The sequence below is a fragment of the Pseudomonas sp. RA_5y_Pfl1_P24 genome (genome assembly GCF_963970945.1).
Taxonomy (GTDB): domain Bacteria; phylum Pseudomonadota; class Gammaproteobacteria; order Pseudomonadales; family Pseudomonadaceae; genus Aquipseudomonas; species Aquipseudomonas tritici.
Genome location: NZ_CAXAOJ010000008.1, coordinates 281,525 through 339,195 on the forward strand (window position 1 = coordinate 281,525; position 57,671 = coordinate 339,195).

48 protein-coding genes (2 of these 48 running past the window's edge) are annotated in these 57,671 nt (G+C 59.9%); 18 read left to right on the forward strand and 30 right to left on the reverse strand.

Annotation, left to right across the window (positions count from 1 at the left end; all coding sequences use genetic code 11):
• The 10 genes from AACY30_RS16090 to AACY30_RS16135 all read right to left on the reverse strand — a co-directional run.
• On the reverse strand, positions 1 to 843 hold the 5' portion of the coding sequence (locus AACY30_RS16090) for a MaoC/PaaZ C-terminal domain-containing protein (protein WP_339540684.1). 48 nt of this gene lie to the left of the window's left edge; only the first 843 of its 891 coding nucleotides appear in the window; it begins with the start codon at positions 841 to 843; its stop codon lies beyond the left edge, outside the window.
• A 3-nt stretch (positions 844 to 846) separates the two neighbouring features.
• Positions 847 to 2,190, reverse strand: a complete 1,344-nt coding sequence (locus AACY30_RS16095; RefSeq protein ID WP_339540685.1) for a 3-oxoacyl-ACP reductase — start codon at positions 2,188 to 2,190, stop codon at positions 847 to 849.
• A 148-nt stretch (positions 2,191 to 2,338) separates the two neighbouring features.
• Positions 2,339 to 4,864: an acyl-CoA dehydrogenase gene (locus AACY30_RS16100; RefSeq protein ID WP_339540686.1), complete on the reverse strand. Its 2,526-nt coding sequence runs from the start codon at positions 4,862 to 4,864 to the stop codon at positions 2,339 to 2,341.
• 198 nt (positions 4,865 to 5,062) lie between these two features.
• Positions 5,063 to 6,517, reverse strand: a complete 1,455-nt coding sequence (locus AACY30_RS16105) for an outer membrane protein transport protein (RefSeq protein WP_339540687.1) — start codon at positions 6,515 to 6,517, stop codon at positions 5,063 to 5,065.
• Between the two features lie 102 nt (positions 6,518 to 6,619).
• On the reverse strand, positions 6,620 to 7,114 hold the full coding sequence (gene praB, locus AACY30_RS16110) for an alkane oxidation protein activator PraB (protein WP_339471829.1): 495 nt from the start codon (positions 7,112 to 7,114) through the stop codon (positions 6,620 to 6,622).
• Positions 7,115 to 7,770: 656 nt separating this feature from the next.
• Complete coding sequence (locus AACY30_RS16115; RefSeq protein WP_339415905.1) at positions 7,771 to 9,222, reverse strand: outer membrane protein transport protein; 1,452 nt, start codon at positions 9,220 to 9,222, stop codon at positions 7,771 to 7,773.
• 120 nt (positions 9,223 to 9,342) lie between these two features.
• On the reverse strand, positions 9,343 to 9,846 hold the full coding sequence (praB, locus tag AACY30_RS16120) for an alkane oxidation protein activator PraB (RefSeq protein WP_339415903.1): 504 nt from the start codon (positions 9,844 to 9,846) through the stop codon (positions 9,343 to 9,345).
• A 130-nt stretch (positions 9,847 to 9,976) separates the two neighbouring features.
• On the reverse strand, positions 9,977 to 10,471 hold the full coding sequence (praA, locus tag AACY30_RS16125) for an alkane oxidation protein activator PraA (protein WP_339540688.1): 495 nt from the start codon (positions 10,469 to 10,471) through the stop codon (positions 9,977 to 9,979).
• A gap of 134 nt (positions 10,472 to 10,605) precedes the next feature.
• Positions 10,606 to 11,886 (reverse strand): alkane 1-monooxygenase, encoded by a 1,281-nt coding sequence (locus tag AACY30_RS16130; RefSeq protein ID WP_339540689.1) that lies wholly within the window; start codon positions 11,884 to 11,886, stop codon positions 10,606 to 10,608.
• A 294-nt stretch (positions 11,887 to 12,180) separates the two neighbouring features.
• A complete protein-coding gene (locus AACY30_RS16135) occupies positions 12,181 to 13,179 on the reverse strand; it encodes an alpha/beta fold hydrolase (protein ID WP_339540690.1) in 999 nt (332 codons plus the stop codon).
• 266 nt (positions 13,180 to 13,445) lie between these two features.
• Here AACY30_RS16135 and AACY30_RS16140 point away from each other — a divergent pair, with 266 nt between their 5' ends.
• The 3 genes from AACY30_RS16140 to AACY30_RS16150 are packed head-to-tail and all read left to right on the forward strand — an operon-like array spanning position 13,446 to position 16,720.
• The gene (locus AACY30_RS16140; protein ID WP_339540691.1) at positions 13,446 to 14,984 is read left to right on the forward strand and encodes a flavin-containing monooxygenase; all 1,539 of its coding nucleotides are present in this window, start codon (positions 13,446 to 13,448) and stop codon (positions 14,982 to 14,984) included.
• Positions 14,981 to 15,871: an SDR family NAD(P)-dependent oxidoreductase gene (locus tag AACY30_RS16145; RefSeq protein ID WP_339540692.1), complete on the forward strand. Its 891-nt coding sequence runs from the start codon at positions 14,981 to 14,983 to the stop codon at positions 15,869 to 15,871. The genes AACY30_RS16140 and AACY30_RS16145 overlap by 4 nt, the downstream gene beginning before the upstream one ends.
• 15 nt (positions 15,872 to 15,886) lie before the next feature.
• Positions 15,887 to 16,720: a metal-dependent hydrolase gene (locus AACY30_RS16150; protein ID WP_339471821.1), complete on the forward strand. Its 834-nt coding sequence runs from the start codon at positions 15,887 to 15,889 to the stop codon at positions 16,718 to 16,720.
• On the opposite strand, the gene AACY30_RS16155 is transcribed toward AACY30_RS16150, so the two are convergent.
• Positions 16,717 to 18,792: an EAL domain-containing protein gene (locus AACY30_RS16155; RefSeq protein WP_339540693.1), complete on the reverse strand. Its 2,076-nt coding sequence runs from the start codon at positions 18,790 to 18,792 to the stop codon at positions 16,717 to 16,719. The genes AACY30_RS16150 and AACY30_RS16155 overlap by 4 nt on opposite strands.
• Positions 18,793 to 19,101: 309 nt before the next feature.
• Here AACY30_RS16155 and AACY30_RS16160 point away from each other — a divergent pair, with 309 nt between their 5' ends.
• On the forward strand, positions 19,102 to 19,368 hold the full coding sequence (locus AACY30_RS16160; protein ID WP_339471819.1) for a hypothetical protein: 267 nt from the start codon (positions 19,102 to 19,104) through the stop codon (positions 19,366 to 19,368).
• Positions 19,369 to 19,381: 13 nt separating this feature from the next.
• Positions 19,382 to 19,711 carry a DUF6388 family protein gene (locus AACY30_RS16165; RefSeq protein ID WP_339471817.1) on the forward strand — a complete coding sequence of 110 codons (330 nt, stop codon included), beginning with the start codon at positions 19,382 to 19,384 and terminating at the stop codon, positions 19,709 to 19,711.
• A gap of 4 nt (positions 19,712 to 19,715) precedes the next feature.
• Here the strand turns inward: AACY30_RS16165 and AACY30_RS16170 are convergent, their stop codons facing one another.
• Genes AACY30_RS16170 through tssA form a run of 16 tightly spaced genes read right to left on the reverse strand, consistent with a single transcriptional unit; the run spans position 19,716 to position 39,416 of the window.
• On the reverse strand, positions 19,716 to 20,561 hold the full coding sequence (locus AACY30_RS16170) for a serine/threonine-protein kinase (protein WP_339471815.1): 846 nt from the start codon (positions 20,559 to 20,561) through the stop codon (positions 19,716 to 19,718).
• On the reverse strand, positions 20,558 to 21,301 hold the full coding sequence (locus AACY30_RS16175) for a PP2C family protein-serine/threonine phosphatase (protein ID WP_339471813.1): 744 nt from the start codon (positions 21,299 to 21,301) through the stop codon (positions 20,558 to 20,560). The genes AACY30_RS16170 and AACY30_RS16175 overlap by 4 nt, the downstream gene beginning before the upstream one ends.
• Positions 21,268 to 24,630: a type VI secretion system membrane subunit TssM gene (gene tssM / locus AACY30_RS16180; RefSeq protein ID WP_339540694.1), complete on the reverse strand. Its 3,363-nt coding sequence runs from the start codon at positions 24,628 to 24,630 to the stop codon at positions 21,268 to 21,270. Before tssM ends, AACY30_RS16175 begins: the two co-directional genes overlap by 34 nt.
• A gap of 15 nt (positions 24,631 to 24,645) precedes the next feature.
• Positions 24,646 to 25,509, reverse strand: a complete 864-nt coding sequence (gene icmH, locus AACY30_RS16185; RefSeq protein WP_339471809.1) for a type IVB secretion system protein IcmH/DotU — start codon at positions 25,507 to 25,509, stop codon at positions 24,646 to 24,648.
• 5 nt (positions 25,510 to 25,514) lie between these two features.
• On the reverse strand, positions 25,515 to 26,843 hold the full coding sequence (gene tssK / locus AACY30_RS16190) for a type VI secretion system baseplate subunit TssK (protein ID WP_339540695.1): 1,329 nt from the start codon (positions 26,841 to 26,843) through the stop codon (positions 25,515 to 25,517).
• A gap of 1 nt (position 26,844) precedes the next feature.
• The gene (gene tssJ / locus AACY30_RS16195; RefSeq protein WP_339540696.1) at positions 26,845 to 27,330 is read right to left on the reverse strand and encodes a type VI secretion system lipoprotein TssJ; all 486 of its coding nucleotides are present in this window, start codon (positions 27,328 to 27,330) and stop codon (positions 26,845 to 26,847) included.
• A gap of 5 nt (positions 27,331 to 27,335) precedes the next feature.
• On the reverse strand, positions 27,336 to 28,508 hold the full coding sequence (gene tagH, locus AACY30_RS16200) for a type VI secretion system-associated FHA domain protein TagH (RefSeq protein ID WP_339471803.1): 1,173 nt from the start codon (positions 28,506 to 28,508) through the stop codon (positions 27,336 to 27,338).
• Positions 28,509 to 28,526: 18 nt separating this feature from the next.
• Complete coding sequence (locus tag AACY30_RS16205; RefSeq protein WP_049712961.1) at positions 28,527 to 28,658, reverse strand: hypothetical protein; 132 nt, start codon at positions 28,656 to 28,658, stop codon at positions 28,527 to 28,529.
• 41 nt (positions 28,659 to 28,699) lie between these two features.
• Positions 28,700 to 30,232 (reverse strand): sigma-54 interaction domain-containing protein, encoded by a 1,533-nt coding sequence (locus tag AACY30_RS16210; protein WP_339471802.1) that lies wholly within the window; start codon positions 30,230 to 30,232, stop codon positions 28,700 to 28,702.
• Positions 30,229 to 32,661: an AAA family ATPase gene (locus AACY30_RS16215; RefSeq protein ID WP_339540697.1), complete on the reverse strand. Its 2,433-nt coding sequence runs from the start codon at positions 32,659 to 32,661 to the stop codon at positions 30,229 to 30,231. The genes AACY30_RS16210 and AACY30_RS16215 overlap by 4 nt, the downstream gene beginning before the upstream one ends.
• Positions 32,662 to 32,673: 12 nt before the next feature.
• Positions 32,674 to 33,681 carry a type VI secretion system baseplate subunit TssG gene (gene tssG / locus AACY30_RS16220; protein WP_339540698.1) on the reverse strand — a complete coding sequence of 336 codons (1,008 nt, stop codon included), beginning with the start codon at positions 33,679 to 33,681 and terminating at the stop codon, positions 32,674 to 32,676.
• On the reverse strand, positions 33,645 to 35,432 hold the full coding sequence (tssF, locus tag AACY30_RS16225) for a type VI secretion system baseplate subunit TssF (protein ID WP_339471799.1): 1,788 nt from the start codon (positions 35,430 to 35,432) through the stop codon (positions 33,645 to 33,647). The genes tssG and tssF overlap by 37 nt, the downstream gene beginning before the upstream one ends.
• Positions 35,422 to 35,814, reverse strand: a complete 393-nt coding sequence (tssE, locus tag AACY30_RS16230) for a type VI secretion system baseplate subunit TssE (RefSeq protein WP_339471798.1) — start codon at positions 35,812 to 35,814, stop codon at positions 35,422 to 35,424. Before tssE ends, tssF begins: the two co-directional genes overlap by 11 nt.
• Before the next feature lie 14 nt (positions 35,815 to 35,828).
• Positions 35,829 to 37,304 carry a type VI secretion system contractile sheath large subunit gene (gene tssC, locus AACY30_RS16235; RefSeq protein WP_339540699.1) on the reverse strand — a complete coding sequence of 492 codons (1,476 nt, stop codon included), beginning with the start codon at positions 37,302 to 37,304 and terminating at the stop codon, positions 35,829 to 35,831.
• Positions 37,305 to 37,332: 28 nt separating this feature from the next.
• Positions 37,333 to 37,830, reverse strand: a complete 498-nt coding sequence (gene tssB, locus AACY30_RS16240) for a type VI secretion system contractile sheath small subunit (RefSeq protein ID WP_339540700.1) — start codon at positions 37,828 to 37,830, stop codon at positions 37,333 to 37,335.
• Between the two features lie 32 nt (positions 37,831 to 37,862).
• Positions 37,863 to 39,416 carry a type VI secretion system protein TssA gene (gene tssA, locus AACY30_RS16245; RefSeq protein WP_339540701.1) on the reverse strand — a complete coding sequence of 518 codons (1,554 nt, stop codon included), beginning with the start codon at positions 39,414 to 39,416 and terminating at the stop codon, positions 37,863 to 37,865.
• Positions 39,417 to 39,891: 475 nt separating this feature from the next.
• Here tssA and AACY30_RS16250 point away from each other — a divergent pair, with 475 nt between their 5' ends.
• On the forward strand, positions 39,892 to 40,407 hold the full coding sequence (locus AACY30_RS16250; RefSeq protein ID WP_012724698.1) for an Hcp family type VI secretion system effector: 516 nt from the start codon (positions 39,892 to 39,894) through the stop codon (positions 40,405 to 40,407).
• Positions 40,408 to 40,459: 52 nt separating this feature from the next.
• Here the strand turns inward: AACY30_RS16250 and AACY30_RS16255 are convergent, their stop codons facing one another.
• Positions 40,460 to 41,281: an aldo/keto reductase gene (locus AACY30_RS16255; RefSeq protein WP_339471794.1), complete on the reverse strand. Its 822-nt coding sequence runs from the start codon at positions 41,279 to 41,281 to the stop codon at positions 40,460 to 40,462.
• A gap of 106 nt (positions 41,282 to 41,387) precedes the next feature.
• On the opposite strand from AACY30_RS16255, the gene AACY30_RS16260 reads away from it, so the two are divergent.
• From AACY30_RS16260 to AACY30_RS16315, 12 genes are all read left to right on the forward strand, one after another.
• Positions 41,388 to 41,882: a DUF1543 domain-containing protein gene (locus AACY30_RS16260; protein ID WP_339471793.1), complete on the forward strand. Its 495-nt coding sequence runs from the start codon at positions 41,388 to 41,390 to the stop codon at positions 41,880 to 41,882.
• Positions 41,883 to 42,030: 148 nt separating this feature from the next.
• Positions 42,031 to 42,312, forward strand: coding sequence for a peptidylprolyl isomerase (locus tag AACY30_RS16265; RefSeq protein ID WP_339415882.1), 282 nt, complete (start codon positions 42,031 to 42,033; stop codon positions 42,310 to 42,312).
• Between the two features lie 130 nt (positions 42,313 to 42,442).
• Positions 42,443 to 44,302, forward strand: coding sequence for an extracellular solute-binding protein (locus tag AACY30_RS16270; protein WP_339471792.1), 1,860 nt, complete (start codon positions 42,443 to 42,445; stop codon positions 44,300 to 44,302).
• Positions 44,302 to 45,363, forward strand: coding sequence for a microcin C ABC transporter permease YejB (locus AACY30_RS16275; RefSeq protein WP_339471791.1), 1,062 nt, complete (start codon positions 44,302 to 44,304; stop codon positions 45,361 to 45,363). Before AACY30_RS16270 ends, AACY30_RS16275 begins: the two co-directional genes overlap by 1 nt.
• The gene (locus AACY30_RS16280) at positions 45,363 to 46,385 is read left to right on the forward strand and encodes an ABC transporter permease (RefSeq protein ID WP_339415879.1); all 1,023 of its coding nucleotides are present in this window, start codon (positions 45,363 to 45,365) and stop codon (positions 46,383 to 46,385) included. The genes AACY30_RS16275 and AACY30_RS16280 overlap by 1 nt, the downstream gene beginning before the upstream one ends.
• Before the next feature lie 10 nt (positions 46,386 to 46,395).
• Complete coding sequence (locus tag AACY30_RS16285; RefSeq protein WP_339471790.1) at positions 46,396 to 47,967, forward strand: ABC transporter ATP-binding protein; 1,572 nt, start codon at positions 46,396 to 46,398, stop codon at positions 47,965 to 47,967.
• A 57-nt stretch (positions 47,968 to 48,024) separates the two neighbouring features.
• Positions 48,025 to 49,434: a sigma-54 interaction domain-containing protein gene (locus AACY30_RS16290; RefSeq protein ID WP_339540702.1), complete on the forward strand. Its 1,410-nt coding sequence runs from the start codon at positions 48,025 to 48,027 to the stop codon at positions 49,432 to 49,434.
• Positions 49,435 to 49,719: 285 nt separating this feature from the next.
• Positions 49,720 to 51,111: a GntP family permease gene (locus AACY30_RS16295; RefSeq protein WP_339471788.1), complete on the forward strand. Its 1,392-nt coding sequence runs from the start codon at positions 49,720 to 49,722 to the stop codon at positions 51,109 to 51,111.
• Between the two features lie 7 nt (positions 51,112 to 51,118).
• Positions 51,119 to 51,892: a 3-hydroxybutyrate dehydrogenase gene (gene hbdH / locus AACY30_RS16300; RefSeq protein ID WP_339415873.1), complete on the forward strand. Its 774-nt coding sequence runs from the start codon at positions 51,119 to 51,121 to the stop codon at positions 51,890 to 51,892.
• A gap of 89 nt (positions 51,893 to 51,981) precedes the next feature.
• The gene (locus AACY30_RS16305; RefSeq protein WP_339540703.1) at positions 51,982 to 53,940 is read left to right on the forward strand and encodes an acetoacetate--CoA ligase; all 1,959 of its coding nucleotides are present in this window, start codon (positions 51,982 to 51,984) and stop codon (positions 53,938 to 53,940) included.
• Between the two features lie 135 nt (positions 53,941 to 54,075).
• Positions 54,076 to 56,196, forward strand: a complete 2,121-nt coding sequence (locus AACY30_RS16310) for an ATP-binding protein (protein WP_339471786.1) — start codon at positions 54,076 to 54,078, stop codon at positions 56,194 to 56,196.
• A gap of 43 nt (positions 56,197 to 56,239) precedes the next feature.
• Positions 56,240 to 56,515, forward strand: coding sequence for a peptidylprolyl isomerase (locus tag AACY30_RS16315; RefSeq protein WP_339540704.1), 276 nt, complete (start codon positions 56,240 to 56,242; stop codon positions 56,513 to 56,515).
• Positions 56,516 to 56,625: 110 nt separating this feature from the next.
• Here the strand turns inward: AACY30_RS16315 and AACY30_RS16320 are convergent, their stop codons facing one another.
• Together AACY30_RS16320 and AACY30_RS16325 are read right to left on the reverse strand one after the other, a co-directional pair.
• Positions 56,626 to 57,531: a sugar kinase gene (locus AACY30_RS16320; RefSeq protein WP_339471784.1), complete on the reverse strand. Its 906-nt coding sequence runs from the start codon at positions 57,529 to 57,531 to the stop codon at positions 56,626 to 56,628.
• Between the two features lie 126 nt (positions 57,532 to 57,657).
• On the reverse strand, positions 57,658 to 57,671 hold the final stretch of the coding sequence (locus AACY30_RS16325; RefSeq protein WP_339471783.1) for an amino acid deaminase. It continues 1,195 nt past the right edge of the window; the window shows 14 of its 1,209 coding nt (coding positions 1,196-1,209); its start codon lies beyond the right edge, outside the window; the stop codon is at positions 57,658 to 57,660.

Genomic DNA, 57,671 nt, shown 5'->3' on the forward strand with positions numbered 1-57,671 from the left:
GTCACCTGCGAAATTGCGGACTTCAAACTCACGGCACGGGCCCGCTGTCGGACGGTTCCACAGCGCGACCTGGCCGGGCAGGAAGATCGGCAGCTTGAAGTCGCAATGCGCCTCGGCCTGGTCCAGCCCACCGGGCGGTTGCTGCGCAGCAAGGGCACGGCCCAAGGTCCACATGCCGTGGGCGATGGCACGGCGAAAGCCGAAGATTTTCGCGCCGATCAGCGACGTGTGGATCGGGTTGAAATCCCCCGACACCTTGGCAAAGCGCCGGCCCAGGTCGGCGGGCAGCACCCAACGTTGAGTGCGCAACAACCCTTCTTCCTGCAACAGCAACGCGTCGTCCCAGGGCTCGCCGACCGGGTCTTTGACATCCCGGCGCAGGTACAGGCTGTCGCTTTCCCATACCAGGGTGCCCGCGCTGTAGGCACGGGTCGCGATGCTCAACGCCTGCCCCTTGGGATGCGCGACCCAGCGCTCGCAATACACTTCCAGGCGCAAGGCCTGGCCTTCGTGCAGGCGTTGGTGCTGACGAATGCGATTCGCCAGGTGCACCATGCCGCTGGCCGGGTACGGGAAACTCGGGCGGGTCAGCAGCATCAGGTGCAGCGGGAACGCCAACACATGGGGATAAGACAGCGGCACGCCTTGCTCGCGGCGAAAACCACAGGCACGGCCATACGCGGCGATGCCAGCGGCGGATAACTCCACTGCCGAGCGCACCAGGCATTCCTTGGGCAATACAGGCGCACCGTCGAGCGCTGGCTTGCGCAAGGCCCGCACGCCGTCCAGCAGCAAGCGGGTGCGTGATGGCGGCGGGTCGATAATCTGTGTCACGTAGTCCATGGCTCAGGCTCCCAGCAGGCTTTGGCCACACACGCGTACGACTTGGCCGTTGACCCCGCCAGACGCTGGGTGCGCCAGCCAGGCAATGGTCTCGGCCACATCCATCGGCTGCCCGCCTTGGGACAGCGAATTCATGCGCCGCCCCGCTTCGCGAATCATCAGCGGGATCTTCGCGGTCATTTGGGTTTCGATAAACCCCGGCGCGACCGCATTCACGGTGACGTGCTGCGCCGCCGCACGCGGTGCCAGGCCCTGGACCAGGCCGATCACACCGGCCTTGGAGGTGGCGTAATTGCTTTGCCCGAGGTTGCCGGCAATGCCGGAAATCGACGACACGCACACGATGCGCCCACCGGGATTCAACCCTTGGTTTTGCAATAACGCGTCGCTGAGTTGCAGGGGCGCCTCAAGGTTGACCGCCAGCACACTGCGCCACGCCGCCTCGGTCATTTTGGCGATGGTTTTGTCGCGGGTGATCCCGGCGTTGTGCACCACCACGTCAAAAGCGCCGTATTGACTGACATGGGCCTGCAGCAGCGCGGCAGCATCCGCTGCAGTGATATCCAGGGGCAGCGCCAAACCACCGACACTCTCCGCCGCTTGTTGCAGCGACGCCTGGGCCTGCGGCACATCCACGCACACCACATGGGCGCCGTCGCGCGCCAACACTTGGGCGATTGCCAAACCAATGCCACGGGAAGCGCCGGTGACCAGCGCGCGGCGGCCGGCAAAGGGCTTGTCCCAGTTGACGGGAACCTGGCCGTCCACCGGTTTTTCCAGGCGCACCACTTGCCCCGAGACATACGCCGAACGGCGCGACATGAAGAACCGCAGGCTGCTGTCCAGTGCGTCTTCGGCGCCAGGCGCTACGTAGATCAGTTGCACGGTGATCGCCCGGCGCAACTCCTTGGCCAGCGAACGCACCAAGCCTTCGAGGGCGCGTTGGGCGATGGCTTGGGGCAAGTCCTGGCAGTGTTCCGGCGCGGTACCGAGTACCACCACGCGGCCGTGCTGACGGAGGCGCTTGGCGTTGGCGTGGAAGAACACATAGAGCTCATCCAGTTGCTGCAGATCGCCCACGGTGCTGGCGTCAAACACCGCGCCCTGCACGTTCACCGTGGACGGCGCCTTGAGCGTGGCCGGGGTAGCGGTGACTGTGTCGGTGGCCGCGAAAATCCGCTGCACCTCAAAGGCCAGGCGCCCTGCCCCGGCGAGGATCACCGGGTTGGCCAGGCCTTGCTGGTCGCTGCGATGACGTTGCAGCGGCAAGGGTTGCGGCAGACCAACGGCCTGGGCCAGGCGACGGCCCCAAGGGGAATTGACGAAAGAAAGGTAGCTGTCACTCATAAGTAGACCCACTGTCTTGGCGTGTAAACCCGATCAATGTGGGAGCTGGCTTGCCTGCGATGGCATCACCTCGGTGCTTCTGATGGACCGAGTCGTCAGCATCGCAGGCAAGCCAGCTCCCACACTGACCGTGTACATTCAGTGCCACTCAATTGACCGAGGCGTTTTCACCTTGGGCGGTTCGGCGCTTTGGCACGGGCTCCAGCGCTTGCTTGCGCCGCTGCAACGCCTCCAGCAACCCGAAGTCCTGCGGGAAGTCATCCACTTGGATGCCGTGGTCGGCGTATTCCACATAGCGACCGAGCAAGGTGTCTTCGTCGTCGCTGATCAGGTCCAGCGCCCGCGCCTTGACGCGCCAAGCGGTGAAGGCTGTGGCTGAGATCGGCATCGGCTCGATCAAGCCCTGCTTGACGGCGGGCTTGAGTCGGGCGTCGATCAACTCCACCTGCGGCAACAGGCGGAAACCCAGTTCGCCGTAGGCCAACTTGTCGATTTCCGGACGTGGGATATAGGAATTGGCCAGCAAACGGTCGCGGGTTTCGCCTGGTGTCTGCACCACATCCGCCACCTGGGCCAGCAGACGGTCCGAAGGTTTGCGCAGCGGGATACCGAACGGGAACGTCAACGCCCGCACCACGGCCGCCGCCGCTTTTGACGGGTAGTTGTCGAGCACCTCGGCCAGCGCTTCATGAGCCCGCAGCAATGCATCCTGGGCCGACCAGTGCACCAACGGCAGGTCCGCCTGGGGCCGGCCGTCATCCTCGAAGCGCTTGAGCACGCAGGACAAAATGTACAGCTGCGACAGAATATCCCCCAGGCGCCCGGTGATACTTTCCTTGCGCTTGAGGGCACCGCCCAGTACGCCCATGGAAACGTCCGAAATCAACGCAAGCACCACCGACAGACGATTGGCCTGGCGGTAGTAGGACGCCAGCGCGGGGTCGGTCTTGGCCGGTACGGATATCAGCCGCCCCGCCGTCAGAGAATGCACCGCCGCGCGTACGGTGTTAGCCAGCACAAAGCTCACATGGCCGAACATCGCGCTGTCGAAGTCTTCCAGCGCCTTGCGCCGGTCCGGGTTGCGTGCCGCTTCCATCTCGCGGAACACATAAGGATGGCAACGAATCAGCCCCTGGCCATAGATGATCAGGCAGCGCGTCATGATGTTCGCGCCTTCCACGGTAATGGCGATGGGGCTTTGCTGATAGGCACGCGCCAGGAAATTGTTCGGGCCCATGCAGATGCCCTTGCCAGCAACGATGTCCATGCCGTCATTGACGATGATGCGCGCGCGCTCGGTGACGTGGTACTTGGCGATGGCCGAGATCACCGAGGGTTTCTCACCCGCATCCAAGGACGCTACCGAGACTTTACGCACCGCATCGCAGGCATACAGGTGCCCAGCCATGCGCGCCAGTGGCGCCTGCACGCCTTCGAATTTCCCGATAGGCAGGCCGAACTGTTTACGCATGGCAGCGTAGGCCGTGGTGCCGCGCACCGCGACCTTGCCCAGGCCGACGTTGGCCGACGGCAAGGAAATGGCCCGCCCCGCGGCCAGGCATTCCATCAACATGCGCCAGCCATTGCCGACTTGCTCGCGGCCACCGATCACCCATTCCAGTGGGATGAAGACATCCTTACCGGTGGTAGGACCGTTCTGGAACACGGCATTCAATGGCCAATGACGGCGACCGCTGTTCACGCCGGGATGCGACGTTGGAATCAGTGCACAGGTGATGCCGAGTGAACCGGGAGCGCCGAGCAAGCCGTCCGGGTCCTCGGCGCGGAATGCCAGGCCCAGCACCGTGGCAATCGGGCCGAGGGTAATGTAGCGCTTGTCCCAGGTCACACGAAAACCCAGCACTTCCTCGCCTTCATGGGTGCCTTTGCAGACGATGCCCAGGTCGGGAATCGCCCCCGCATCAGAGCCAGCATATGGGCTGGTCAGCGCGAAGCACGGGATGTCCTCGCCCCGCGCCAGACGCGGCAGGTAGTAATTTCGCTGGGCATCGGTGCCGTAATGCAACAGCAGCTCCGCCGGGCCCAGGGAATTGGGCACCATCACCGAAATCGCCGCCGCCGAGCAGCGCGTCGACAGCTTCATCACCACTTGCGAGTGCGCGTAGTGGGAGAACCCTTTGCCGCCGTACTGCTTGGGAATGATCATGCCAAGGAACCCGGCATCCTTGGTGTACTGCCAGCCTTGCGGCGACATGTCCTGCCAGACCTGGGTGGTTTCCCAGTCATTGGCGATGTCGCACAGGGTTTCCACTTCGTTGTCGAGGAAGGCTTGTTCTTCAGCGCTCAGGCTGGCCGGAGCAGCTTGCAAGAGGCGCTGCCAATTCGGCTTGCCGCTGAACAACTCGGCGTCCCACCACACGGTGCCAGACTCGATAGCGGCACGCTCAGTGTCGGACATGGCCGGCATAACCGTACGAAACAGGCTCAAGGCCCGCCGAGTCAGCAAGGTGCGGCGCAGGGGCTTGATCGTCATCAACAACGCCGGCAAGACCACCAGCACCGCCGCGACGCTCACGCCGAAACCGGCCACCACGTTGAACAGGTAACCTGCCGCCAGCCAGATCAGGCCAGCGCCCAACCACAGGGCGGCGGCAGCTTGTCGATATGCCAGGGCGATCGCTGCTGCGAAACCCACCAGTAACCAGATAACCATGGAGATACCTCTACTCGATTCAGGGTACGGCCTACGTGCGCCAGGTCGAATGACATGCGGCGTAACGGCACATTACAAAATTCGAAAACTATATTCAAATTTTGTTTTGAAATTATTATTTAACCTGCAATCGAAAAAACGGCGGCTGAGCGGGCCGCCTGGTCAATCAGTCCTGTAAAGGGTCACCCCTCTGAATCGTCAAAAGGCATAGGTGACTGACAAGCTGACGACATCGCCGGACGCGTTAACCTTGCCGTCGAGACTCGCAGCGCCCAGACGGTCCACGTTTCTGGTCTTCAACTTGACTTGCTGAACGAACTGGTGGGAATAGGCGACATCAAGCGTCAGCCCGCTGATAGCCTTTACTTCGTACCCCGCGCCCAATGACAAGAAGGTGCGGTCGCCATCGGGGATCCGAGGGTCACGCGTCGAATTGCGGGTCGGTGTCTGGTCAATGGCTAGCCCTGCACGCAAGGTCAGCGCATCGGTCGCACGGAAATCTCCTCCGAGGGCGTACATCCAGGTATTTTTGTAGTTGTAGGGAATTGAAACAACCGTCATGTCACCGGATTTGAGCGTCAGGTCTTTGAACGATGACCATTGCGTCCACACCACGCTCGCACCCAAGGTGAATCGATCATTGAACCGGTGCACCCAGTCCAGGCCCGCACTGGCCGGAATATCCAGTTGGGTGCTGGCATGGGCACCGTCCGGGAACAGTTCAAGCCCCGGGTAGGCGGTGCCCACCAGCGTGCCGCTGCCGCCAAATGGGCTGGGTTGGGTCATGAGGTTGTAGGAGAACTGATCGGTGTGCACGTTGTACTTACCGGTCATCTTGTTCTTGATTCTGGCGTGGTAGTTCACTCCAAGGGTGTCGTTTTCGGTGGGCTTCCAGGCGACGCCGGTAAACCAGCCAGCCGAGACATTGTCGACCTTGACCCGCATCAGCGCACCACCGACGTCCGACGGGAACGCAATCCCCCCCAGCAGAGAATCAGACACCGCCGCCGCCGACAACAAATCGATGTTCTGGCTGACGAAGCCCTTGCTGTGCTGCACGATCACGCCGCCACCGATGGAAAACTCGTCGCTTATCTTGAACGATAACGACCCCGTCAATCCTACGGTTTCAATATTGGTATCCACTGCAAAGCCGCGCAGTTTCGACTCTTCATCCCAGGTTGAACGCATGCCTTGGGGCACGACCTGGCTCAGACCGAAGGCAAATCGGTCGCCCAGCGGCATCACCATGAAACCCGTCGGCAGCCAGGCGGAGAAACCACCTTGGCCACCGTCATTATTGTTTGCGGCAGTCGCTGTGGGATCAGGGAAACCGTTGTCATCCAACGGGGTGCTGGAAATCGGGTTGCCTGCATAGTCAGAGGCATCGCCTTTGTACTTGATCCTGATGCGTGCGTAGTCGACTGTGAACTGCGCAACGTGACGGTCTACGAAGGCCATCGCGGCCGGGTTATTGTAGGCAGCGCTCGGATCGTTCTTGAACAGCGAGCCACCGGCAAACGCCCTCCCCCAGCCGGGCGCACCATAAGTGGGCGTGGAAAAACCACCAGCGCGCACAGGTGCCGTAACCATCACCCCGCCCATCAACGCCAGTCCTAACAGAACCGGCACCGATCGTTTTTTATTATTCATAGGGTATTCCTACTGCCATCTCACTCAGCCAAGCCCAACAGGCGCCTGGTTGACGGCGCCTGTCTTTTAACGGGCAATCAGCCCTTTTTGCTCAAGTCCCCCTCAAGGCACAACGGTGAATGCCGGATTTGGCTTGACGCTCAGGCTCACTAGGGTGCAGTTGCCTGCCAGCGGTTGATTGGTCGCTGTCAACACACCACCGCTGTAGCTGGCAGTGATCGTGGAAGCACCGCAATTGGAGACCGGGTACAGAATCGAACCGGCGATGGTGTACCCGACGTTGGTCACAGAGCCCCCCGTGGCACCCGTCGCCGTCAATGTCCAAGGCAGGCCGGTGATCTTGGGCAGACTGCACAGCCCCCCGCCGGTGATGGCTACACCGGTAATTTTTGCAACGCCATCGGCGTCGACATTGCCGGTAAAAGTGGCGCCGCAGTTAACAGCCGCTTGGTAGGAAGACGGTGATTTCACCGAGATCGTGCCGGGCGCGGTGAAGTGCGTGTTTACCGGGGTAATACTGTACGCATTGGCCATGGAAGCAGCGCCCATGGCAATTGCCAAGGCAGATAACGACACTAGGGTTTTCACGTTCATCATTATAATTCCTCACAGATAAAGGCGAGTTATTCGCCAGGGTAATGACCCAGATCGAAAAGTCGTGCAAAAAAAGCAGATCTTCTCGTTCCAGCCACATTTCAACTGAACAATCGATAAACAATACGAATGGATTTATTCGATAACCCTGAAGGATTACGCTGCTGAGCACACCCATTGCTGCATGGGTCGAGCGTGGCGCAATAGTTACGACGCAGATCGTTTAATTGGCTGGATGCTTGCATAGTAAGCGTTCCCCCTTTGAACTATTCGTGTTCGGACAGAACAACTTTCTGGCAACTAAGCACGCACCGAAATAGGAAAAATCTGAGCGACGTAATTCAGTAAGCACACGTAACTAAGGAAGCACGCGATGTCAGATTTGATGGCTCTTGCGCTGGACGATTTCGAGGTATTTCAAATATCGTGCCCATCAAAAAATCGATCAGAAAGCAACGCAAAAACCCAAGCGAATATGCTCGGGTTAATGTAGGAAAGTTGCCTCAAGGCTGATAATTACAGGGGGACTGGCAGGAGAACCGCCACAGTGAATGTCCGGGCAAAAAAATGGCGAGCGCGAGTCATACGACTTGACCAGCCATCGAGAGGGGTTATGACGCGAACACCAAGATGCGCTTGATGCTCACGCCATAACGGGGTTAAAACTTGTAGGTGGCCGACAAACTGACGACATCGCCTGAAGACTCGGCAGTGCCGTCAAGACGGCCACCACCAAGACGATCGACGTTCTGGGTTTTGATATTGACCTTCTGAACGAATTGGTGAGAATACGCGGCATCCAGTGTCAGGCCGGGAATGGCCTTGACGTCGTAACCCGCGCCCAGCGATGCAAAATAGCGGTCGCCGTCGGGGATGCGCGGATCGCGCGTCGAATTACGAGTCGGCGTCTGGTCATACGCCACGCCTGCCCTCAAGGTCAACTCATCCGTGGCCTTGAAATCGCCCCCCAGGGAGTACATCCACGTGTCCTGATAATTATAAGGAATGGCAACAATCGTCGAGCCATTGGACTTGAGTGTCAGGTCCTTGAAGGACGACCATTGCGTCCACACGGCGCTGACGCCTAACGTCCAACGATCATTGAACTGGTGCACCCAGTCGATAGCGGCAGTCGCCGGAATATCCAACTGCGTGCTGGCATTGGCGCCATTGGGGAACAACTTCAGTCCAGGGTACGCCGTTTCAACCAGCGTCTTGCCATCACCAAAGATCGAATCGTCCGTCATCAAGCCGTTGTTCAGTGCATCGGCCCGAACCTTGTACTTACCCGTCAGCTTGTTTTTGATTTTGGCGTGGTAGTTCAGACCCAAGGAGTCTTTGTCGGTCGGTTTCCACACAACGCCACCAAACCAGCCAACGGAAACATTGTCCACTTTGACCCGCATCAGCGCAGTACCTACGCCTGGCGGGAACGCCCCGTTACCCAAGCCGGGAGAGACCGAAGCAGCCGAGAATAGATCGATGTTCTGGCTGACGAAGCCTTGGCTACGTTGGACGATCATGCCACCGCCGATGGAAAAGTCGTCGCGCACCTTGAAGGATAAGGACCCCGTCAAGCCGACGGTTTCAATTTTGGTGTCCACGGCGAAGTCGCGAAACTTGGAATTTTCATTCCAGGTGCTGCGCATGCCTTGCGGCACGACCTGACTGAGGCCGAATGCAAAGCGGTCGCCAATCGGGATCACCAGAAACCCGGTTGGCAGCCACGCGGTGAAACCACCCTGGCCGCCATTGTTGTTATTGACGGTTGCAGTGCTCGGATCAAAGCTACCATCGGGCGACACTGCGGTATTGCTGGCCGGATTACCGGTGTAATCGTAAGACTGCCCCGTGTATTTGATCTTGATCCGGGCATAGTCGACGGTTTGTTGAACCACGGATTGATCGACGAACGCCATCGCTGCCGGATTGTTGTATGCAGAACTTGGGTCATTCTTGAACAGAGAACCGCCGCCGAACGCCCGGCCCCAACCTGGGGCACCGTAAGTCGGCGTAGAGAACCCACCCGCCTGCACGGTAGCGGCCGTCATCAGCCCCCCCAGTATTGCCAACCCCAACAGTGTATGAGCCTGTTGTTTCTTAGTGATCATGCGGCACTCCTTATTATTATTCGCTTCCGGCAATGCCGGCTTTCTACGTCAGCCGGCACCTCAAACGAGGCACCGGCCTTTCAAAGGGTGATCAACCCTGCGTTCCTTAACGTGTGCCCGTTATGGGTTAACCGTCAGACCAGAGGCAGTGGTAGTCAGCGATACAATGTTGCAACCGCCACTCAGAGGCTGGTTTGCCGCGGTAAGGGTGTGAGACGAAGCATTCCAGGTCACATTGATGGAGGATGGGCCGCAGTCGGTGCCGGGGATAATAAAAGTCTTTTTAATGGTGTAACCGACGTTTGCCACTTTGCCTTCAGTGGCCGACGACGCAGTCAGCACCCAGCCTGGCGACGGAATGCTCTTGAGCGTAGGCAAAGCACACAAGCCACCTCCGGTCAGTGCGGCATTGGTGATAGTGGCAACACCGCCACTGACAGTACCGCTGAAAGTGATGCCACAGGTCACACTGCCGCCGAATGAAGACGGTGATTGCACCACGATGGAACCTGCGGTGGTGGTAAAGGGGCCTTCAGGGCTGATCGAAGCCGCATTGGCCATCGAAGCAGCACCCATGCAAACAGCCAAAGCAGACAACGATACGAGGGTTTTCAAACTTTTCATTGTTTTTCCTCACATGTTATGGCGAGTCATTCGCCAGGGGGTAATGGCCATGAACGAGAGGTCACGGTGAAACTGCAGAACTTCCCTTTCCAGCCAAATCTCAATTCAATTACCGCAACAACATTTGCTGTTATTCAACCACTTTGAAGTTCGGCGGCATTTTGATCGACACCGTCTTGATTGTGCAGTCTTCGCCAATCGGCACGTTCGCGGCTTCCAACTTACCGGTGGCGTTATCCCATGTACCCTCGGCGGTAGAAGGCCCGCACGTACCACCCAGGCCAAACGCATGCACATCTACGCTGATGTTCGACATGGAACCGCTCTTGGTGTCTTTGGCAACTAATACCCAGGGCAGGTTAACGGCTTCGACTCGGCTGCATTTGAGGCCGCCATCGAATTCAACTTTGTCGACATTCACCGATGAGCCGTCGGCCGCCACTTTGCCGGCGACCTTGATGGTGCAGTCGGCGCTGATCAGCGCACCTTTGGAAAAACTGATGGGGCCCTGGGCGTTAAACGCACTGCCGGCTGGCTCAATGCGCGCAGCTTGAGCCTGGTGGTAGACGATCAGGCCCAGCGCGGCCAATACGATATGGGTGGTGAACTTGGCAGGTGATTGCATGATGTACGTCCTTCCCTTGAAATTATTTTTGTTCGGGTCAAACAACTTTTTTGCAACTAATTTTAAGAGTCCTGGGCGATAGAGACCTGCGCGATGCACAGATCCCGAGCGCGTAACACACGTTTTAATTCACATCAGAACGGCTTGGCACTGCCGCTGTACTTCTCCAGATACTTCAAGCGCTGTGACGGTTGAAGATTGGTCAGGGTGATATCCCCGGCATAATGATTCAGCACTCGATGATCCATGCGACGTCGCCATAAATAAGGCACATAGGCCCAGACGATCATGCTCGCATAGCCGTAGGGAAGTTGCGGCGACTCATCAAAGTGGCGCAACGACTGATAACTACGGGTTGGGTTGGCATGGTGATCGGAGTGCCGCTGCAATTGGAACAGAAAGATATTGGTGACAATACGGTTACTGTTCCATGAATGCCGTGGTGAGCAACGCTCATAACGACCGTTGGGCAACTTCTGGCGTTTAAGCCCGTAATGCTCGACGTAGTTCACCACTTCCAGCAGCGAGAAGCCGTAGATGCCCTGAATGATCAGGAACGGGATCACTGCCGCCCCCAACCAGGCGATCATCGCGCCCCACAACACCACACTGTACATCCACGCGCTGAGTACCCCGTTCTGCCAGTGCCAGGCCGGCAAGCCGAGCTTGCGCAGGCGTTCGCGCTCCAGGTTCCACGCCGAACGGGCACTGAGCCATACCGAGCGCGGGAGGAAGGCCCAGAAGCTCTCCCCCAGGCGCGAACTGGCTGGATCTTCCGGGGTAGCCACACGTACGTGATGGCCACGGTTGTGTTCGGTGTAGAAGTGCCCGTAAAAGGTCGGGGCCAGGGTGACCTTGGCCAGGAACACTTCCAGCGCGTTGGGCTTGTGTCCCAGTTCGTGGGCCGTGTTGATTGCGATGCCGGTAGCGGCACCTGTCGACATGGCCATGCCCAGGTAAGTAAACCAACTCGCTTCGCCATGCAGTTGAGTGCGCGCAGTGATGTAGCTGGCGGCGTGGGACAGCCAGTTGGACGGTTCCAGGTTCGCCGCAGCCTGCAACAAACCACCCCGGATGATCCAGTCGATACCGCCGGCGGCCAGCCAACCGGTGATCACCACCGATGAGATGACGAACAGCACGCCGGTGTAGACGATCCAGCGGTAATAGCTTTGGGATTCGAGGTGGCTGACGGCGGAGTCGGGCGGGTTGCTCACATCCTCACCGAGCAAGCTGTCGATCAGCGGAATCAGGCCGAAGATCACCAGCACGCCGACCCACCAGAGTTGCTGGATACCGGTGCAGATGGCCAGTGCACCGGAGAGCAATGGCGTGGCCAGGGGCGTGATGCCCAGCCACCACAGATGACGCTTGCCGTCGGTCCATACGCTTGGGGCTGCCAGAGTCTGATTCATGGCAACCTCCGCGGCAGGGAGGCAGAAAACAGGTTCAGGGAGCGCTGAATGCTCCGGGAAATCAACCATGCGATAAAAGGCGTTTTTTTCATTTTTATTCGCTCTTAGGCATTTCAAAAATCATTTCAAAATAAACATTGAAATATTTTTTTAAATAAATAGCGCGGAATCGATAGGTCGTCAACTATTTTTTCGAGGCCTTTTCCGCGTGACTGGGCAGTCTGTTTTTCTGCCGTTTGGTCAGGTCTCTAGGGCAAGCATCTCGGACCGTCCACCGCGCAGTGGAGGCCACGATTATTTGTTCGCCAAGGCAAATGGCGGATGCAGGATCGCGGCGGTTTCCGGCGGCCGGGCACGCTTGGCCAATTGCAGTACCGCCTCGACCACCCGCGCCGTGGCGGTGATCGGCAACATATGGCCGCGCCCTTCCACCACCTGCAGCTTCAGGCCGGGGACCCTGTCAGCCAGGGCCTGCCCGTGTTTGCGAAAGTCCAGGACCTTGTCACGCGCGCCATAGATCAGGCTGATCGGCAGCGTCAGTTGCGGGTAGCGCTTGACCATGTCCGGCAGGTAATCGTTGACCAGCGCGATCTCGCTGGACGCCGCATAGAAGTTGTCGGGCCGCATGCCCAGCAGCCCGCCGCCGCGGGTAGCAAAATCCTCTGGGGCAGTGTCCGGAGCGAACACGCCCTTGACCACCGAGCGGCGCGTGAGCAGGCCCATTGGCACGGTCAGGGTGTATGACACCCAACGCCGAAGCAGGGCCGGTCGTATCGCCAGTGACCAGAACACCAAGGGCAATGTGGGTTGCGGATGGGTCAGTGGTGCCACCAATACCAGGCCGGACACCGCATGCGGGTGGTCCAGGGCCAGCGCCAGTGAGATCGCGCCGCCGAGGGAATGGCCCAGCACCAGCGGTCTGGCCAGGCCTAGCGTGTCGATAAAGGCTGCCACTTGCCGCGCCTGGGCCGGCAAGTCCGCGGCGGTGCCTTTATGGCGCGTGGAATAGCCCGACCCCGGACGGTCAAGCGTGATCACTCGAAAGTGCTCGCACAACTGGCCGGACAAGGCGTAGGTGAGGTTGCGACTGCTGCCCATCAGCCCGTGAATCATCAACAGAGGTGGGCCCTTGCCCTCCTCGTAATAGTGAAAGCGCTCGCCATTCACTTCCACAAAACGCCCGTTGCTCGGAACGGCCGCTTCGATACGCCGCGTCATCCAGACACTGAACCCCCACAACGCGGCGCTCACGCCCATAAACACAGCCGCAGCAACAACCCATTCAACAGCCATAGCTCGGTCCTCTGCATCCCTGCTGCTGGCGACCCGACCGGAATTGATCAAGGCCTCAGCTATCGTCCACACCCTGGACCTAACGTCGTGCCTGTCCGTCGGACAAATCGCACATGAGGAACCGGGGACTAGCGTAGGCGATATTTTCAGGTAGATTATTTAAAATCTTTTTTAAAATAAGTAATTCAATTTTTCTTTGCAATGGTGTTCTATCTAAAAGACAAAACAAGAAAGGGAGCACACCCGATGCCCACGAAGGACTGCTTATGAATGCCCAGAGTGATTCAATCGACATTGCCATCATCGGCTCAGGCTTTGCCGGCCTGTGCATGGCGATCAAGCTCAAGGAGGCCGGCTTCACCGACTTCTTTATCGCCGAGCAGGCCGACACGCTCGGGGGTACCTGGCGGGACAACCACTACCCGGGTTGCACCTGCGATGTGCAGTCGCATGTGTACTCGTTTTCCTTTGCTCCCAACCCGGACTGGACGCGGCAGTTCGCGCCGCAGGCAGAGATCCGCGCTTACCTGGAGCAATGCGCCACGCGCTTTGGGCTCGCGCCCTACCTGCGCTTCGGCATGGGCCTCAAACGCGCGGTGTTCGACGACCAACGGCAACGCTGGCAGTTGAGCTTCAGCGATGGCCGTCAGGTCAGTGCGCGGGTACTGGTATCGGGCATGGGGGGCTTGTCGCGCCCAGCGCTGCCGGAAATTCCCGGGCTCGACAGCTTCAAGGGCAAGCGCTTTCACTCCCAACAATGGGATCACGACTACGCCTTGAAGGGTAAGCGCGTGGCAGTGATCGGCACCGGCGCCAGTGCCATTCAGTTCGTGCCACAGATCGCGCCGCAGGTGGCTCACCTGGACCTGTTCCAGCGCACCCCGCCGTGGATCATGCCCAAGCCCGACCGCGCGGTTTCGCCCTTCGAACGCTGGCTGTTCAAGCACCTGCCCTTCACTCAGCGCCTGGTGCGCGGCGCCTTCTACTGGGCGCTGGAAGGCCGCGTAATCGGCTTCGCCCTGCACCCACGGCTGATGAAGATGGTGCAGAAAATCGCCCTGCGCCACCTGCATAAACAAGTGGCTCGCCCTTCGCTGCGCAAAACGCTGACCCCGGACTACACCATCGGCTGCAAGCGCGTGTTGATTTCCAATGACTACTACCCAGCGTTGTCGCGCAGCAATGTCGATGTGGTCACCGAACACGTGGTACGCATTGAAGCTGACGGTGTGATCACCGCCGACGGCATCAAGCACCCGGCCGATTGCCTGATTTTCGGCACCGGCTTCCAAGCCACCGATCCCCTGCCCCGCGATTGCATCATCGGGCGCGGTGGCGTGGACCTGATGGACACCTGGCAAGACGGCGCCCACGCCTACAAGGGCACCACCGTGCCGGGCTATCCCAACCTGTTCCTGATCGTCGGGCCCAACACCGGCCTGGGGCATAACTCGATGATCCTGATGATCGAAGCCCAGGTCACCTACATCCTCGACGCACTCCAGCACATGCAGCGGCATCGCATCGCCACTGTCGACGTCAAACCCAGTGTCGAAAGCGCCTACAACCAACAGCTGCAAGACAAGCTCAAGCGCACCATCTGGAACACCGGCGGTTGCCAAAGCTGGTACCTCGACCCGCGCACGGGCAAGAACACCACCCTATGGCCCGGCTCGACCTGGCGCTTCAAGCAGGTCACCCGGCAGTTTGCGCTCAAGGACTACGTGGCCGACCTGCTACCGGTCAACGCGCCCAGCCGTCCAGTGCCGGCGCCCCACTCCACCGCAGAAGGCAGCCTGTCATGAAGTCATTCAACGGTCGCGTAGCGGCCATTACCGGCGCGGCATCCGGCATGGGTCGCGCCCTCGCCCTGGCCCTGGCTCGGGAAGGTTGCCACTTGGCGCTGGCGGACAAAAACAGCCAGGGCTTGGAACAGACCGAGGCGTTGATCAAGACCTCGACCTTGGCCCCCGTGTTGATCACCACCCAGGTGCTGGATGTTTCCGACCGCCAGGCCATGCTGGATTGGGCCGCGCGCTGCGTTGCCGAACACGGCCAGGTCAACCTGGTGTTCAACAATGCCGGGGTGGCCCTGTCGAGCACGGTGGAAGGTGTGGACTACGCCGACCTGGAATGGATTGTCGGCATCAACTTCTGGGGCGTGGTCCACGGCACCAAGGCGTTCCTGCCGTATCTGAAAGCCTCGGGTGACGGGCACATAGTCAACACGTCCAGCGTATTCGGCCTGTTTGCCCAGCCCGGCATGAGTGGCTACAACGCTACCAAGTTCGCCGTGCGCGGCTTTACCGAATCCCTGCGCCAAGAGCTGGATATGCAGCGCTGCGGCGTCTCTGCCACCTGCGTACACCCGGGAGGCATTCGTACCGATATCTGTCGCAGCAGCCGTATCGACGCGAACATGACGGGTTTCCTGATCCACAGCGAACAGCAGGCCCGCGCCGACTTCGAGAAGCTGTTCATCACTGACGCAGACCAAGCCGCCAAAGTGATCCTGCAAGGCGTGCGCAAAAACAAGCGTCGTGTGCTGATCGGCCGCGACGCGTATTTCCTCGACCTGCTCGCCCGGTGCCTGCCGGCGGCCTATCAAGCCTTGGTGGTACTCGCCAGCAAGCGCATGGCCCCAAAAGCCCGCACGCCGGTGTTTGAAACCAACGACGAGCCCCGCCTCTGAACAGGAGCATGCGCTATGTTGCCGATCCGCCGTGACATCCATTTTGACCTGCCCGCCGAGCGTATCAAGGACTGGCATGAACAGGGTCCGTTCATCACACATTTTTTCAACGCGTTGTCGCTGTTGTTCCCCCAGGGCGAGCTGTTTTTCATGGACAGCGTGCGCCACTACCGCCAGCACATTGATGATCCTGAACTGAAGAAAGAGGTCCAGGGATTTATCGGCCAGGAGGCCATGCACAGCCGTGAGCATGTGGCCTACAACAACCTGCTGCAAGCTGCAGGGTTGCCGGCACACACCCTGGACCGACGGCTTAAATTCATCCTCGATCTGCAGAAAAAACATCTGCCGCCGTCCTTCAACCTCGCGGTGACCATTGCGCTTGAACACTACACCGCGATGCTGGCGGAAATACTCCTGAGCGACCCGACGCGTTTCGGCCATTCACTCAAAGGCTACCAGCAGATGTGGTACTGGCACGCTCTGGAGGAAACCGAACACAAGGCCGTGGCCTTCGATGTGTGGAACCGCGTGATCAAGCCCGGCCCCAAGCGTTACCTGCTACGCACCGGGACCATGCTGACCACCACGTTGCTCTTCTGGCTGGTGGTATTCGATTTCCACCTGCGCCTGCTGATTGCCGACCGCAAATCGGGGGGGCACCTGAAAGGCTTCTGGCGCATGCTGAAGTTTCTGTATGGGCCCAAGGGGGTTTTCCCACGGATGCTGGTGCCGTGGTTGCATTACTTCAAACCCGGTTTTCACCCCTGGGACCATGACAACCGCGCACGTCTGGCTGGGATAGACGGCCTGGTCGAGGAAATCGAGCAGACCCAGCGCGGTTATTAGCCCTTGGCTAACGCGGCACGCGCTCGCACAAAGCCTTCCAACTGATCGCCCGGCAGCGCCTTGCTGAAATACCAGCCCTGGATAATCAATTCGGCGCCGGTGTTCAGGAAGGCTAACTGCTCGGCAGTCTCTACCCCTTCCACCACCACACCCAGGTTCAGCGCCTCACAAAAACGCAACATGCCGGTCATGACCTGAGCGCCCTTGGGATCATGCTGGGCCACCACGAAACTGCGGTCGATCTTGATGAAGTCCACCGGAAACTGGTGCAGGTAACTCAAGGCCGAAAACCCGGTGCCGAAGTCATCGATGTAAACCTTGGCGCCGATGGCTTGCAGCTTCTGGATGGTCCGGCGCGTGGCCTGGATATCACTGACCAGCGCGTCCTCGGTGATTTCCACCGATACCTGCCCGTGGGCCTGGGCCAGAATCTCCACAAGGCGCTCGCCATAGGCAGCGTCGGTCAGGGTCGCGCTGGAAATATTGATGGTCATCGGCAAGGCAAAGCCAAGTTTTTGCCACTTCTGGTATTGGCGAACCGCCTGGGATGCCACCCACACATCCACGTCCGGCATCAACCGCGCCTGGGCCAGCCATTGCAGGAACTCCCACGGCGAATGCACCGTGCCCTGGGCATCACGGGCACGCATCAGCGCCTCACAGCCGGTGCAAAGGCCTGTGCGAGTCGAGACCTGCGGCTGAAATTCGAGGTAGAACTCGTAGTCGCTGATCTGCTGGATGCGGCTCAGCTCAGTGGCCTGGCGCGCCAAGGTCTTGTGCGAAGCGAGCACCGGGTCCAGCTCGCGCAACCGGCCCTTTTCCTCAAGGCCGCGGAAGGTCATGTCCAGGGACTTGAGGTATACCGTGCCGCCCTCAGTGGCCTGGCGATGAATCGCGTGCACATACGGCGCGTACACCAGCGTGCCCAGGGCCAGCAGTGCCAGTTGCAGCGCCACCGCCGCCAGGTCGCCGTGGGTACTGAGATAGGCATTGAGCAGCACAGGCGCAGTGAACGGTACGCTGACCACTGCTGGCGACACCCACCCCATCTGCACCACGGTTAACGCCACCGTGGCATTCAACGCAGGTACGATCAGAAACGGTAAGAACAAGCGCGGGTTGAGAATGATCGGTAAACCGAACAGCAGCACTTCACTGACGTTGAACAGTGAGAGCGGCAAACTCGCCACCGCCAACAGGCGCATGGACTGGCTCTTGGAGAACAGCAGGATCGCCAGCAACAGGCACAATGCACCGCCCGAACCACCGATAAACGCAAAGCTGCCCAACAGGCCGCTGTTCAACACATACTTGATCGGCTCGCCCGCTGCCGACGCCGTGCTATTGAGCACTACGGCCTGGTCCAGCACATCGAACAACGGTTGCATGGCGTACACACCGTGGATCCCGAAAAACCACAGCAGCGAATTCATCAATGTCACAAACAGGCCGCTGCCATAGGGCGATTCCAACGCATTGAGTACCTGCGGCCCTTGGAGTTGGGCCATATAGGGCACCTGCAACAACAAGGACAGCACTGCCACCAACGCCAAGGCAGTGATGGCCCCCGGCACCACCATGTTGATCGTGCCCCGCAGGTTGTGCCCCACCAGGTCTTCGTTGACCAGCCGGGTCCAGCGGTAACGGTGCAGCCAGGCAATGGCCGGCACGTTCAACAGCGGCGAAGCAATCGCGATAAACAGTACGAAGGTGGCCGAGGCGCGCGGGTAGTCCCGCAGGACAAACGTCGCCACCACCACATGAGCCAGGCACAGGAATGCCACCGGCAGTTGCGGCAGGCGATGCTGGATCGCCAGCATGTAGCCAATGGAAGCGGCCACCAGCAGTGGAATGACGGAGCTGATCTGATTGTGGAGGCCGGCGAGGAACGCCACCACCCGCGGGTCGAAGCCAAGCACGCGGGCACATTCAGACAGGATCAGAAAGCTCGCCGACACCAGCAGGCACGGCAGGATCCACAACAACCCTTCGCGGATCGCTCGCAGCGACTCAGTGCTGGCCAAGGCGGCCAGGCGTTGGGTGAAGAAAAGCTTGAACAGCGATTGCGCCATAACCCATCCCTCTGCCCATCGCCCACTGTCCCTGGAAGGCAGCGCCGGAAACACGGGCTAACGCTACACGTCCTGGCACAGTGAGCGAAAGCTTTTTGCCATTCATCCGGGTGTTTTTTCAACAATGGATGACAGGAAATTCGCTGAAATTTTCCAAATAATTGACTTTTCTGAGCTGGGCCAATCGCGGAGTCTGCTTCAATACTGGCTGTCTGTGTGTTTATGTGTGCAGGCTCGCGGCGCCGGGGACTCAACTGATCAAGGAAGGTTGTTTGCGAAGGCAGCAGGCACCAGGGAGGTAAGCTGGCTATGCAAAGTAAGCTGCCAATGAAGGGGCACCCGCTGTTGTTCAACGTGCTGCTGTGGGTGTTCGGCGTTGCGCTGCTGTTGACCAGCAGGGGCGTTATTGAACGAGCGACCGGGTCCCCCAGCGATAGCTCTGTGGACTTGGCCATCGTGCTGAGCGCCTATCTGTTATTGTTTTTACTCAACCCTATACGCGCCTGGACCTACCGCCGGCTGCGCAAACGCGCGCGTCGCCTCTGTGCATCCCACCGACCGGAATCCGGCCCTTGATTGGAGCAAGCCTTTGTCACCACCTGGCGATAACCACCAGCTAGCACTGGACAGGTTCCTCAACGAACACCCCGATGTGGCCTCCGAACTCAATACCCTGAACCCGCTGGCCGCCCAGGCCAAGGGCGAAACCCTGGCGCAGTACCGCGCCGAGCGGCTGCATGAAGCCTTCGAAGCGGAAGCCGAACGCCAAGGCCTGTTTGCCTGGGAATTGACCCTCAAACTGACCTCCGAGTCCGCCGAAGCCTTCGAAGCCCAGCGCCTTGAGGTGCACAGGGAAGTGGCGCAGATGGCGGGCCTGGGCTGGAGCGAGTACTGCAAGTTGCATGACCTACCCGGTTGACGCACTAGCTCAGGAACCAGCAACGACGCCGGCCCGCCAATGCGTCGCGCAACTCGGCGACGCCGACCGTTCGCTGCTCGGGGTCCATCGCCAATGCTGAACACAAAGGAGGCCAGCAGTGCCTGGGCAACTGCCTGGGCCGACGCAGTCGCTGATTCTGCTGGCGCTCGCCGGGGCGCCGGCCTTCGGCCAGTTCATAGAGCACGCAGGCAGCCCCGTACAAATCGGCACTGGCCGACGGTAACCCTCCCGCTATCAGCTCTGGCGCCGCATAAGCCGGCGTCCAGGCATTCAGGCGACTGCGGCTTAAGCTCGGCAACCCAGCTTTTGCCTGCGTCTCGGCATGGCCCAGGCCAAAATCGAACAAGCGTACCCCTTGCTCCCCCACCATGATATTCGCCGGTTTCACATCCCCATGCAGGACGCCTTGCCGATGGGTATAGGCCAGTGCATCCAGCAATTGCAGGGCCATGGGTTGCAGCTCCTGCCATGCCAGCCCCTGCGGACACTCCGGGAGCATGCGATCCAGGGTCAGGCCCGGCATCACTTCCATCGTGAAAAATGCCAGTTGGTGCGTGGTGTCTACCTCGAATGAAAACGCGCGTACCACATGGTCATGGCACAGACTTCGGGTCAGGGCGAATTCGCTGTACAGCAACACATGAGCGTCGGCGGAGGCAGAAAGGGTCTCGCCCAACAGCTTCAGCGCCACACGGCAGTCGGGCTCGCCGAACGCCTCATGCATCAGGTCCCGGGCCCGATAGACCACGCCCATGCCGCCAGTACCCAGGATTCGTTCAAGGCGATAGCGCCCCGCCAGCAGGTTGGGCGGGCCTGCCGCCGCGCTCATGGCTGGATCACCACGGCGGTGAGGTCATCCCGCGCCGGCCCCCGCAATACGTCGCTGAATAGCTGCTCCACCACCTGCCGTGGCGTACCTGCACTCATGGCCCTCCCCAGTTCCCTGTAGCTGAGCCCTTGGTACAGGCCATCGCTGCACAACAAAAATACATCTCCGGGATGGGGGCGCAGCTCCAGTATCTCGAGGCTCAGCGGCTGCCGGGCTCCAACTGCACGGGTCAACGCCCTTGCGCCTGGATGAGCCTGGGCCATTTCTGGGCTCAGTTGTTGCTTATCCATGAGGTGTTGCTGCAGGGAGTGGTCACGCGAGAGCTGGTACAGGCGCTGCCCACGCCAAAGGTAGCATCGACTGTCTCCTGCCCAGATACAGGCCGCACGGTTGTGTTCGAGTAACAGCACCACCACCGTACTGCCGATGATGCCCGCCAAGCCATCGGCAGGTTGCAACTGACTGTCGAGGCCTCTCAGGCAGCGTTGCACAGCCCCGATCCGTTGATCGAAGCCCCCTTGCCCCGCCAGCGCAGCAAGGCTGCTGACTACCCATTGACTGGCGACATTGCCTGCTTGATGGCCACCCATTCCATCGGCGACCGCCCAACAACCACCTTGCGGGCAATCCAGGAACGCGTCCTCATTGCGCGCACGATTCTTGCCTTGCGCCGTGCGCCCGGCACTGCGCCAAGGGTGCGCCCTGCTCACAGTTGCTTCGGCAGGCGAAAGGTGCGCCATGTCGCCATCTGGAACGGGCTTGGGTTGCGTTGGCTGGTGAGCAGGTAATTGGCACGCAGGCCGGCCAGCTCGGCTTTGAGTATCTGCGCATCCCTTCCACTGGCAGGCTCGCTTTGCATCAGGTCGAAAAACCGGAACAACGACCAGGCGCCACTGTCTTTTTCAATCCCAAGGGGCCGCTCCGCACCGCGCTCCAGCACCAGGCTGCTGCGACCGTTTTCTACCTCGTTCGGCCAATGAAACGCCATCGGCACGATTGGGCCGTGACGGTACTCCAGCTGCTGGTCGCCCACTCGCAGCGTCGCCCGGCTGACGGCCTGGTCCAGGCTGTAGGGCGCCAGCGTAAACCGCACGGCCCAATCACCCTGATCCTCGGTGAAAAACCCCTGGCGAATGGTCTGCGCCTTGGTCAGTTGGTCGAGGAGCGAGCGCGCCATCGGCAGGCTGCGGCCTTCCAGGGCCCGCATGCGATAACGGGTGCCCTCGACACTGACAAATGGCCGCAGGTAACCCTCATAAAAGCGCGCCATGGCGCCCCGTGGTTTGAAGAACGCCTGGAAATCGCCCAGGGCAACATCGCTGCCGGCGTGAGCATCGAAGGGGTATCGGCGCTGGATAGCCTTGGCATAGAAACCATAGACCTCACTTTGATAACGCTGATTCACATACCCATACGCGCCATCGAGCAACTGGCCCCAGCTCTGGTCGGCCACCCCTTCGAACCAGCCCCTGAGCGGTTGCGGCAAGCGGGCAGCCGCGTCACGCAGATTGCCCAATAACGGTTGCTGCCCGTCCATGCGTTGCCTGGCCATTCTGAAAGCAGCCTGCTCCGGCGAACTCTCCCGGTTCAGTGTCGACAATTGCAACTGCAGCTCATCGATCAAGCGCAAGGTCTGCGTCAACTCGGCCCCAGGGTTCTGCTCTTCATCAAGCAACTGATGCAAAGGCTCGAAGCGGCGCTGCAACGCACGCCGGGCAGGATCAGCCTGCGCCTGGCGCGATAACGTTCTGGTCAGCACGCCGGTGGCTGCCGCGCCCAACTCACCAACCTGCTGGCTTGCTGCATCAAATCGATCCAGGCTCGGCGATAAGCGTGTGTTTTCGCGAACCTGCTGCAACATTTGCACCAATGCCGACTGAGCGGAAGTCAGGCTTGCAAGCTGCTCCGCACCTTGTCTCAGACTAGAACTTTCCAACAGCCTGACCCGCCCCAGGGCGTCACTCCAGGCATCGGCGTATTCACTGAAATAGCGCTGCTCCAACGCCTGCATCAACCTGCGTAGATCCATCGCACTGAGGTCAGTGCCTTCGCCAAGCACCCAGTTATCCTGAGCAATGGAATTAACCAACTGATGGCCCTGTTTCTCGAAAAACTGCAGGTATTTTTTAGTGTAGAAACCCGGTATGGGTAGCTCGCCCCTCGAGAGCGCCGGACCTTCGGCCAGGCGGTAAGGTTCCAGGTTCCGCGCTTGTTCCCGCAGCGCCCGATAGACCACTTCCGCCAGCGACTCACCGCGCAGTACCAAGCGAGCCTGAGCGATCAACTCATCATTCAAAGGCGCCAAAATCGGTTGTTCAAGGAGCCGCGTGAAGTGTTCACTCAAACGCTTATGCGTCGAAGCATCCCCCGACCACTGGCCAGCCACATGCTTTGCCAGCCACTCGGCATCACGCCGCTCACGCAGATTGAGCATCAGGTAGGCGCGCAGGTTGTCCAGCAACCGCTCGCGGTCACTCAGGCTGCCTCGCACCTGGCCTTCGAGCAGCATGGTCACATGGGGCAGCAGTTGCTGGCGCAAGGCTTCTTCATAAGCGCCGACCACAATCGGACGACTTATCTCCCCCTGATACAACGCTGCCCGATCAACCCATCGGACCTCTGCCAGCGGTGCAAACACGTTTGTTGCAGCCAGGCGACTGTCCAGCAGCGCCAGCAACGCAAGGCCCTCGTCCGGACTGTATTGGCGGGAGGGCTGGGTTTTGATCAACTCCGCCAGTTGCGCCAGGCGCTGATGGTTGAACGCGTAACCGTGCGCCCATAACGCCGCTGCCGCCCCGATGACCAGAGAGGCGGCAAGCGCCAGCAGCCCATGACGCCGACGTAGTCGCTGCCGCTCCGGGGTATTCAAACCGGCGAGATTGGCCTCGGCAAAGATCACGCGACTGAACAAGCCCTGAACGAAGTGAGGGCGCACATCGCCGGTCTTCGCACAGGTCAGGTAGAACCCACTCAGGCCGTTGATGCGCTGGTAGCGATGAGCGGAAAACGCAGTCTCGATAAACAGGCACAGATGGTCACCGATACGTGCAACCTGTCGCGGAAAGTCGAGCATCCGGCCTCGACGCTCCCTGTTTCGCTCCTGATGCAAGCGCGGGATCAGCTCCGCACCCAGGCGCTGCAACAGGTTCTCGAACTGTTCTTTCACCTGGGTGATGTGGATGCCGGCCGCACCCGCAACCAGTCGCCCACCCAAGACGTCTTCTGCAGCGTCGCCCTGCTGCGCGTCAAAGAACTCGGCAAACCCGGCCAACCGATCGGCCTGGGTCAACACCAGATACACCGGCACGTCCACATGCAGCGTCTGCTGGATTTCATGCAGGCGGGTACGCACATGACGCGCGTGGCGCTCCAGGTCGTGCTCATTGCTGCTCAACAGTGTATCGACTGATAACGTCACTATTACGCCATTGAGCGGCCGCGCACGGCGCCATGTCTTGAGCAGACCCAGCAGTGTCGACCATCCTGCCGCATCGACTAAGTGGTCTGGCTGGTCCAAGTACCGGCCAGCCGCCTCGACCATTACGGCGTCTTCGGCAAAATACCAGTCACAGTATGGGGTCGTGCCTGGCGTCGCCGCTTCAGCTCGGTCGAGCGGAGATTGCAAGCCACTGGCAGCCAACAGGCAGGTCTTGCCACTGCCTTGCTCGCCAATCAACAGGTACCAGGGCAACTCATTGCGCCAACGTTCGCTGCGCTCTCCGTAGCGACGGGAGCTTTTCAACGTCTGCAACGCCTCCTTGAAGCGCCCACGCACGTGTCTGGTTTCGTTGTTGATCAATTCCTGCCGTTGATGACGCTCATGGTGTTCAGGCTGATTCAGTTGCGTGGTCCGGCGCGCACCCACCACGACCATTGCCAGCCCCCACAACAGCAACAACCCGCTGATGGTCAGTAAACGGGACGTCGAGCCTTGCCAGAAACGGTAGTCATCCACCGCCAGCAGAGGCCCGAAAAACCACACCAGCAGCGCACTGGAAAACACCAGCAACAGGCTCCATACCCAACTCTTGCGCAGTACCGTACCCACGCCCTTGAAGAATGCGTTCATTCATTGCTTCCTGCGTTAAGAGGACGTCTGAAACAGGCCTGAGACCGAAGATTGAAAAGGTTGCAGCGTCGTGATGCGCGCCTGGCCCAGCACCCAGGCAAACCCTGAATACATCATGAGCAAAACGGCCAGTACGCAGATTGCGACCCACGTGGCGGAGACGATGCGTATCCGTGCCCCGGATGCCCTCCCCGCCGCTGGCGAAAGGGATACCGGCAGCCGGTCGCCTCGAACATGCCTGATCTGGCGGTACACAGCATCGTGTACCGTTTCCAGTTGCGCCCTTCCACGCTCCATAACGCGGTATTTACCTTCAAACCCCAACGCCAGGCACAGGTACATAAGCTCCAGCATGGCCACATGCTTGACGGGATCGCGGGACAAACGCTCCAGCAACTGGAAAAACTTTTCCCCCCCGAAGGTTTCGTTGTGAAAGCGGCTCAGCAGGCTCCTCTTTGACCAGTCGCTGCGACTCCCCCACGGCGTGGTGACGACAGCCTCATCAATGACGCTGCACAGCACATAACGCGCCGACATCACCTGACTGTGCTCTGCCCCCAGGTGCAAGGCATGGGTCTCAAACGCGTTGACGCCCGCTGAAAGCTGGTCATTGAGCGCCTGCAGGCTGTCCCGACCGGAACTGACCTTGAGCTGGACAACCTGCGACAGAAGGTCCCAGGCCGCTGCCATCAGGATGTTGGCACCCATTTTGAAGTTCTGTGCCCCCTGCAGGTGGGCGGCATAAATCATTCGGTCTTCCAGTTGCTCGAAGCGGGGCGGCGATGGGAAGTCCGTAACTGGCCCCTGCGCCGGGCCGAGCCCGTCGCGGTCAAGCAGCACGGTTTTTTCGTCCTGCGGGTATTCACTGTCCATAGTCATGGTGTTCAGTTCCTGATAGCCCAGAAGTTAAGTTCCAGCTCGGCGAATTCGCCGCTGGCGTGGAAGGCAAAACCACCCGATTGCTCCAACTGCGCGATGTCACGGGGGCTGAGTTCGAGCATGAAATAGGTCTTGCCGGCATGAAACGGGATCTGCCTCGGCGCCACCGGCAGCGGTGTGACCTTGATGCCGGCAAGGTGCAGGTTCACCAGCTCGCGGATACGTTCCACGGGCCCGATCTTCAGATGCGCCGGTAGTCGATGACGCAGCTCCTCCGTATCGCACTGGGCGGTGGCCGCTAGAATGAACGTCGCGGCGCCCAACAATTTGAGATCGCTTACCGGACAGACCAGCACCCCGTATTGACGTTGTTGCAGCGGCAGCTCGATGGCCTGTTGTTCCAGCACCAACGACAACACGCTGCGAAGGCCTTCCATCAGCCCGCGAAAGCTCGCCCCCTGATCGCCATGTCGATACTGCACCGCCAACTGCACGCGTTTGTTGTCGCTGGCGAACGTCGACAATTCGCCGAGAATCGACAGAAGCTCCCGATATAACGCCTCCGGGCGCACCTGGGGCTGACTCAGGTAGTGACGCAATATCAACTCAGCACGATTGATCAGTTGCAGCATAAGAAAGTCACCGACCTGCGCCCCTGCAGAGGTGCCACTGGCCTGGATGCGCGCGGCAATCGCATCGCCACGGGTCGCCAGCAGGCTGATCACCTCCTTGATGCATGACGACACATACCCCGAGCCCTGGAGATAGATGAACGTCGGTACAAAATCCGCATCCAGCCTCACGCCGCCTTCATGGGTGGAGTCCTGCACTTGGGCGACCTGGAGTTTCACGTAGCACGGATCGCTGGGTCCCTCCCCCAGCATCAGGCGCAAATCCGGGCGTGCACAGTTGATCTGGCAACGTGAATCGACGCCGGCATTCGAGTCTCCGATTTCCGTTTCACAGGCAACGTAGCGCGCCAGGACATCGCCTTGCTCCCTTGTGCGCACTTCAACCTGATTCTCCGTCGCCAGCGGCAAAGCCAAGTACACGGCCTGCCTGCCCGCATTGGCAGGTACCTGCAACACCAAAGGTTCCATCGCGCCGCTCAGCTCGAACAGACTGCCATCCGGCAACACACCGCTGGCCTGGTTGACAACCACCTTGCCCAGGTTGAGGTACTGCACATCGACGTCCAAGCTCAGGAAACCCCAGGCATCACCGCTCAGCAGGCGGGTACGGTTGAGTTGTCGATGGTAGTACCGGTCGTTGTGCTGCAAGTGCTGGGGCCTTAGCAGCATGCCCTCCTGCCAGATAACGTTATGGATCTGCATCTCAATCCTCCGCCCTGTCAGTGTGAGGCGCTGCCATCCGGATACCCGTCTGGTCCAGCACGATTTCGGCCCGGGTCAGTTGCCCCGGGCCCACGGGCAACACCAACCGCCATTGCACGTGAGGCAAGTCGCGATAGGCCGCCAGCACGCCGACATAACGGCTGTGCGGCTCAACGCTGAGCTTGAGCGTCATCTGTTCGCCGGGCCGCAATTCCAACTCCTCGCTGCTCACCCAATCCTTGGGCAGTGCCTGCTCGGCCCGGCTGTAGAGGCTGAAAAAATCGGCGTTTTCAAAGGCCACGGGGTGCCGCAGCTCAAGCAGTCGCACCACCACCGGTGACGGACGCCCGTGAAGGTCAGGATTGACCTTGTCGCTGGCCGTCAATCTCAGGTCCAGTTTGGTCAGGGTTGAAAACGGTGAGAGGCTGCTACAGCCGGCCAACAGGGCAAGCGCTAACAGCATTGATGTAACAGCAACTCGATACATGAACATCATCCTGGGTAACCGGCGTGCAAGGTAGAGACCAGGCGCACCTGCTCCTCGTAGGCCTTGGAAAAGTCATTACGCAACAACTGCTCGCCCAGAGGTTCCTCGACAGTCAGCCGTCGATAGTGGCGCTGGTACGCTCGCCAATGGGCACCATCTGTAAGGAACCTGGGAGGCTTACCCTCACGCTCGAAGCACAGCAGCAGGTGCCCAGGTGCAAAGGCTGCCAATGCACCCCGTACGGCGGCCTGGCAAGCCACGACCAAGGCCAGTTGGTGAACTTGCAACTCGCGGTACACCTGAGCGACTGCCTGCTCGGCAGAGAGGCGATTCGACTCATCAGCGCCCAGCAACAACGTCATGGCTGCGTGGCTGTCGGCACACGTTTTCAGTGGGTTATGGGTATTGAGCAGCGGGTCGGCCAACGCCCCATCGATCTCACTGTTAAGTTCATCACGGGTTCGTAGGCTTTGCTGCAAGCCTTCGATGGTGTGCCTGAGCAGGCCCGCCGCCCTGATCGCCAGGGCTTCGCGACCCTGCATATCAAGCGTGTCCACCTGCAGGCCCAACGCTTGCGCGAACTGCGACCAGAACGTTTCCAACGCGGCAGGTGCGGCGGTGATGGGCTCGGGAGAGATCACCTCCCTGGCCGGCTCAGCCCACGTCGGTACGACCAAGTGATCGCGGTCCACAGTCCCCTGACATAGCGATTGGGCGGCTGTCGGCGTTGACGTGCGCAAAGCGTCCTGCTGTGCGGATGAATCGTCGTGAAGGTGATCGCGATCCAGTGTTTGGAGAGGGTCAAGCCCCAGGTACGCATCGTCTGGAATCGCGTCATCACGCGCCAGGGCCTGCCGGTCATGTGCCATCAGCCGGGCGCGAATATCCAGCCTGCCCAACTGGTACACATCACCATCACTGATCAGCCGGGCCTGGCCCTTGCAAAAACGCTCCATGCCTCCTGACACACCGATACCGTTGCTGCTGATATCGGTCAGGAAATAGCAACCTTCTCGATAACTGACCAAGCCGTGGTGGCTGGAAATCAAGCGACTGGCATCAGGGATGACCCAGTCACAGCCTGTCCCACGGCCGATCACGCCGCCGACACCATCAAACGTCTTGCGAGCAGGCGACGCACCGCTTGCGGTACTGCAGACTTCAAACACTAATTGCATCGCAGCGCTCCTTTCTGCTCACTGCCCACGACGGACCGCCTGGGGATCACCCAGCGGACGGTAGTCGGCATCATCAAATACATAATTGGCGTTGCAGCCGCTCAGCAAACACAGCACAAGCACCAGGGCTTGCCACGGATGAAAAGGCATCAGGTATCTCCCATGAAAGTAAGGGCCTACACGCTCCCAAATCAGCACTCCTCGCGAACATCGCCAACGGGGATCTTCAGGCGCGCGAGCCGGTAGAGCAGCGTGCGCCGTGCGACGCCCAACTCGCGCGCAGTACGGGTGCGATTGCCACGGTTCTTGTGCAAGCAATCGATCAGGAATACCCGCTCTACCCGCTCCAGGCGTTGGCGCAACGTTGTATCAATGGGCTCATTGGTGGGTGGCACAGACAAGGACAGGTGCGCCGGCAGGATCACACCGTCATCACAGAGCAGTACCGCACGCTCCACCAGGCATTTGAGTTCACGGACATTGCCGGGGAAGGTGTGACTCGACAGTTGATCGAGGGCTGCGTTGGACCACGCCACCGCTTCGCGTCCAAGCGCAGCAGAAGCCTTTTGCGCGAATTCCCGCGCCAGCAGCAACACATCGCCGTCGCGCTCGCGCAGGGGCGGCAACTCGATGGGAAACTGCGCCAGCCGGTAATAAAGGTCTTCACGGAAACTGCCTTGAGCCACCATCGCGCCTAGGTCACGGTGAGTCGCGGCGATGATGCGCACATCAACCTTGTGTGCCGCACTCGCGCCCAAGGGGCGGACTTCACCTTCCTGCAACACCCGCAACAATTTGGCCTGCAGCGACAGTGGCATATCGCCGATTTCGTCAAGTAGCAGCGTGCCACCGTGCGCCGTGTCAAACAGCCCGGCATGGTTGCGCTCAGCCCCTGTGAAAGCGCCTTTGCGATAGCCGAACAGTTCACTTTCCAGCAGCCCTTCGGGAAACGCTGCACAATTCTGCACCACGAAAGCTTTGCCGCTGCGCGGCCCCGCAGAATGGATCGCTCGCGCCACCACCTCCTTACCGGTGCCCGTCTCGCCGCGCAGCAATACGGTGTAGGGGGTATGCAGAACCTTGCCGATCAGGCGATACGTTTCATCCATGGCCGTACTGCTGCCGATCAAACCAAATGCCGTACGTGAGGGAAGCGTGCAGCCACTTGACCGGTTGAGGCTTTCTGAGGAGCACCTACGCCGCAACAAAGCCAGTTGCATCAAGGCAAAACTGCCCAGTTGGCCCAGGGAGGTGATGCAGTCGTGCAGATTTTTCCGGCACTGGCTGGCACACAGCAGCACGCCGTTGATAGCCCTGCCTCGGTTGAACAGCGGCACGCATGACAGCGCCCGCCAAGGCGTCGCCATCGCAGGCAGGAAGCCGCATTCGTAAACGCTGCCTGTGAGGTCTTCCAGGCTCAAGGCAGTTTGATGGCTAAGCACGTAGTGCAAGACCTGCTCATGCTGAAAGTCCTCCGTGCAGACCAGATCGCCGAGGCCAAGCACGTCGGGTAAATGCTGGGCGATCAGTTCAAGTCGGCCTGTGGATTCATCTCGCCAATACAATTGACTGAGTTCACACTGGCTCAGTTGCGCCACCGCCGCCACGCACAGGCCGGGCAAAGTGGCTTCGTCGCCATCAATTCCGAGGCGAATGAACCAGCCAAGCAACACATCGGCGTGGGCCAGGGGATGGGGTATCTGGGTGGACCGGTTGTCCCTCATTGGCTGAACTCACAGACTGGATAGCCGCTACCCGCAAGGTATGCATGCACATGGTCCAGGGATTCGCCCTGAGCCATGGCCTCCAGCAGCCGATCCACCACCTGCGGCAACAAATGGAGTTCGAGCCATTGGTCAATGTAACGAGCGCCGCTGTCGCTGTGGATACACTGCTCGGCCATGTGCGCAACCAACTCTGGCGTATAGCTGAATACCAACTTGCGCAGTTGCAACCTTTGCCCCAGTCGTTCCAGCTTGAGCCTTGCCAAGTCATACAGAACTTCACCCGTGACGGGGTAATACGGCACCACGCGCATCCGGGCCAGCAACGCAGGCTTGAAATGGTCGCGCAGCAGCGGATGGATCGCCTCTTGCAGCACCTGCACGTCAGGTCGCTGACCACCTGCGCACAGTTCACCAATACGCTCGCTGCCCAGGTTGGAAGTCATTAGGATCAAAGTGTTGCGGAAATCGATCTCCCGGCCTTCCCCGTCATTGGCCAGGCCCTTGTCAAAAATCTGATAGAACAGGTTCAACACTTCCGGATCGGCCTTCTCAACCTCATCGAGCAGCACCACCGAATACGGGCGTTGGCGCACGGCTTCGGTCAGCACTCCGCCCTCGCCAAAACCAACATAACCGGGCGGCGCGCCAATCAACCGAGACAGCGAGTGTTTTTCCTGGAATTCCGACATGTTGAGGGTGGTGACAAAACGCTCACCGCCATACAGCAGATCGCCGAGGGCGAGCGCAGTCTCGGTCTTGCCCACGCCACTTGGGCCGACCAGCAGGAATACACCGACCGGTGCGTCGGCTTTATTGAGCCCTGTGGCAACGGCGCGCAGATTGCGATCCAAGGCCCGCACCGCGTGTTCCTGACCGAGGATGCGCGAACGCAGCGCATCGGCAAAGCCCAGGACCCGCGCACTGGGCTCAAGTGCCAGTTGCTCAACCGGGATACCGGTCCAGGCGCTGATGACCTCAGCCACCAGGCGCGGGCACACCTGCTGCGCCACCGTTTTCTGTTCCAGCCAATGTTGCTCCAGATGCTGCCGCTCGCACTGCATGCCTTCCATGCACAGGTTGAGCGCACGCAAGACTTGCTCATCGACGGGAAGCCCTTCGTCCCTGTCTCGGCTCAAAGCCTGGAGCTGCCGCGCGCCCTCTGCTTGCTCCGCGTACAGGCGTTGCAACGCGAGCGGCGCTGTTTCACGGCTGATCCTCAAGCGGGCGCAGGCGGTGTCCAGCACATCTACCGCTTTGTCGGGTAACTGGCGCCCGGCCAGGTAACGGGCACTCATTTTCGCCGCCGCCACCACCGCGTCGTCCCGCACATACACACCATGGCTGCGCTCATAGACCGACACCAGCCCGCGCAGGATCGAAATCGCCTGCTCGACACTGGGTTCGCCAACCATTACAGGCTGGAAACGCCGAGCCAATGCTGGATCTTTTTCGAAGTATTTCTTGTATTCCGACCAAGTAGTGGCGGCGATGGTACGCAGCTCGCCACGCGCGAGCGCCGGCTTGAGCAGATTGGCGGCATCCGACGCACCCGCCTGGGCACCAGCGCCTACCAACGTATGCGCCTCATCGATAAACAGGATCAGGGGCTTTGCCGAGGCGTTGACCTCGTCGATCAAGCCCTTGAGGCGCCGTTCGAACTCCCCCTTGATGCTTGCACCGGCCTGGAGCAGGCCCATGTCCAGAGTCAACACCCTCACATCTTGCAGAGGCGCCGGCACCTGGGCGCTCGCAACGCGCAGCGCGAGGCCTTCGACAACGGCCGTCTTGCCTACCCCGGCTTCGCCGACGAGTATTGGATTGTTCTTGCGCCGGCGCATCAGTATGTCGATCAACTGGCCGATCTCGGCATCGCGACACAACACCGGATCGATACGCCCTTCATGAGCCTGGCGTGTCAGGTCTTGGGTGAAGCGTTCCAGCAATGACTCATCCTGGCGCGCAGGATAAATTTCAGGCGCCTGACTGGACACGAAGCCATGTACACGCTGCGCATCCAACCGGCCTAGTAAACGCTGATAGCCACTTCCTGCGTGGTTTAGCGGGTGACGCAACAGTGCCAGCAATAGGGCGGCGTGATCGACCTCAGTCTGTCTCAGCTCGAGATGGGCAACCATCAGGGCCTGTTGGAGCCACTGCACAAGCGCCTGGGCAAACACTGGATTGCGCGAGGCACTCGACTCACCCTTGGGCTGCAGTGTGGCTTGCAGCTCGCCAACTTCGATACCCGCATCAGCCAATGCCCGTACAAGAAGGCCGTCGTGATGCTCCAGCAAAGTCAACAGCAGGTCTTCCACCAGCACTTCCTTGCCGTCGCGCATTACGCAGCGTTCAGCAGCGCGCTCCAAATCTCGGCGGGTCAGGGTAGTCAATGTCTGGATAAGTTGTTGCAGATCCACATTCATCATAATGATTCATCCCTAGTGAGCGCTGCTTGGCACCAGAACCACACCGTCGGCGCACTCATGTGCCAGCCAACTGGTCCAGCCGAGTCGACAAACGTTGTGTTCGCCAATGTGCAACGGCCTGATTTCTTCCTTGGCCAGTACGAGGCGTAGGTCATACGCCAAAGGATCCCGCGTGGTCAGCCGCACCAACGCACACAGCAGCGGGTAGTCCTTGCCAGTGGGTAAAAAACCTTGGAATGCGTGCCAGCCCAGGCCCTGCAAATGCACCCTGAACTTGCCACTACAGTCGGCGACACGACTTCCCAGTACCTGGTCATGGCCGAGCACGCTGTTCGCAACACCCAGCCGGTTTTTCTGCGAGTCGGCCGTCACTACCGTGCGCAAGACCCATTGTTCGATGAACAAGCGGCGGTGCTTGAAGTAGTAGCGCAGCACCGTCTCGATCATGGCTGCCGAATGTGCCCGCAGGCTAAGCAACCCCAGGTAGGGCAACAGCCGCTTGCAGTCCAATTGCGCCGCATTGCGAATCTGCTGCCCTCTCAACCCGATCAACGCAAACATCTGCTCGGAAAAGGCATCGCGCGCGCCCGCCTGGAAACACGCCCGATAACGGTATTTACGCCAGATCGGCAGCATCAGTCGTTGCAGGCGGTGGTGAAACACGTCCAGGAAGTCTCGCGTAGTGTTGCCCCCTACTTCATCGGCACAGGCCTGCTCGCCGTAAAACGCAGGCAATGGCGATCCCGCACCGCACAAGCCCAACACGTTGAGGCGAAGACGCGCACGTAACTGATCGTGCTCGATAAAAAACTCCACCCGGTCAATATCGTGACCGGGAAAACCAAGGCCGGGGTTGGCCTGAAAGTCCAACAGGTCATACAGCGCGTCGTCGTCCAACAACGGATGAGCATCGCGCAGACGCTCGATCACCTGCAAAACCGCCTGGAACAGCGAATATTCGCGAATGACCCGGGACAGTTGCGTCAAAGCAGGGGCTGCTGCCCCATCCTTGGTGACCATAGGTACACGTCTCCTTGTGTGCTGATGACTCTTAATTCGTGATAGACATTGAGGCTGGCGTAGAGCGCGAAAAATTCGTTGAGCACCGAGGCGAACACGAATACCTCGCCCTGCCCCAAAAAGCCTTGGGGGTCGATGGTCAGATCGATTCGCACTCCGCGAAACGGCAAGCCACGCAGCAATCGGTCGACAGCTGTATGGCTGACGGATCGCATCGCACCCAGCCTTCTCTCGCTGACCTTCTGTGCTTGTCGGTCGTGATAGCGGGGAAAGTCGTAGGTTTGGAGGATCACCTTCAGAGCATTGATGTCGCTCAATGACAGGTAGTTGAGCGACATGTTGCTGATAAGCCGCCACAGAAAATCCTGGTCCAGGGGCGGAGAAAAACTTGCTGTCGGTGCGCAGATATTGCGGAACGACAACCCCTCGGGCGTCTGCTCGCAAGGCTGATTTATATCGCCTACCTGCAACAGCCGAGGCAGGTTTTGATTGGTGCAGGTCAATTCGATCGACAGCGTCTGTGGCTCCAGCGCCAGCCCGTTACCAAAGCCAAGCCAGGTATCGAGCCCCGTATGCTGAGACGACGTCCGCTGGCGAATGCTGTAACTCGGTGCGCCTTGCGAAAGGTCAGTATCGCCATCATGCTCGAAGGACTCGAAGGGTACGTAGGTCTGATATCCGAGCCCCCCAGGCTGCCAACCGGTGACACTGTCTACGGAAAACACGCTAGCGTTCTCTCGTGAATACTCGCCGGGAACCAGCAGGTATTCGTCTTGTTTGCCATCCAGGCGAATCGGCACGGCGTCATGCGTGAACAAGTTGACGATGGGCGTGCAGTACAGCTTCACGTTATCCAGGGTAGGCACCTGGGATTCACGCGATGGATTGCGCAATTCGAATCGCAACATCACACCGTACAGTTGCTTGAGCAATGCACCGGGCAAACTGCGCATTACCTCCAGGCCACCCACATCGACAAACAGGTACTTGTCGGGAAAGGCAAAGTACTCCTGCAGATGGCGATACCCGCGAAAAGTGTTCGACGGATACGGAATCAACGCCTGCTCCTCACTGAACCCCACGGGTTGTACCCGGTCGGCGCTCAATCGCAGCGATATTGCCTGACCATCAACCCCCTCGAGCGGCAGGCCATCGCGGCCCAAAGGCAGCAACTCGATACCTTCAAGATGACGCAACAGGCTAAGGTAGAGCTCCTGGCTGATGTAGCGATCTCCCGTCAGATGCAGGCGTAAATGATCGAAGGTCGATTCACAAAAATTTCCTTCGCCGCTCACGTCCAGGCGTAGGCTCAAAATCGCACACGCTGCTTGGCAGCTGTACTCCAGCGCGCTCAGTCGCAGCGGTAGAACCTGCGTGGCGTAACAGGTACGAAAACGGCATCGTTCGTCGTTGACTGGGGCGCTTTCGACCGGTGTATCCCGTGCGACCCACACACCAGGGCCGGATTGTTTCAAGGGGTCGAATTGCAGGATGCTGAACGCGGGCATCGGTCGCATGTAGTTCGGCCAAAGCAAATGCATCAGCGAATGCGTCAGTTCAGGAAGCTCGTCATCCAGCTTCTGCCGCAGGCGCCCCGTGAGAAACGCAAAGCCCTCCAGCAAACGCTCTACATCCGGGTCCTGGCCTGACTCTGCGAGAAAGGGAGCAAGCGCCGGATTGCGTTCGGAGAACCGCCGTCCAAGCTGGCGCAACGCACTGAGCTCGCTTTGGTAATAACGGTTAAACGACATCCGGCATGACCTCTACACGACCGGTGTCACATAGCCGCGCGGTGAACACCACGGGCTGCCGGGTACCCTTGACCATCAGCGTGGCTTCGATAGCGAACGCCAGGGCCAATGGGTCATGATCCCGCGGCAGCGTTGTGACCCGCACATGCTTCAAGCGCGGCTCGTAGGCTCGGATAAATCGCTCGATCAACAGACGTGACTGACTCAATGATTCATGCAGGCTCTGATTCATATCATTGAGGTCGGGCAAACCGTAGTCCGGCAGCGTCTGTACGCTGCCTGCACGGATACTTAGCATTTTCCCGAGATGGATGGCGACGGATGTCACTCCACAGGCGGGGGCAGCCGCGAGGCGCTCGAAAAGGTTTTGGTGGTGGGGCATTCCCTGGCCTCTGCTCATTCTTTGTCGAGCTTGCCAACCAGGGACAGCGTGAAGTCTGCCCCCATGTACTTGAAGTGCGGCCGCACACTCAGGTTGACGCGATACCAGCCGGGCTCGCCGTCGACGTCACTGACAACAATGCGCGCTGCGTGCAAGGGGCGCCGCCCACGCACCTCGGCGCTAGGGTTTTCCTGGTCGGCCACGTACTGGCGAATCCATTTATTGAGTTCCAGCTCAAGGTCGGTGCGCTCCTTCCACGCCCCCAGTTGCTCACGCTGAAGGACCTTGAGGTAGTGGGCCAGTCGATTGACGACCATCATGTAGGGCAACTGGGTACCCAGGCGGTAATTCAGCTCGGCTTCCTTGCCCTCGGGACTGAGGCCAAAATATTTCGGCTTTTGTACCGAACTGGCGGAGAAAAACGCGGCATTGTCGCTTCCCTTGCGCATCGTCAAGGCAATGAAGCCCTCTTGCGCCAGTTCGTATTCACGACGGTCAGACACCAGTACTTCAGTCGGAATCTTGGTTTCGATTTCGCCCATGCTGTGGAAGTGATGCAAAGGCAAGTCTTCCACTGCCCCACCGCTTTGCGGGCCAATGATGTTCGGGCACCAGCGAAACCGCGCGAAACTGTCAGTCAGGCGCGTGGCAAAGGCGTAGGCAGTATTGCCCCACAGGTAGTGCTCATGGTTGTTGACCACGCTTTCATGGTAGGCGAAGGTCTTGACTGGACATTCAAGGGGATCGTAGGGCGTACGAAGCAGGAATCGCGGTACCGTCAATCCGACATAACGCGCGTCTTCGCTTTGGCGAAAGCTTTGCCATTTGGCGAATTGCGGGCCTTCGAAATGGTCCTTCAGATCTTTGAGGTCCGGTAAACCGGTGAAGCTTTCCAATCCGAAGAACGCCGGCCCGGCGGCAGCAATAAAAGGCGCATGGGCCATGCAAGCCACACTGGATGTGTACTGCATCAACTTTACATCGGGCGCGCTGGGTGACAGGAAGTAGTTGGCGATAATCGCCCCCACAGGCTGGCCACCAAACTGACCGTACTCTGCACTGTAGATATGTTTGTACAACCCGGACTGAGTCACTTCCGGTGAGTCTTCGAAGTCTTCCAGCAGGTCTTGGCGGGAGACGTTCAGCAGCTCGATCTTGATGTTCTCGCGAAAGTTGGTGCGGTCAACCAGCAATTGCAGCCCTTTCCAGGAGGCTTCCAGCGCCTGGAAGTCCGGGTGGTGCAAAATCTCGTCCATTTGCAGGCTGAGCTTTGTGTCGATCTCGGCAATCATGCGGTCGACCAAGCGTTTCTTGACGGGCTCGCCACGGTTTTGCGGCTTGATCAACTCTTCGATAAACGCTGAGACCCCGCGTTTGGCAATGCCATACGCCTCGTCGTCAGCACTCAGTAGTGTCTGCGCAACTATGTTGTCGAGGATGCTGTACTGGTCAGCGGTTTGTGCAGGTAGCGAGTGCTGTTGTGTCGTCATGTGGTCAGTGTCCTTTTACTGAAAAATGTCAGGTGTCGGGGCTGTCCAGCCCCAGTTCCGCCAATACCCGTGCGCGGGACTCGTCATCGGCCAGGGCCTGTTCGATAGCCTTGCGAAAGCTCGGGGTGTTGCCCAATGGTCCTTTTAGCGCCATAAGTGCCTCGCGCAACGCCATCAGCTTGTGCAGCTCGGGAACCTGTTCAACCAGGTTCGCGGGATTGAAATCCTTCATGGAATTAATGCCGACCTGAATGGACAGCTCCTCAACGTCTGCCTCCTCCTGCAGGCGGTTGGGCACGTTCAGCGTCAAGCTCAACGCCTGCTTGGCCAGCACGTCATCCAAAGTGTTCTTGTCGATCGCGATAGGCTTGCGATCTTCAAGCTTGCGCACATCCTCACGCTGGGTGAAATCGCCCAGTACCAACAATTTCAATGGCAGTTCGACTTCTTCCTGCGCGCCGCCGATGGCGGGTTTGAACGTGATATTGATCCGTTCCTTAGGGGCTACCGAAGCTTCTTTGGCCATGGTGTATCTCCTTTTTCAAGTGGCTCGAAAGCCTATTCAAGTACCGCTTCCAGATCGAAGAGGCACAGCCTGCGGTGGGCGTCTTCCTTGCGTTCGCGCACGGCGTGGTTTTGTGGCAGCAGATCGCAGCAGCGATACAAAAGCTGGGTGACTTGGAGGGCCAGCTCCGGCTCCCAGCGTTCAAGGCCTGTGCCTTGCAATTCGTGGTCGAGGTGTTCGAGTTGGATCTTCGCCAACTCATGTTTGCCGGCCTGTACACACAGGCGCGCCTGGGCCAGCCGCCAATAAAAACGCGCGCGATCACTGCGAGCGGCATGCATGCCTTGCTGGAGTTCATGGATGGCGGCCTTGAGCCCTTCCTTTAGCAGCCGGGGTGCCACGGCTTGCAAGGCGATCTCCCAGGGCTCGGCTTCGGCATCAACCACCGCTGTGGGTGATTCGGGCCTTTGTAGATGACGCGCAACCTGCAGCGTGATCCAGTCGCGCGTGGCGGCATCGGCAAAAGGGGCGCCGTCGTAAAAGCGAAAAGCCGGCAGCTCCGGCAAGCGTTGCAACAACAGAGCGAAGGTCACTTCCAGCTCGGTCATGGCCTGTTCGGCCTGCAAGGCCTCCAGGCATTGCCAGAGCATGCGCAACCCATCGAACCAGAACATCGCACCGCAGAGACTGGCGTCGAGTTCAAGCACCAGGTCGGCGTGATGGCCTTGGGCAAAACGTTCGTGATAACGCTTGAGCTTGTCGGGGGCTGGCCCGCGCAAGGCGGTCACCCGCTCATTATCGGCATCCGGGTAGCTGGCGAGTGCCAGCCATGTCAATGTTCGATTCAGGCGCAGGGCGCGCAGGTCAGTAGCGTTCTGGCGCAACCACCAGGCACACAGGGAACGGGCTTGTTCCTGCAACGTACGCAGCAACTTGCTGGCGTCTTTTTCGTTGTCCACCACCGCTTCGGGTTTGAGCAATTGGCTGGTCGCCAGCTTGACCTGCGCAATGACGCCACTCAATCCCACCGCCGGGGTGTCGCCCTGCGCAGCCCGCTCCAATCGCTGGGCCAATTGCCTGCGTATCGGCAGCAGCAGCGGCGCGTCATCCCCCAAGTGCTTGGCCCACAGTTCATCGAGGCATATCAGGTGCTCAAGCACGGCACGGAATAGAGGCTGCTGGCTCTGCAGCGGCGGGCTCTGCATAAACAGGGGTTCAAGGCGCAACACCAACCATCCGAATGCCGCGCCGCGGGTGCGCGGTTTTTCAGGGTAGACCACCGACCAATGATGCTCGCAGAGATAACGCAGCAACCCGAGCCCGGCCAGTAAGCCTGGGAAGGATTCACGCTGGTGCAGCGCCCAGGTCAGCCAGACGGCCACCTTCAGATCCTTGGACTGCTGGCGTAACAGGATCTCGCTGGTTTCCAGGACCTTATGCCAATCGGGCTGGCCGTTGCCATGAATCGACTGCACCTTGGCCAGCTCTGATTCCAAGACTTCATACTCGCTTGAAAAGCGCATATCGCTGCCCGCAAAACGTGTTTGCGTACACGGCGACCGTGCAACTTTAAGCCAATAATCACAAAGCTCGTCCGAATAATACATTTGGCACCGCGCGCAACTAACCGAGAAAAAAAGGCTAACTAATCACATTAAAACTGCGTATCAGAAAGCCATCTTTACTTTGCCGAAACCCCTGCAAAGCTCCCAAACCTTAGCCACGCCTATAACATTCAGCAAGCGACGGAATTACACTTAATCCTTTTCCTACAAACATGCCAAATCGAAGAATGCGCAGCTTTTTGCGCACTTAAACAACTGTAGGTGCTCGCCCTCTTCGAAAACTACAAGGTTTACCAAGCGATCTACCTGAGCAACTAAATGCGCACCACTGCGCAATCAAACACATTCCAAAGCAATTAAAAACCGCCTATCTCATAGAAACTCCATGCGTATATAAAGGCGCCCCCTACTTTTATTGGGCGACGTACTTTCAGGCACGCTTCTTGTTAGAGGTATTTGCCCAGCCGGCACAATTATCGGTTGGGGCTACCTCATTAATCAGGCAAGGAAACCCGTCATGCCAACACCCGCGTATCTCTCCATCACCGGTGTCAAACAAGGTTTGATTACGGCAGGCACGTTTACCCAGGACTCGGTAGGTAACATTTATCAGGAAGGCCATGAGGACCAGATCCTGGTCCAGGCCTTTGCTCATCAGGTGATCATTCCCCGCGATCCGCAGTCGGGCCAGCCAACGGGACAGAGGGTCCATAAACCTTTGATGATCAGCAAGGTCTTCGATAAGTCTTCGCCATTGCTGTTCAGCGCATTGACCAGCGGCGAAGAGGTCAAGTGTCGGCTGGAGTGGTTGCGCACCTCGTCGGCCGGCACCCAGGAACACTACTTCACCATTGAGTTGGAAGGGGCGACCATCGTTGACATCCAGTCACGCATGCCCAATTGCCAGGACCCGGACAACGCCCATTTCACGCACCTGGAAGATGTGTACTTCACGTATCGCAAGATCGTGTGGACCCATGAAGTGTCCGGGACATCGGGGTCTGATGACTGGCGCAGCCCGGTTGCGGGCTAGATAGGATTGATACAGGAACGGCGCCAAGGAAGACGCCGTTCCTGCCAGCTGGCTACACCATCGCCAACGCATGCTTGCGCTTGGGCGCGCCAAACACGTGATCGATAGCGTCCAGGTCGTGCTCATCCAGTACCAGCTTGGCGGCTGCGGCGTTGAGTCGCACGTGCTCCGGGGTGACGGCCTTGGGTATCGCGATCACACCGTCCTGGCGCAACACCCAGGCCAGAGAAACCTGGGCGGGCGTAACCTCGTGGCGCCGCGCTATCTGCTTGAGGGTCGGGCTGGCTAACAACTCGCCACCCTGGGCGATCGGGCAGTACGCCATCAAGGGCAAGTGATGCTGTTGCCACCAGGGCAGCAGGTCGAATTCGATACCACGCTCCTCGATGTTGTAGAGCACTTGGTTGGTGGCGCAGGCTGGGGATGCGAGCTCCTGCAGGTCGGCTACGTCGAAATTGGAGACGCCCCACCGGCCAATCTTGCCGGCTTCGCGCAAGCGCTCGAAGGCGTCGACGGTTTCTTCAAGAGGATATTGGCCACGCCAGTGCAACAGATATAGATCAATGTAGTCCGTGCCCAGGCGCTGGAGGCTGGCTTCACAGGCACGGGGAACGCCTTTGTGACTGGCGTTGTGCGGGTAGACCTTACTCACAAGGAACACGTGGTCACGCCGACCGCGAATGGCTTCGCCGACGACTGTTTCAGCACCACCTTCGCCATACATTTCGGCAGTATCGATCAGGGTCATGCCCTCATCAATGCCCAGTTGCAACGCCGCGACTTCGGCGCGGTGCTGGTCGGGGTTTTCGCCCATGCGCCAGGTTCCCTGGCCGATGACAGGGACGGGAACGCCCGCCAGATCAATGGTACGCATGACAACCTCCTGATGAGTTCGCGGATTAACAGTGTGGCATTGACCGGACAAAAGGGTTCAATCGAAGTATGGTTAGCCTTTGCCAAGTCGCCAGGAAGAACCTGCAATGCTGTTTGTCGTCATGCTTGGGGGCAAGCACCCTCGCGCAAAGATTGAAGTGCACGATGTGATATTCGCTGTGGCCGACACGCTGGAAGCAGCCTACCCGCAATTGCGCGCCGACTGGTTCGGCAGCCCCAAGGGCGTGCATATCGATTCGTGGATGGCAGTGGACGGCGTCGACGGCTGGAAAGTCGAGATAAGCCACCTGGCACCGGCTGCCGGCGCGCATCACCTGTACTTCATCAACCTGGGTGGTTATGAAGCCAACAGCTTTGGCGAGGCTCACCACTACCTGCTGGTGGTCGCACGCAACAAGCAGGAAGCGATGAGCAAAGGCAAGCAACAGATGCTGCGTCACTGGTCCCAGGCCCATACTGACGCTGTGATGGATATAGACGACTGCCTCCCCATCGACCTGGTGGATGGCCGTTATCTGCACTTGGTGCAAGGCCCGCATCGGCCCATCACCCAGCAAAACGACTATATCGTCCTGCTTTGAACGCTTATGAGCGCTACGCCGAAGCAGCTGAACAATGGATAGATGCCTACCCAGGTTTAGCGCAGCACCCAAAACCCAGTGGAACTTTGCCAGGAAATAACCGCCTGAATCCGGTACGCTCACCCTTTTACTCAAGGAGTTACTTCCCATGGCCAAAGCCACCGCCCGTCACATCCTCGTTTCCACTGAAGACAAGTGCAACGAACTCAAGGCCCAAATCGAAGGCGGCGCCGATTTCGCAGAAATCGCCAAAGCCAACTCCAGCTGCCCGTCCAGCCGCGACGGCGGCAACCTGGGGTCGTTCGGTCCAGGCCAGATGGTAAAAGAGTTCGACACTGTCGTATTCAGCGCCCCGGTCAACGCCGTGCAAGGCCCGGTGAAAACCCAGTTCGGCTACCACCTGCTGGAAGTCACCAGCCGCCAGGACTGATCCAGTCTGCGCTGATGCTATAAACAACGGCCCGCCTTTTGGTGGGCCGTTGTGCATGTGACGACTGGCGACGCTGATGCCGTTAGCGTACAAATCCCTTTTCTACTTCACACGGCGTTCAAGGCTGACAATGCGATTGGCTTTTTCCTACCTTTTTAGCTCGACGCTGGTCCTGTTGCTGACCAGCACCGCCCTGATTGCGGCACCCCAACCTTACCTTACGGTATACGGTGAACCGGCCAAGTACCCCGCGGGCTTTAGCCATTTCGACTACGCCAACCCGAATGCCCCCAAGGGCGGTAGCCTGCGCCGATCGGCGATCGAAATCGGGCGCTTCGACCATGTGCTGCCGTATATCGACAAAGGCATTGGTGTTTCCCAGGTCGATGGCTGGCTCTATGCGCCGCTGGCACAGCGCTCCCTGGATGAGCCCTACACGGTCTACGGCCTGGTCGCCGAGAACATGGAGCGCGCCGACGATGGCCTGTCGCTGCGCTTTTTCCTCAACCCCAAGGCACGCTTTGCTGACGGCAAGCCGATCACCGCCGAAGACGTGCGCTACAGCTTCGACCTGTTGATGACCCAAGGCAGCCTGCGCTTTCGCACGCTGTTCGCCGACGTCAAGCACGTCGAAGTCGAGGGCGAGCGCCAGGTGCGTTTTGACTTCTCCAGCAATGAAAACCGCACCCTGCCCCTGGACATTGCCACCCTGCCCGTCTTCCCGGAGCACTGGTGGAAAACCCGTGATTTCGCCAATGGTGGCGGTTACGAGGCCCCGCTGGGCAGCGGTCCGTACAAAATCAGCAAGATCGACTCCGGAAGCACCATCACCTTTACCCGCGACCCGAATTGGTGGGGCAAGGACTTGCCTGTCAGCCGTGGCCTGTACAACTTCGATCACCTGAGCCTGGAGTATTTCGGTGACACCGAAGTGGCCCGCCAGGTCTTGCGCGGCGGCGCCTATGATTTCAACCGCGAGTTTTCCGCCACCGGCTATTCCATCGGCTACAACGGCCCGGCCCTCGACGATGGCCGCTTGCAACGTGCGCATTTGGCCAAGCAGATGCCGCAAGCGGCCCAGGGTTATGTATTCAACGTGCAAAAACCGATGTTCAAGGACCGCCGCGTGCGCCAGGCGCTGGCGATGCTGTGGGACTTCGAATGGGCCAACCGGCAGATGATGCGCAACATGTACATCCGCCAGCAGAGCTTCTTCTCCAATAGCCCGCTGGCTGCCAGCCAGTTACCAAGCAAAGAAGAGCTGGCGATTCTCGAGCCCTTGCGCGGCCAGGTCCCCGACGAGGTCTTCACCCAGGTGTTCAAGGCGCCGGTGACCGATGGCAGCGGCATGATTCGCGACAAACAGCTGCAAGCCCTGGCCTTACTGGAAGACGCCGGCTGGAGACCTGAAGGCGATAAGCTGGTGAACGCCGAGGGCGAGCCACTGGCGTTCACATTCCTCAATACGCAGAACGGCCTTGAGCGTCTGCTGCTGCCGTACAAACGCAACCTGGCCCAGATCGGCATCACCTTGAATATCCGCCGTATTGACGCTTCGCAGTACGTGAATCGGATCATGACTCGGGATTACGACATGATCGTGATCGGCTTTCCCGTCACCACGTCGCCAGGCATGGAGCTTTACAACTACTTCGGCTCGGCTGCGGCCTATGACCCCGGCGCCAATAACTACATGGTGCTCAAGGATCCGGCCGTCGACACCTTGATCAAAGGCCTGGTCAAGGCCGACACCCAGGCGCAGATGCTCACCTACGCGCATGCCCTGGACCGGGTATTGCAATGGAATTACCTGTGGATCCCCAACTACTACCCACCGGGCACATCGGCCGCGTGGTGGAACCGCTTCGGTCGCCCGGCCATCGAGGCGAAGAACGACGAAGCCCTGGAAACCTGGTGGGAAATCAGCCCCACGCCACTGACCAATGAACAAATGACAGCCGAGCTGAAAAAACGCGGAGGTTCGCGCTGATGTTTGCCTATATCGTGCGGCGCTTGTTGCTGATCATCCCGACGCTGGTGATCATCCTGCTGGTGAATTTCGTGATCGTACAGGCCGCCCCCGGCGGTCCGGTTGAGCAAGCCATCGCCCACCTGCAAGGCATCGGCGGCGGTGGCGTCGGTGGTTCATCCGGCGAAGGCATCAGCAGCGGTTCCCGCGCCAGTCGTGGCCTGGACCCGAAGTTGATCAAGGACATCGAAAAACAATACGGTTTCGACAAGCCCGCGCCGGAACGCCTGTGGCTGATGCTCAAGCGCTATGCCCAGTTGGATTTTGGTAACAGCTTCTTTCGCGGTAAAACAGTGATCGACCTGATCCTGGAAAAAATGCCAGTGACCATTTCCCTTGGTTTATGGGCAACGCTGATCACCTACCTGGTGTCGATCCCCCTGGGAATTCGCAAGGCCGTGCGCCATGGCAGCAGCTTCGATGTGTGGAGCAGCACCGCCATCGTCATTGGTTATGCAATGCCGGCGTTCCTGTTCGCGATGTTCCTGATCGTGGTGTTTGCCGGCGGCACCTCGCTGAACTGGTTCCCGGTGCGCGGGCTGGTCTCGGAAAACTTCGAAGAACTGAGCACCGTGGGCAAGATCGCCGATTATTTCTGGCACCTGGTATTGCCGGTAACGTCGTTGGTGATTGGCGGTTTCGCCACGCTGACGATCCTCACCAAAAACTCGTTTCTCAATGAAATCACGCGCCAGTATGTGGTTACCGCACGCGCGAAGGGCTTGAGCGAAAGACGCGTGCTGTACGGCCATGTATTTCGCAACGCCATGTTGCTGGTGATCTCGGGCATTCCCCAGGCGTTTATCAGTGTGTTCTTCGCCGGTTCCTTGCTGATCGAAGTGATCTTCTCCCTCGACGGCCTGGGCCGCATGAGTTACGAAGCCGCGGTATCGCGGGACTATCCGGTGGTATTCGGCTCGTTGTTTATCTTCACGTTGTTCGGCCTCTTGATAAAACTGATCGGTGACCTCTGCTACACCCTGGTGGACCCGCGTATCGACTTCGCCGCGAGGAACGCCTGATGCTTAATCTGTCTCCCGTTGCCCGTCGGCGTTTCGAGCGGTTCAAGAAGAACCGTCGCGGCTGGTGGTCGCTGTGGCTGTTTATCGGCCTGTTTATCCTGACCCTCGGCGGCGAGTTGATCGCCAACGACAAGCCCTTGGTGCTGAGCTTCAAGAACGAGCTGTATTTCCCGGTGTTCAAGCGTTACACCGAGCAGCAATTCGGTGGTCAGCTGCCGTTCCAGGCCGACTATCGCAGCGATTACGTGCAAAAGCTGATCAACCACGACGGCGGTTGGATGCTGTTCCCACCGATCCCGTTCAGCGATGACACGCCCAACTACGAGCTGACCCGCCCTGCCCCCAGCCCACCTTCAACGGTGAACTGGCTGGGCACCGATGACCAGTCGCGGGATGTGTTGGCGAGGGTGATCTTTGGCGCGCGGGTGTCGATCCTGTTTGCCTTGGCGCTCACGGCGATCAGCGCCGCCATCGGCATTGCGGCGGGTGCCTTGCAGGGCTACTACGGTGGCTGGGTGGATTTGATTGGCCAGCGCGTTCTGGAGGTGTGGTCCGGGCTGCCGGTGCTTTACCTGCTGATCATCCTTTCCGGCTTTGTCGAGCCGAATTTCTGGTGGCTGCTGGGGATCATGGCGCTGTTTTCCTGGCTGGCCCTGGTGGATGTGGTGCGCGCCGAGTTCCTGCGCGGGCGCAACCTGGAATACGTCAAGGCTGCACGCGCGTTGGGGTTGGGTGACGGCAAGATCATTCGCCGGCATATCCTGCCCAACGCGATGACCGCGACGTTGAGCTACCTGCCGTTTATCTTGACTGGGGCTATTTCGACCTTGAGCGCGCTGGATTTTCTGGGCTTTGGCATGCCGGCAGGCAGCGCGTCGCTGGGCGAACTGATCGCCCAGGGTAAACAGAACCTGCAAGCGCCGTGGCTGGGCCTGACGGCGTTTTTCACCTTGGCGCTGATCCTGTCGCTGCTGGTATTTATCGGCGAGGCACTGCGTGATGCCTTCGACCCCCGTTCGTGAGTGCTCCCGTATGAACCTGATCGAAATCCGCGACCTCAGCGTCGCGTTCAGTGGCCAGACCGTGGTGCGCAACCTGAGCCTGGATGTGCGCCCCGGTGAATGCCTGGCGCTGGTGGGCGAGTCGGGCTCGGGCAAGTCGGTAACGGCCCATTCAATCCTGCAATTGCTGCCCGAAGCGGGTACGCAAACCACAGGTTCGGTGAAGTATCGTGGCCAGGAATTGATCGGTGCCTCAGCGGCAACCCTGCAAAAGCTGCGCGGCAACCGCATTGCGATGATCTTCCAGGAGCCGATGACCTCCCTCAATCCACTGCACAGCATCGAAAAGCAGATCGGCGAAACACTGCTGGTGCACAAGGGCCTGGGCGGTAAGGCGGCGCAGGCGCGCATCCTCGAATTGCTTGAGCTGGTGGGCATCCAGAAACCCCAGGAGCGGCTCAAGGCCTACCCGCACCAGCTCTCCGGTGGTCAACGCCAGCGGGTGATGATCGCCATGGCCCTGGCCTGCGAGCCGGAGTTGCTGATCGCCGATGAACCCACCACCGCCCTGGACGTGACCGTGCAGCGCAAGATCCTGCTGCTGCTCAAGTCCTTACAGCAACGCCTGGGCATGTCGCTCCTGCTGATCAGCCATGACCTCAACCTGGTGCGCAGCATTGCCCAACGCGTGTGCGTAATGCGCGCCGGGGAGATTGTCGAACAGGCCGACTGCCAGACCCTGTTCAATTCGCCTCAGCACCCTTACAGCCGCCTGCTGCTGGATGCTGAACCGGCCGGTGATGCGCTGTGCAGCGATGAGCGCGAGACGGTGTTGCAGGTCGACGACCTGAGCGTGCAATTCCCGCTGAGCAGCGGCCTGTTTCGGCGCAAAACCTATCTGCGTGCGGTGGATGGCATCAGCCTCAGCGTGCAGCGTGGCAAGACCCTGGGGATCGTAGGCGAGTCTGGCTCGGGTAAATCCACCCTGGGCCAGGCGATCCTGCGTTTGCTCGATTCCACCGGCAGTATCCGCTTCCAGGGTGCAGCCCTCGACCCGCTGAATAACCAGCAAATGCGCCCATGGCGCAAGCAGATGCAGGTGGTGTTCCAGGACCCTTACGGCAGCCTCAGCCCACGCATGACCGTGGAGCAGATCATCAGCGAAGGCCTGGAAGTACACGCGCCGTGCAGCCTGGCCGACCGCGATGCGCAGGTGGTTCAGGTGCTCGAGGACGTGGGCCTTGACCCTGCTAGCCGCCACCGCTATCCGCATGAGTTTTCTGGCGGTCAGCGCCAACGTATCGCCATCGCCCGCGCCCTGGTGCTCAAGCCGGCGCTGATGCTGCTGGACGAACCCACCTCGGCCCTCGATCGTACGGTGCAGAAACAAGTGGTGGCACTTCTGCGTGAACTGCAACAGAAATACGGCCTGACTTACCTGTTTATCAGCCATGACCTGGCGGTGGTGCGCGCCATGGCCCACGACATGATCGTGATCAAGGACGGCAAGGTGGTGGAGGCCGGCGCGAGCCACCAGGTGTTTGATTCACCGCAGCATGCCTATACCAAAGAGCTTTTAGCAGCGGCGCACATTCCCTTATAGGCGTGCGCGCCCACAAGGATCGCGATTCCATGTCCAATTTGTGTTGGTAGCCTAAACATGAACATCACCGATAACCTCAAGGACTACCAACAGGTTCGCGGCCTGGCCATCCAGTCGCTGTTCGAGATTATCGAGCAGTCCAGCGAGGGCACAGTGATTGTCGACCGCGACGCCAATATTGTCTGGATGAACGAGCGTTACGCCAAGCGCTTCGGCCTGAAAAGCGCTGACGAAGCCATCGGCCAGCCCTGTGAACAGGTGATTTCCAACAGCCTGCTGCGCCAGGTGGTGCGCAATGATCAGCCGATCTTGCTGGATATCCAGGACACGCCCAAAGGCCCGCTGGTGGTAATGCGCCTGCCGATCCACAACGACGCAGGCGCGGTGATCGGGGCGATTGGTTTTGCCTTGTTTGATGAGCTGCGCAACCTGTCGCCATTGATCGAACGTTACCTGAGTATGCAACAGGAGCTGGCCTCCACTCGCTCATTGCTGCGTTCGCGCCAGAGCAAATACAACTTTGCGCACTTCATCGGCACCAGCGCCGCCAGCCTTGAAGTGAAACGCCGGGCGCGGCGCAGTGCGAGTACCGAATCGCCGGTATTGTTACTGGGGGAAACCGGCACCGGCAAGGAGTTGCTCGCCCAGGCGATTCACGGCGCCTCCACGCGGGCGCACAAGGCCTTTGTCAGCGTCAACAGCGCGGCGATTCCCGCAGACCTGCTGGAAGCCGAGTTCTTCGGGACCGCACCGGGCGCGTTTACCGGTGCTGACCGCAAGGGCCGTCCCGGTAAATTCCAGATCGCCCAAGGCGGCACGCTGTTCCTCGACGAGATCGGGGACATGCCCCTGCCGCTGCAAAGCAAATTGCTGCGGGTATTGCAGGAAAAAGAATTCGAGCCAGTAGGCTCCAACGAGATGCTGCACAGCGATGTGCGCGTGATTGCCGCGACGTCCATGGACCTGGAGGCGGCGATCAAGCGCGGCGAATTTCGTGCGGACCTGTATTACCGGCTGAATGTGCTGCCGATCCAGGTACCGCCATTGCGTGAGCGGCTGGAGGATGTCCCGGCGCTGAGTGAGGCGATTCTTGAGGAACTGCGCAGCCAGCATGAACTGGATCATGAAGCGTTAGCGTTATTGGCGCAGCATGCGTGGCCGGGGAATATCCGTGAGCTGCGTAACGTGCTGGAGCGCGCGGCGTTGTTGAGTGATGACTTGGTGTTGGATGCCCGGGAAATTCGTGCGGCGATTGGTACGTTCACCCCGGTGGAGCGTGACAGTGCGCTGGCACCGGTCGAGGGGGAGAGTTTCAGCGCGGCGCGGGCGCGGTTTGATCGGCAGGTGATTGGGGCGGCGTTGAGGGACTGTGGGGGGAATGTGGTGGAGGCGGCGAAGCGGCTGGGGCTTGGGCGCTCGACGCTGTATAAGAAAATGGTGGCGTTGGGCATCACCGAATCTCAATAAAGAGACATAACTCTCGAATTCAAGACAACCTAATGTGGGAGCTGGCTTGCCTGCGATCGCTGTGGTTCAGCTTGCATATAGGCTAGCAGGTAGACCGCTATCGCAGGCAAGCCAGCTCCCACATTTGAACTGCATTTGTCTCAAATAAGAGACAAACCTTAGAGTTGTTGTTTGAGTAATCTTAAATATCCTTATATTTCAATAGCTTGTGATCTTGGCACACATCTCGCTATAGCCCTCCTTCAGCCTCACCCCACAAAAATAACAACCCGATGGAGACACACCATGAGTGTGATCATTGCCCTGGCAGCCCTGGCGCTGCTGATGCTGGCTGCCTACCGTGGCTACAGCGTTATCCTGTTTGCCCCCATCGCCGCCCTCGGCGCTGTGCTGCTCACCGACCCGTCCGCCGTCGCCCCTGCGTTTACCGGGGTGTTCATGGAGAAAATGGTCGGCTTTATCAAACTGTATTTCCCGGTGTTCCTGCTCGGTGCGGTGTTTGGCAAGCTGATCGAGTTGTCGGGCTTCTCGCGCTCGATTGTCGCCGCCGCGATCCGCTTGCTCGGCACGCGCCAGGCGATGCTGGTGATCGTGCTGGTCTGCGCCCTGCTCACCTATGGCGGCGTGTCGCTGTTCGTGGTGGTGTTTGCGGTGTACCCGTTCGCGGCGGAGATGTTTCGCCAGAGCAATATTCCCAAGCGGCTGATACCGGCAACCATCGCCCTCGGTGCGTTTTCGTTCACTATGGACGCCCTGCCCGGCACGCCGCAGATCCAGAACATCATCCCCAGCACCTTCTTCAACACCACCGCCTGGGCCGCGCCGTGGCTGGGGTTGGTCGGCACAATCTTCGTGTTCTGCGCCGGCATGCTGTACCTCGCGCGCCAGCGCAATAAGGCGCAACGTGCCGGTGAAGGCTATGGCACCGAACTGCGCAACGAGCCCGAAACCGCTGAGAACCTGACCCTGCCCAACCCATGGATCGCGCTGTCGCCGCTGATTCTGGTGGGGGTGATGAACCTGTTGTTCACCCACTGGATCCCGCAGTGGTACGGCAAGGCCCACAGCCTCAGCCTGCCGGGCATGAGCACACCGGTGACCACCGACATCGCCAAGCTGACCGCAATCTGGGCGGTGCAGGCGGCGTTGCTGGTGGGCATCATCATGGTGCTGGTGTTCGGCTGGTCGGCGATCAAAAGCAAGCTGGCCGAAGGCAGTAAAAGTGCGGTCAGCGGTGCGCTGCTGGCGGCGATGAACACCGCCTCGGAATACGGTTTTGGCGCGGTGATCGCCTCGTTGCCAGGCTTTTTGGTACTGGCAGACTGGCTCAAAGGCATTCCCAACCCGCTGGTCAACGAAGCAATTACCGTGACCCTGCTGGCCGGTATTACCGGCTCCGCGTCGGGCGGCATGAGCATTGCCCTGGCGGCCATGTCCGAGAGCTTTATTTCGGCGGCCCATGCGGCCAATATCCCCCTAGAAGTGCTGCACCGGGTGGCGGCGATGGCCAGCGGCGGCATGGACACCCTGCCCCACAACGGCGCGGTGATCACGCTGTTGGCGGTGACTGGCCTGACCCACCGCGAAGCCTACAAGGACATTTTCGGCATCACGATCATCAAGACCCTCGCGGTGTTTGTGGTGATCGGTACTTTCTACGCCACCGGCATTGTGTGAGGTTTTCATGACGACATTGAACGGCAAGACCGCTCTGGTCACCGGCTCCACCAGCGGCATCGGCTTGGGCATCGCGTTGAGCCTGGCAAAGGCCGGGGCCAATCTGATTCTCAACGGCTTCGGCGACGCCGGCGCGGTGATCGCGCAAGTGCAAGCGTTTGGCGGCAAGGTCGGCCATCACCCGGCCGACGTCAGCGACCCGGCGCAGATCGCCGACATGATCGCCTACGCCGAGCGTGAATTCGGCGGCGTGGATATCCTGGTGAATAACGCCGGCATCCAGCACGTCGCGGCGGTGGAAGACTTCCCGGTTGAGCGTTGGGACTCGATCATCGCGATCAACCTGTCCTCGGTGTTCCACAGCACGCGCCTGAGCTTGCCGGGCATGAAAGCCAAGGGCTGGGGGCGCATCGTCAATATCGCGTCGGTGCATGGGCAAGTCGGTTCCGTGGGCAAGGCGGCGTATGTGGCGGCCAAGCACGGCGTGATCGGACTGACCAAAGTAGTGGGCCTGGAAACGGCAACCAGCAACGTCACGTGCAACGCCATCTGCCCTGGCTGGGTGCTGACGCCGCTGGTGCAGAAGCAGATTGATGATCGCGCCGCCAATGGCGTGGACCCGCAGCAGGCGCAGCATGATTTGCTGGCACAGAAGCAGCCGTCACTGGCGTTTGTCACGCCGCCGCAGTTGGGTGAGTTGGTGCTGTTTTTGTGCAGCGAGGCGGGTAGCCAGGTGCGCGGTGCGGCGTGGAATATGGATGGCGGTTGGCTGGCACAGTAATTCCAGCTAACAGCGATCAAAGGTGGGAGCTGGCTTGCCTGCTCCCACAGTGTTGACCTGCTTTCGTTCAAAGAATAAGAGGCAGCTTTATGTCCGACATCCTCTGGCAACCCTCCCCGGCACGCATCGCCAACACGCGCATGGACCAGTTCCGCCGCTACCTCAACGACCACTACTGCGTGCAGCTCAGCGACTACCCGGACCTGCACCAGTGGAGCATCGACCAGCGCCCGGATTTCTGGCGGGCGATCGTGGCGTTCTTCGACGTGCAATTTCGCAGTCCGCCCACGGCCGTGCTGATCGAAGACACCGAGATGCCCAGTGCCCACTGGTTCCCCGGCGCCACGCTGAATTTCGCCGAGCACCTGCTGCGCCGCCGCGACGACCACCCGGCGGTGGTTGCCATCGGCGAAGACGGCAAACGCGAGCAATTGACCTACGCCGAACTGGCTGCCCATGTCGCCGGCCTGCAAAAAAGCCTGCGCGCTGCCGGCGTCACCCAGGGCGACCGGGTTGCCGCGTGCATGCCCAACACCTGGCAAACCCTGGTGGGCATGCTCGCGACCACCAGCCTGGGCGCGATCTGGTCGTGCTCATCGCCCGACTTTGGCACCCAGGGCGTGATCGACCGTTTTGGCCAGATCGAACCCAAAGTGCTGATCACCTGCGCCGGTTACCGCTATGCCGGTAAGCACATCGACCAGACCGCCAAGCTCAATGAAATCCTCGAGCGCCTGCCGTCCCTGGAACAGTTGATCATCGTGCCTTATGCACGGCCCCAGGCGCGGGTCGAGGACTACCGCACCCACGCCAGCATCTCCCTGTGGCAGGACGCCTACCAAGCCGGTGGCGAGCCGGAATTCGTCGCCGTACCGTTCGATCATCCGCTGTACATCCTCTATTCCAGCGGCACCACCGGTATCCCTAAATGCATCATCCATGGGACCGGCGGCGTGCTGCTCACCCACCTCAAGGAACACGGCCTGCACGCCGACCTGTCGCGCGAGGACTGCCTGTTCTACTACACCACCTGCGGCTGGATGATGTGGAACTGGCTGGTGTCGGTGCTGGCCATCGGCGCCACGGCGGTGCTGTATGACGGTTCGCCGTTTCACCCGGGCCCCGAGCGGCTGATCGACCTGATCGACGCGGAAAAGATCAGCGTGTTCGGCACCAGCCCCAAGTTTCTTGCCACGCTGGAAAAGTCCGGCCTGCAACCGCGCATGACCCACGACCTGAGCAGCCTCAAAGGCCTGATTTCAACAGGTTCACCGTTGTCGCCGCAGAGCTACGACTACGTGTATCGCGAGATCAAGCGCGAGTTGTGCCTGTCCTCCATGTCCGGTGGCACCGATATCGTCTCCTGTTTTGTGATCGGCAACCCAGTGTTGCCGGTGCGGCGCGGCGAAATGCAGTGCAAGAGCCTGGCAATGGCCATTGAAGTGTGGAACGACCAGGGCCAGCCACTGATCGGCGAAAAAGGCGAACTGGTGTGCACCCGGCATTTCCCGGCCATGCCGATCGGCCTGTGGAACGACCCGGAGCGCCATAAACTGCGCGCCTCGTATTTCAGCCAGTTCCCCGGCGTATGGGCCCAGGGTGACTACGCCGAACAGCGGCCCAATGGCAGCTTGCTGATTCACGGGCGTTCCGACGCCGTGCTCAACCCGGGCGGCGTACGCATCGGCACGGCAGAGATTTATCGCCAGGTGGAAAAAGTCCCACAGGTGCTGGAAAGCCTGGCGATTGGCCAACGCTGGCAGGAAGACGTTCGTGTGGTGCTGTTCGTGCGCCTCAACGACGATGTCGACCTGGACGCAGCCCTGGAGCAACACATTCGCCAGGTGATCCGCGCCAACACCACACCACGCCATGTACCGGCGAAGATCCTCGCTGTCACCGATATCCCCCGCACCATCAGCGGAAAGATCGTTGAATTGGCGGTGCGCAATGTGGTGCACGGCGAGCCCGTGAAGAACACCGACGCCCTGGCGAACCCGCAGGCGCTGGAGCAGTTTCGCAATCGCCCTGAACTGGCTGAAGGATGAAAGGTTTCAGCCCCGGCGCACTGATTTGAAGACAAACCCTGAATGCATGCTATTTTTCGGGGGTAGTCACTCATTCCCACGTCACGGGATAATGGGTGTTGTCATCTTTCAAAGCGTTACGCTCAGGGTTTTTACATGAAGGGAACATCCACCGGTAGCGAAGCCGCCGCTTTAATTGCGCGGCTGGACTGGGCGCAAAGCCCACTCGGTGAGGCCAATGATTGGCCACAAAGCCTGCGCACTGCCGTGGATATCGTCGTGCACTCGCCGATGCCGATGCTGCTGTTGTGGGGCAGCCAACTCACGCAACTCTATAACGACGGCTTCGCACTGCTGGCGGGTAACAAACACCCCGAAGCCATGGGCAAACCCGCGCACCAGACTTGGCCGGAGCTGGAAAGTTTTGCCGCGCCGGTCTACGACGCTGTGCTCAGCGGCGAGGTGCGCACGTTCAGCGAGCAGCGCTTCGTGCTGCAACGCAATAATCGCGACGCCGAGATCTGGCTGGACCTGACCTACAGCCCGGTCCGCGATGAAAGCGCCAACGTGGCTGGCATCCTGGTCACCGCCATCGAAACCAACGAACGCCGCCGGGCCCAGCACAACACGGAACAACGCCTGCAACTTGCCCTGGCGGCCACTGACGCCGTAGGCACCTGGGACTGGGATATCGGCGAAGACCGTTTTATTGCCGACGCGCATTTCGCCTACCTGCACGGCGTCGACCCCAGCGATGCAGGCCTGCTGCCGATCAGCGAGTACCTGCAAGGCGTACACCCCGAAGACCGTGGCACGGTGACGCGCAGCATCAAACACTGCATCACCTTCGGCACCGAATACGCTGAGGAATACCGCCTGCTGCAGGCCGATGGCAACGTGCGCTGGGTGTTTGCCCGGGGCCGTTGCTACAAGGACCATCAAGGCCGCCCGGCGCGGTTCCTCGGTGCCGCATTGGACCTCACCGAGCGCAAGCACACCGAACAGGCCCTGCGCCACCTCAACGAAAACCTTGAGGAACGCGTGGCCCAGCGCACCCAGGCGCTGGCCGAGTCCAACCAGCGCCTGCAAAACGAAATGTACGAGCGTGAGCGCGCCGAAGACGCCCTGCGCCATGCGCAGAAAATGGAAGCGGTCGGCCAACTCACCGGCGGTATCGCCCATGACTTCAACAACATGCTCACCGGTATCATCGGCAGCCTGGACCTGATGCAGCGCTATATCACCGCCGGGCGCAGTGATGAGATCGGGCGTTTTACCGATGCCGCCGTGTCGTCCGCCCATCGTGCGGCCGCCCTCACCCACCGCTTGCTGGCGTTCTCACGCCGCCAGTCACTGGACCGACGCCCGCTGAACCCGAACCAATTGGTGACGTCTCTGGAAGATTTGTTCCGGCGTACCACGGGCGCGCATATCTCGCTCAAAGTGCAACTCGGCCATGACATCTGGCCGGTGAACACCGATGCCAGCCAACTGGAAAACGCTTTGCTCAATTTGGTAATCAACGCCCGCGATGCCATGCACGATGGCGGTGAAATCCTGATTGAAACCGCCAACAGTTACCTGGACGGCTCCGACATCACCACCCTTGAACCGGTCAAGGCTGGCGACTACGTGATGCTGGGCGTGTGCGACAACGGCACGGGCATGGCGCCGAAGATCCTGGCCAAGGCGTTCGACCCGTTCTTCACCACTAAACCCATCGGCCAGGGCACCGGCCTGGGGCTGTCGATGATCTACGGGTTTGCCCAGCAGTCCGGCGGACACGTGACCATTCAAAGCGAACCGGGCCAGGGCACGTGTGTGCGCCTGTACCTGCCGCGCCTGTACGGTACGTCGCTGGAAAGCAGCCAGCCGCCGCACCTGAGCGAAGCCCCGTTGGCGCTGGCGGGTGAGGCGGTGGTGGTGGTCGAGGACGACCCGGCGGTGCGCATGCTGGTGGTCAATGTGCTCGATGAACTGGGCTACACCGCGCATCAGGCGGCGGACGCACGGGCTGCACTGCCGCTGCTGGAGTCGGACCTGCGCGTAGATTTGCTGGTCACCGATGTCGGCCTGCCGGGCATGAACGGCCGGCAGTTGGCGGAAATTGCCCGTCAGCAGCGGCCCGGTCTCAAGGTCCTGTTCATGACCGGGTACGCCGAGAAAGCCGCTGAGCGCCAGGGCTTTCTGGAAGACGGCATGAACATGGTTGCCAAACCGTTTTCCATCGACCTGCTGGCCACGACAATCCGCAGCATGATCAGCGTGGACGAATGAGTTCAGGCATAATCGCGCGCCGTCGCACACCTGGTAGAGATCAATGAAAGCCCAAGCCCGTCATATCCTGGTGAAAACCAGCGAAGAAGCCGAACAACTCAAGCAGCGCATTGCCAAGGGCGAGGCGTTTGACGTGCTGGCCAAGAAGTACTCCACCTGCCCGTCTGGCAAGCGTGGCGGCGATCTGGGTGAAGTGCGGCCTGGGCAGATGGTCGGGCCGATTGATGCGGTGATTTTCAAGAAGCCGGTGAAGGTGGTTCACGGGCCGATCAAGAGTAAGTTTGGGTATCACTTGGTACAGGTGTTTTACCGGGACTAAGGGGTTGGCTTTGGACCGCTTTCGCGAGCAAGCCCCACAGTTGACCGCATGTCATCTGAAGGAATGCAGTCAACTGTGGGGCTTGCTCCCGAACCGCCGCAGGCGGCCATTCACCCGGGAATCAAAGCTCCCGACACCTGGATCACCCGACTCGCCAACCGATGCCCAGCCAAGGCGGCCTCTTCGGGTGAGCCCCCCTTGAGCCGACCAGCCAAATACGCCGCACTGAACGAATCCCCCGCCGCCGTCGTATCCACCACCTTCTCCACCTTCAGCGCGGGCACTGCGAAGCGCTCCCCTGCACAACGGATCAAACACGCGTGCGCACCGCGCTTGAGCACCACCTCAGCAATCCCCGGATACGCTGCGAATACCTGCTCACTGTCGGCATAACCAAACAACGCGCGCTCGTCATCCTCGGTCAACAAGGCAATATCCACCTCGGCCAACACCTGGTGATACGCCGCCCGTGCCGCCTCGACACTGGCCCACAAGCGCGGTCGGTAGTTGTTGTCGAATACCACCTTACCCCCGCGTCGACGGGTTTCGCTCAAGGTTGGCAGCAAACGCTCACGGCCGATTTCACCCAGTACGGCCAGGGTAATGCCGCTCAGATACACCACGTCGTAGTCCGGCAAGGCGGCCAGGATCGGCTCGGCCGCAGGCGTAGTGAAGCACTCGCGCACGGCGGCTTCGTTACGCCAATAGAGGAATTTACGCTCGCCATTGGCATCGGTCTGGATGCAATACAAGCCTGGCAAACGCCCGGGCAGGCGCTGGACCCTGCCCAGGCCCAAGCCTTCTTGCGCCCACTGTTGGCACATGGCGTCACTGAAGCTGTCATCGCCCAGTGCGGTAACGTAGTCGACGTGAGCGGTGTCGCCCAGTTCACGGCGCAGGTAGACCGCCGCGTTAAGGGTGTCGCCGCCGAAGCTCTGGTGCAGGCTGCCGTCGGCGCGGTGTTGCAGTTCGATCATGCATTCGCCGATGAGGGCGATGTGGGGCTGGGAGGGCATGGCATCTCTCTCGAGTGGGCTGATGGCCCCTTCGCGAGCAAGCCCGCTCCCACAGTTGACTGCATGCCTACAGATAAAATGCGGTCAATGTGGGGGTGGGCTTGCTCGCGAAGGGAGCGACACGGTCTAGAAGCAGGTAT

Bases quoted from the DNA above. Each gene is read 5' to 3' on its own strand.
- AACY30_RS16095 (WP_339540685.1), bottom strand. From the start codon at position 2,190: ATGAGTGACAGCTACCTTTCTTTCGTCAATTCCCCTTGGGGCCGTCGC.
- AACY30_RS16100 (WP_339540686.1), bottom strand. From the start codon at position 4,864: ATGGTTATCTGGTTACTGGTGGGTTTCGCAGCAGCGATCGCCCTGGCA.
- AACY30_RS16105 (WP_339540687.1), bottom strand. From the start codon at position 6,517: ATGAATAATAAAAAACGATCGGTGCCGGTTCTGTTAGGACTGGCGTTG.
- praB (WP_339471829.1), bottom strand. From the start codon at position 7,114: ATGATGAACGTGAAAACCCTAGTGTCGTTATCTGCCTTGGCAATTGCC.
- AACY30_RS16115 (WP_339415905.1), bottom strand. From the start codon at position 9,222: ATGATCACTAAGAAACAACAGGCTCATACACTGTTGGGGTTGGCAATA.
- praB (WP_339415903.1), bottom strand. From the start codon at position 9,846: ATGAAAAGTTTGAAAACCCTCGTATCGTTGTCTGCTTTGGCTGTTTGC.
- praA (WP_339540688.1), bottom strand. From the start codon at position 10,471: ATGCAATCACCTGCCAAGTTCACCACCCATATCGTATTGGCCGCGCTG.
- AACY30_RS16130 (WP_339540689.1), bottom strand. From the start codon at position 11,886: ATGAATCAGACTCTGGCAGCCCCAAGCGTATGGACCGACGGCAAGCGT.
- AACY30_RS16135 (WP_339540690.1), bottom strand. From the start codon at position 13,179: ATGGCTGTTGAATGGGTTGTTGCTGCGGCTGTGTTTATGGGCGTGAGC.
- AACY30_RS16140 (WP_339540691.1), top strand. From the start codon at position 13,446: ATGAATGCCCAGAGTGATTCAATCGACATTGCCATCATCGGCTCAGGC.
- AACY30_RS16145 (WP_339540692.1), top strand. From the start codon at position 14,981: ATGAAGTCATTCAACGGTCGCGTAGCGGCCATTACCGGCGCGGCATCC.
- AACY30_RS16150 (WP_339471821.1), top strand. From the start codon at position 15,887: ATGTTGCCGATCCGCCGTGACATCCATTTTGACCTGCCCGCCGAGCGT.
- AACY30_RS16155 (WP_339540693.1), bottom strand. From the start codon at position 18,792: ATGGCGCAATCGCTGTTCAAGCTTTTCTTCACCCAACGCCTGGCCGCC.
- AACY30_RS16160 (WP_339471819.1), top strand. From the start codon at position 19,102: ATGCAAAGTAAGCTGCCAATGAAGGGGCACCCGCTGTTGTTCAACGTG.
- AACY30_RS16170 (WP_339471815.1), bottom strand. From the start codon at position 20,561: ATGAGCGCGGCGGCAGGCCCGCCCAACCTGCTGGCGGGGCGCTATCGC.
- AACY30_RS16175 (WP_339471813.1), bottom strand. From the start codon at position 21,301: ATGGCGCACCTTTCGCCTGCCGAAGCAACTGTGAGCAGGGCGCACCCT.
- tssM (WP_339540694.1), bottom strand. From the start codon at position 24,630: ATGAACGCATTCTTCAAGGGCGTGGGTACGGTACTGCGCAAGAGTTGG.
- icmH (WP_339471809.1), bottom strand. From the start codon at position 25,509: ATGACTATGGACAGTGAATACCCGCAGGACGAAAAAACCGTGCTGCTT.
- tssK (WP_339540695.1), bottom strand. From the start codon at position 26,843: ATGCAGATCCATAACGTTATCTGGCAGGAGGGCATGCTGCTAAGGCCC.
- tssJ (WP_339540696.1), bottom strand. From the start codon at position 27,330: ATGTATCGAGTTGCTGTTACATCAATGCTGTTAGCGCTTGCCCTGTTG.
- tagH (WP_339471803.1), bottom strand. From the start codon at position 28,508: ATGCAATTAGTGTTTGAAGTCTGCAGTACCGCAAGCGGTGCGTCGCCT.
- AACY30_RS16205 (WP_049712961.1), bottom strand. From the start codon at position 28,658: ATGCCTTTTCATCCGTGGCAAGCCCTGGTGCTTGTGCTGTGTTTGCTG.
- AACY30_RS16210 (WP_339471802.1), bottom strand. From the start codon at position 30,232: ATGAGGGACAACCGGTCCACCCAGATACCCCATCCCCTGGCCCACGCC.
- AACY30_RS16215 (WP_339540697.1), bottom strand. From the start codon at position 32,661: ATGATGAATGTGGATCTGCAACAACTTATCCAGACATTGACTACCCTG.
- tssG (WP_339540698.1), bottom strand. From the start codon at position 33,681: ATGGTCACCAAGGATGGGGCAGCAGCCCCTGCTTTGACGCAACTGTCC.
- tssF (WP_339471799.1), bottom strand. From the start codon at position 35,432: ATGTCGTTTAACCGTTATTACCAAAGCGAGCTCAGTGCGTTGCGCCAG.
- tssE (WP_339471798.1), bottom strand. From the start codon at position 35,814: ATGCCCCACCACCAAAACCTTTTCGAGCGCCTCGCGGCTGCCCCCGCC.
- tssC (WP_339540699.1), bottom strand. From the start codon at position 37,304: ATGACGACACAACAGCACTCGCTACCTGCACAAACCGCTGACCAGTAC.
- tssB (WP_339540700.1), bottom strand. From the start codon at position 37,830: ATGGCCAAAGAAGCTTCGGTAGCCCCTAAGGAACGGATCAATATCACG.
- tssA (WP_339540701.1), bottom strand. From the start codon at position 39,416: ATGTATTATTCGGACGAGCTTTGTGATTATTGGCTTAAAGTTGCACGG.
- AACY30_RS16250 (WP_012724698.1), top strand. From the start codon at position 39,892: ATGCCAACACCCGCGTATCTCTCCATCACCGGTGTCAAACAAGGTTTG.
- AACY30_RS16255 (WP_339471794.1), bottom strand. From the start codon at position 41,281: ATGCGTACCATTGATCTGGCGGGCGTTCCCGTCCCTGTCATCGGCCAG.
- AACY30_RS16260 (WP_339471793.1), top strand. From the start codon at position 41,388: ATGCTGTTTGTCGTCATGCTTGGGGGCAAGCACCCTCGCGCAAAGATT.
- AACY30_RS16265 (WP_339415882.1), top strand. From the start codon at position 42,031: ATGGCCAAAGCCACCGCCCGTCACATCCTCGTTTCCACTGAAGACAAG.
- AACY30_RS16270 (WP_339471792.1), top strand. From the start codon at position 42,443: ATGCGATTGGCTTTTTCCTACCTTTTTAGCTCGACGCTGGTCCTGTTG.
- AACY30_RS16275 (WP_339471791.1), top strand. From the start codon at position 44,302: ATGTTTGCCTATATCGTGCGGCGCTTGTTGCTGATCATCCCGACGCTG.
- AACY30_RS16280 (WP_339415879.1), top strand. From the start codon at position 45,363: ATGCTTAATCTGTCTCCCGTTGCCCGTCGGCGTTTCGAGCGGTTCAAG.
- AACY30_RS16285 (WP_339471790.1), top strand. From the start codon at position 46,396: ATGAACCTGATCGAAATCCGCGACCTCAGCGTCGCGTTCAGTGGCCAG.
- AACY30_RS16290 (WP_339540702.1), top strand. From the start codon at position 48,025: ATGAACATCACCGATAACCTCAAGGACTACCAACAGGTTCGCGGCCTG.
- AACY30_RS16295 (WP_339471788.1), top strand. From the start codon at position 49,720: ATGAGTGTGATCATTGCCCTGGCAGCCCTGGCGCTGCTGATGCTGGCT.
- hbdH (WP_339415873.1), top strand. From the start codon at position 51,119: ATGACGACATTGAACGGCAAGACCGCTCTGGTCACCGGCTCCACCAGC.
- AACY30_RS16305 (WP_339540703.1), top strand. From the start codon at position 51,982: ATGTCCGACATCCTCTGGCAACCCTCCCCGGCACGCATCGCCAACACG.
- AACY30_RS16310 (WP_339471786.1), top strand. From the start codon at position 54,076: ATGAAGGGAACATCCACCGGTAGCGAAGCCGCCGCTTTAATTGCGCGG.
- AACY30_RS16315 (WP_339540704.1), top strand. From the start codon at position 56,240: ATGAAAGCCCAAGCCCGTCATATCCTGGTGAAAACCAGCGAAGAAGCC.
- AACY30_RS16320 (WP_339471784.1), bottom strand. From the start codon at position 57,531: ATGCCCTCCCAGCCCCACATCGCCCTCATCGGCGAATGCATGATCGAA.